49 protein-coding genes, 1 tRNA gene and 1 pseudogene (1 of these 51 only partly in view) are annotated in these 57,384 nt (G+C 66.1%); 22 read left to right on the top strand and 29 right to left on the bottom strand.

Annotated features, from left to right (window positions below; genetic code table 11):
• Positions 1–687, top strand: the final stretch of a protein-coding gene (locus AB7F10_RS19045; RefSeq protein ID WP_428563663.1) for a L,D-transpeptidase family protein. The gene continues 1,278 nt to the left of window position 1, outside the view; 687 of the gene's 1,965 nt are visible here — the last part of the coding sequence; its start codon lies off the left edge, out of view; its stop codon occupies positions 685–687.
• 111 nt (positions 688–798) lie between these two features.
• Here AB7F10_RS19045 and AB7F10_RS19040 read toward each other — a convergent pair.
• The 3 genes from AB7F10_RS19040 to AB7F10_RS19030 all read right to left on the bottom strand — a co-directional run bounded on the left by AB7F10_RS19040 (position 799) and on the right by AB7F10_RS19030 (position 2,105).
• Positions 799–875 (bottom strand) — tRNA-His (locus AB7F10_RS19040).
• A gap of 239 nt (positions 876–1,114) precedes the next feature.
• Positions 1,115–1,606, bottom strand: a complete 492-nt coding sequence (locus AB7F10_RS19035) for a phasin (RefSeq protein ID WP_428563666.1) — start codon at positions 1,604–1,606, stop codon at positions 1,115–1,117.
• 208 nt (positions 1,607–1,814) lie between these two features.
• On the bottom strand, positions 1,815–2,105 hold the full coding sequence (locus AB7F10_RS19030; protein WP_428563669.1) for a phasin family protein: 291 nt from the start codon (positions 2,103–2,105) through the stop codon (positions 1,815–1,817).
• Between AB7F10_RS19030 and AB7F10_RS19025 the strand changes: the two genes are divergently transcribed.
• From AB7F10_RS19025 to AB7F10_RS19000, 6 genes are all read left to right on the top strand, one after another.
• Positions 2,106–2,288, top strand: a complete 183-nt coding sequence (locus tag AB7F10_RS19025; RefSeq protein ID WP_428563672.1) for a hypothetical protein — start codon at positions 2,106–2,108, stop codon at positions 2,286–2,288.
• Between the two features lie 167 nt (positions 2,289–2,455).
• A complete protein-coding gene (locus tag AB7F10_RS19020) occupies positions 2,456–5,263 on the top strand; it encodes a PAS domain-containing sensor histidine kinase (RefSeq protein ID WP_428563675.1) in 2,808 nt (935 codons plus the stop codon).
• A 128-nt stretch (positions 5,264–5,391) separates the two neighbouring features.
• The gene (locus AB7F10_RS19015; protein ID WP_428563678.1) at positions 5,392–6,144 is read left to right on the top strand and encodes a DUF1194 domain-containing protein; all 753 of its coding nucleotides are present in this window, start codon (positions 5,392–5,394) and stop codon (positions 6,142–6,144) included.
• Between the two features lie 139 nt (positions 6,145–6,283).
• Positions 6,284–7,312 (top strand): Fe(3+) ABC transporter substrate-binding protein, encoded by a 1,029-nt coding sequence (locus tag AB7F10_RS19010; protein ID WP_428563681.1) that lies wholly within the window; start codon positions 6,284–6,286, stop codon positions 7,310–7,312.
• A gap of 30 nt (positions 7,313–7,342) precedes the next feature.
• The gene (locus AB7F10_RS19005; protein ID WP_428563684.1) at positions 7,343–9,133 is read left to right on the top strand and encodes an ABC transporter permease; all 1,791 of its coding nucleotides are present in this window, start codon (positions 7,343–7,345) and stop codon (positions 9,131–9,133) included.
• A 94-nt stretch (positions 9,134–9,227) separates the two neighbouring features.
• On the top strand, positions 9,228–11,264 hold the full coding sequence (locus AB7F10_RS19000) for an AsmA family protein (protein ID WP_428563687.1): 2,037 nt from the start codon (positions 9,228–9,230) through the stop codon (positions 11,262–11,264).
• A 30-nt stretch (positions 11,265–11,294) separates the two neighbouring features.
• On the opposite strand, the gene AB7F10_RS18995 is transcribed toward AB7F10_RS19000, so the two are convergent.
• From AB7F10_RS18995 to AB7F10_RS18970, 6 genes are all read right to left on the bottom strand, one after another.
• Positions 11,295–12,107, bottom strand: coding sequence for an ABC transporter permease (locus AB7F10_RS18995; RefSeq protein ID WP_428563690.1), 813 nt, complete (start codon positions 12,105–12,107; stop codon positions 11,295–11,297).
• The gene (locus AB7F10_RS18990) at positions 12,107–13,027 is read right to left on the bottom strand and encodes an ABC transporter permease (RefSeq protein ID WP_428563693.1); all 921 of its coding nucleotides are present in this window, start codon (positions 13,025–13,027) and stop codon (positions 12,107–12,109) included. Before AB7F10_RS18990 ends, AB7F10_RS18995 begins: the two co-directional genes overlap by 1 nt.
• Positions 13,027–14,100, bottom strand: coding sequence for an ABC transporter ATP-binding protein (locus AB7F10_RS18985; RefSeq protein ID WP_428563696.1), 1,074 nt, complete (start codon positions 14,098–14,100; stop codon positions 13,027–13,029). The genes AB7F10_RS18990 and AB7F10_RS18985 overlap by 1 nt, the downstream gene beginning before the upstream one ends.
• A gap of 183 nt (positions 14,101–14,283) precedes the next feature.
• Positions 14,284–14,805, bottom strand: coding sequence for a response regulator (locus AB7F10_RS18980; protein ID WP_428563699.1), 522 nt, complete (start codon positions 14,803–14,805; stop codon positions 14,284–14,286).
• A 184-nt stretch (positions 14,806–14,989) separates the two neighbouring features.
• On the bottom strand, positions 14,990–15,511 hold the full coding sequence (locus AB7F10_RS18975; RefSeq protein WP_428563702.1) for a response regulator: 522 nt from the start codon (positions 15,509–15,511) through the stop codon (positions 14,990–14,992).
• Positions 15,512–15,648: 137 nt separating this feature from the next.
• Positions 15,649–17,145, bottom strand: coding sequence for a glycerol-3-phosphate dehydrogenase (locus AB7F10_RS18970; RefSeq protein ID WP_428563705.1), 1,497 nt, complete (start codon positions 17,143–17,145; stop codon positions 15,649–15,651).
• 193 nt (positions 17,146–17,338) lie between these two features.
• Between AB7F10_RS18970 and AB7F10_RS18965 the strand changes: the two genes are divergently transcribed.
• Together AB7F10_RS18965 and AB7F10_RS18960 are read left to right on the top strand one after the other, a co-directional pair.
• A complete protein-coding gene (locus AB7F10_RS18965) occupies positions 17,339–18,205 on the top strand; it encodes a type 1 glutamine amidotransferase (protein WP_428563708.1) in 867 nt (288 codons plus the stop codon).
• 16 nt (positions 18,206–18,221) lie between these two features.
• Complete coding sequence (locus AB7F10_RS18960; RefSeq protein WP_428563711.1) at positions 18,222–18,935, top strand: SDR family NAD(P)-dependent oxidoreductase; 714 nt, start codon at positions 18,222–18,224, stop codon at positions 18,933–18,935.
• Between the two features lie 117 nt (positions 18,936–19,052).
• On the opposite strand, the gene AB7F10_RS18955 is transcribed toward AB7F10_RS18960, so the two are convergent.
• From AB7F10_RS18955 to dctP, 4 genes are all read right to left on the bottom strand, one after another.
• Entirely contained in the window at positions 19,053–20,417 is a 1,365-nt protein-coding gene (locus AB7F10_RS18955) for a malonyl-CoA decarboxylase (protein ID WP_428563714.1), read from the bottom strand.
• Complete coding sequence (locus AB7F10_RS18950) at positions 20,418–21,740, bottom strand: TRAP transporter large permease (RefSeq protein WP_428563717.1); 1,323 nt, start codon at positions 21,738–21,740, stop codon at positions 20,418–20,420.
• Positions 21,737–22,279 carry a TRAP transporter small permease gene (locus AB7F10_RS18945; protein WP_428563720.1) on the bottom strand — a complete coding sequence of 181 codons (543 nt, stop codon included), beginning with the start codon at positions 22,277–22,279 and terminating at the stop codon, positions 21,737–21,739. Before AB7F10_RS18945 ends, AB7F10_RS18950 begins: the two co-directional genes overlap by 4 nt.
• A 68-nt stretch (positions 22,280–22,347) precedes the next feature.
• The gene (dctP, locus tag AB7F10_RS18940) at positions 22,348–23,340 is read right to left on the bottom strand and encodes a TRAP transporter substrate-binding protein DctP (RefSeq protein WP_428563723.1); all 993 of its coding nucleotides are present in this window, start codon (positions 23,338–23,340) and stop codon (positions 22,348–22,350) included.
• A 275-nt stretch (positions 23,341–23,615) separates the two neighbouring features.
• On the opposite strand from dctP, the gene AB7F10_RS18935 reads away from it, so the two are divergent.
• The gene (locus AB7F10_RS18935) at positions 23,616–24,788 is read left to right on the top strand and encodes a CaiB/BaiF CoA transferase family protein (RefSeq protein WP_428563726.1); all 1,173 of its coding nucleotides are present in this window, start codon (positions 23,616–23,618) and stop codon (positions 24,786–24,788) included.
• 13 nt (positions 24,789–24,801) lie between these two features.
• Here AB7F10_RS18935 and AB7F10_RS18930 read toward each other — a convergent pair whose 3' ends face one another.
• The gene (locus AB7F10_RS18930) at positions 24,802–25,278 is read right to left on the bottom strand and encodes a DsrE family protein (RefSeq protein WP_428563729.1); all 477 of its coding nucleotides are present in this window, start codon (positions 25,276–25,278) and stop codon (positions 24,802–24,804) included.
• Between the two features lie 214 nt (positions 25,279–25,492).
• Between AB7F10_RS18930 and AB7F10_RS18925 the strand changes: the two genes are divergently transcribed.
• Both AB7F10_RS18925 and AB7F10_RS18920 read left to right on the top strand, forming a co-directional pair.
• Positions 25,493–25,654 (top strand): hypothetical protein, encoded by a 162-nt coding sequence (locus tag AB7F10_RS18925; RefSeq protein ID WP_428563732.1) that lies wholly within the window; start codon positions 25,493–25,495, stop codon positions 25,652–25,654.
• Between the two features lie 133 nt (positions 25,655–25,787).
• Positions 25,788–26,231 (top strand): hypothetical protein, encoded by a 444-nt coding sequence (locus tag AB7F10_RS18920; protein WP_428563735.1) that lies wholly within the window; start codon positions 25,788–25,790, stop codon positions 26,229–26,231.
• Here the strand turns inward: AB7F10_RS18920 and AB7F10_RS18915 are convergent.
• Together AB7F10_RS18915 and AB7F10_RS18910 are read right to left on the bottom strand one after the other, a co-directional pair.
• Entirely contained in the window at positions 26,212–27,438 is a 1,227-nt protein-coding gene (locus tag AB7F10_RS18915) for a Tm-1-like ATP-binding domain-containing protein (protein ID WP_428563738.1), read from the bottom strand. The two genes, AB7F10_RS18920 and AB7F10_RS18915, sit on opposite strands and share 20 nt — an antisense overlap.
• An 11-nt stretch (positions 27,439–27,449) precedes the next feature.
• Positions 27,450–28,298 (bottom strand): phosphoenolpyruvate hydrolase family protein, encoded by an 849-nt coding sequence (locus tag AB7F10_RS18910; RefSeq protein ID WP_428563741.1) that lies wholly within the window; start codon positions 28,296–28,298, stop codon positions 27,450–27,452.
• 100 nt (positions 28,299–28,398) lie between these two features.
• Between AB7F10_RS18910 and AB7F10_RS18905 the strand changes: the two genes are divergently transcribed.
• The gene (locus AB7F10_RS18905) at positions 28,399–28,836 is read left to right on the top strand and encodes an inorganic diphosphatase (protein WP_428563744.1); all 438 of its coding nucleotides are present in this window, start codon (positions 28,399–28,401) and stop codon (positions 28,834–28,836) included.
• Positions 28,837–28,848: 12 nt separating this feature from the next.
• Here AB7F10_RS18905 and AB7F10_RS18900 read toward each other — a convergent pair whose 3' ends face one another.
• A complete protein-coding gene (locus AB7F10_RS18900) occupies positions 28,849–31,710 on the bottom strand; it encodes an EAL domain-containing protein (RefSeq protein ID WP_428563747.1) in 2,862 nt (953 codons plus the stop codon).
• 221 nt (positions 31,711–31,931) lie between these two features.
• Between AB7F10_RS18900 and AB7F10_RS18895 the strand changes: the two genes are divergently transcribed.
• On the top strand, positions 31,932–32,255 hold the full coding sequence (locus tag AB7F10_RS18895; RefSeq protein WP_428563750.1) for a plastocyanin: 324 nt from the start codon (positions 31,932–31,934) through the stop codon (positions 32,253–32,255).
• 24 nt (positions 32,256–32,279) lie between these two features.
• Here AB7F10_RS18895 and AB7F10_RS18890 read toward each other — a convergent pair whose 3' ends face one another.
• Positions 32,280–33,353: a hypothetical protein gene (locus AB7F10_RS18890; protein WP_428563753.1), complete on the bottom strand. Its 1,074-nt coding sequence runs from the start codon at positions 33,351–33,353 to the stop codon at positions 32,280–32,282.
• A 245-nt stretch (positions 33,354–33,598) separates the two neighbouring features.
• Here AB7F10_RS18890 and AB7F10_RS18885 point away from each other — a divergent pair, with 245 nt between their 5' ends.
• Positions 33,599–33,760 (top strand): hypothetical protein, encoded by a 162-nt coding sequence (locus AB7F10_RS18885; RefSeq protein WP_428563756.1) that lies wholly within the window; start codon positions 33,599–33,601, stop codon positions 33,758–33,760.
• Positions 33,761–33,836: 76 nt separating this feature from the next.
• Here the strand turns inward: AB7F10_RS18885 and AB7F10_RS18880 are convergent, their stop codons facing one another.
• From AB7F10_RS18880 to AB7F10_RS18865, 4 genes are all read right to left on the bottom strand, one after another.
• The gene (locus AB7F10_RS18880) at positions 33,837–34,865 is read right to left on the bottom strand and encodes a cytochrome-c peroxidase (protein WP_428563759.1); all 1,029 of its coding nucleotides are present in this window, start codon (positions 34,863–34,865) and stop codon (positions 33,837–33,839) included.
• A 180-nt stretch (positions 34,866–35,045) separates the two neighbouring features.
• Entirely contained in the window at positions 35,046–36,551 is a 1,506-nt protein-coding gene (locus AB7F10_RS18875; RefSeq protein ID WP_428563762.1) for a 4-hydroxyphenylacetate 3-hydroxylase family protein, read from the bottom strand.
• Between the two features lie 48 nt (positions 36,552–36,599).
• A complete protein-coding gene (locus tag AB7F10_RS18870; protein WP_428563819.1) occupies positions 36,600–38,321 on the bottom strand; it encodes a protein kinase domain-containing protein in 1,722 nt (573 codons plus the stop codon).
• A gap of 62 nt (positions 38,322–38,383) precedes the next feature.
• Entirely contained in the window at positions 38,384–39,208 is an 825-nt protein-coding gene (locus tag AB7F10_RS18865) for a formate/nitrite transporter family protein (protein WP_428563765.1), read from the bottom strand.
• A gap of 355 nt (positions 39,209–39,563) precedes the next feature.
• On the opposite strand from AB7F10_RS18865, the gene AB7F10_RS18860 reads away from it, so the two are divergent.
• The 3 genes from AB7F10_RS18860 to AB7F10_RS18850 are packed head-to-tail and all read left to right on the top strand — an operon-like array spanning position 39,564 to position 43,965.
• Positions 39,564–41,369: a NirA family protein gene (locus AB7F10_RS18860; RefSeq protein WP_428563768.1), complete on the top strand. Its 1,806-nt coding sequence runs from the start codon at positions 39,564–39,566 to the stop codon at positions 41,367–41,369.
• Entirely contained in the window at positions 41,366–42,982 is a 1,617-nt protein-coding gene (locus tag AB7F10_RS18855; RefSeq protein WP_428563771.1) for a sulfite reductase subunit alpha, read from the top strand. Before AB7F10_RS18860 ends, AB7F10_RS18855 begins: the two co-directional genes overlap by 4 nt.
• Positions 42,982–43,965, top strand: a complete 984-nt coding sequence (locus tag AB7F10_RS18850) for an NAD(P)-dependent oxidoreductase (RefSeq protein WP_428563774.1) — start codon at positions 42,982–42,984, stop codon at positions 43,963–43,965. Before AB7F10_RS18855 ends, AB7F10_RS18850 begins: the two co-directional genes overlap by 1 nt.
• On the opposite strand, the gene AB7F10_RS18845 is transcribed toward AB7F10_RS18850, so the two are convergent.
• From AB7F10_RS18845 to AB7F10_RS18835, 3 genes are read right to left on the bottom strand one after another with little or no spacing between them, the layout of a single operon-like run.
• Positions 43,913–44,986: an SAM-dependent methyltransferase gene (locus AB7F10_RS18845; protein ID WP_428563777.1), complete on the bottom strand. Its 1,074-nt coding sequence runs from the start codon at positions 44,984–44,986 to the stop codon at positions 43,913–43,915. The genes AB7F10_RS18850 and AB7F10_RS18845 overlap by 53 nt on opposite strands.
• Positions 44,983–46,770 (bottom strand): NADPH-dependent assimilatory sulfite reductase hemoprotein subunit, encoded by a 1,788-nt coding sequence (locus tag AB7F10_RS18840; RefSeq protein WP_428563780.1) that lies wholly within the window; start codon positions 46,768–46,770, stop codon positions 44,983–44,985. The genes AB7F10_RS18845 and AB7F10_RS18840 overlap by 4 nt, the downstream gene beginning before the upstream one ends.
• Positions 46,706–48,448 (bottom strand): diflavin oxidoreductase, encoded by a 1,743-nt coding sequence (locus AB7F10_RS18835; protein ID WP_428563783.1) that lies wholly within the window; start codon positions 48,446–48,448, stop codon positions 46,706–46,708. The genes AB7F10_RS18840 and AB7F10_RS18835 overlap by 65 nt, the downstream gene beginning before the upstream one ends.
• Before the next feature lie 299 nt (positions 48,449–48,747).
• Between AB7F10_RS18835 and AB7F10_RS18830 the strand changes: the two genes are divergently transcribed.
• The 3 genes from AB7F10_RS18830 to cysN are packed head-to-tail and all read left to right on the top strand — an operon-like array spanning position 48,748 to position 52,116.
• Entirely contained in the window at positions 48,748–49,560 is an 813-nt protein-coding gene (locus AB7F10_RS18830; RefSeq protein WP_428563786.1) for a phosphoadenylyl-sulfate reductase, read from the top strand.
• A gap of 1 nt (position 49,561) precedes the next feature.
• On the top strand, positions 49,562–50,464 hold the full coding sequence (gene cysD, locus AB7F10_RS18825) for a sulfate adenylyltransferase subunit CysD (RefSeq protein ID WP_428563789.1): 903 nt from the start codon (positions 49,562–49,564) through the stop codon (positions 50,462–50,464).
• Complete coding sequence (gene cysN, locus AB7F10_RS18820; RefSeq protein WP_428563792.1) at positions 50,464–52,116, top strand: sulfate adenylyltransferase subunit CysN; 1,653 nt, start codon at positions 50,464–50,466, stop codon at positions 52,114–52,116. The genes cysD and cysN overlap by 1 nt, the downstream gene beginning before the upstream one ends.
• Positions 52,117–52,139: 23 nt before the next feature.
• Here the strand turns inward: cysN and AB7F10_RS18815 are convergent, their stop codons facing one another.
• Entirely contained in the window at positions 52,140–53,492 is a 1,353-nt protein-coding gene (locus tag AB7F10_RS18815) for a carbohydrate porin (protein WP_428563795.1), read from the bottom strand.
• Between the two features lie 247 nt (positions 53,493–53,739).
• Here AB7F10_RS18815 and AB7F10_RS18810 point away from each other — a divergent pair, with 247 nt between their 5' ends.
• On the top strand, positions 53,740–55,074 hold the full coding sequence (locus AB7F10_RS18810) for an Nramp family divalent metal transporter (protein ID WP_428563798.1): 1,335 nt from the start codon (positions 53,740–53,742) through the stop codon (positions 55,072–55,074).
• A gap of 54 nt (positions 55,075–55,128) precedes the next feature.
• On the opposite strand, the gene AB7F10_RS18805 is transcribed toward AB7F10_RS18810, so the two are convergent.
• The 3 genes and pseudogenes from AB7F10_RS18805 to AB7F10_RS18795 form a co-directional block, all read right to left on the bottom strand.
• Positions 55,129–56,112: a hypothetical protein gene (locus tag AB7F10_RS18805; protein ID WP_428563801.1), complete on the bottom strand. Its 984-nt coding sequence runs from the start codon at positions 56,110–56,112 to the stop codon at positions 55,129–55,131.
• Between the two features lie 161 nt (positions 56,113–56,273).
• Positions 56,274–57,032 (bottom strand): orotate phosphoribosyltransferase, encoded by a 759-nt coding sequence (locus tag AB7F10_RS18800; protein ID WP_428563804.1) that lies wholly within the window; start codon positions 57,030–57,032, stop codon positions 56,274–56,276.
• Positions 57,033–57,142: 110 nt separating this feature from the next.
• Positions 57,143–57,384, bottom strand: a pseudogene (locus AB7F10_RS18795) (dihydroorotase); the annotation flags it as partial.

Raw genomic sequence — 57,384 nt, 5'->3', positions numbered from 1 at the left:
AACGAGTATCTGCCGGCGTTGCAGGAAGACCCGAACGCGCTCGACCGCATCGGCCTCAAGGTCGAGCAGGCCGCCGACGGCACCGTGCGCATCTACCAGCCGCCGGGTGCCGGCAACGCGCTCGGCCGCATCCGCTTCAACTTCCCGAACAAGTTCCTGGTCTATCAGCACGACACGCCGGACAAGCACCTGTTCGCACGGCCGCGCCGCGCCTACAGCCACGGCTGCATGCGCGTCGAGAACCCGCTGAAATACGGCGAGGTGCTGCTGTCGCTCGCGCTGCCGCAGGAGCACTACACCGCGGCCCGGCTCGAGAAGATGTTCGGCGGCAGCGAGATCAACATCAACTTCCCCAAGCACATCCGCGTGCACCTGACCTATCAGACCGCTTTCGTCGACGACGAGGGCAAGCTGCAGCTGCGCGAGGATGTCTACGGCCGCGACGCCCGCATGCTCGCGATCCTCAAGGGCAGCGAGCGCAAGATCGCCGATATCGCGATAGACAGGCCGCCGAACACCTCGGCCAAGCCGGTGCGCGTCGCGCCGGGCACCTTCGGCGGCGGCGGCTATTCGGGCGGTCCGAACTTCTTCGACTTCCTGTTCGGCGGCCCGCAGCCGCGCGAGACCTATGTACCGCCGGCCCGCCGGCGCACCGACAACAACGGCCGCTATACGAGCTGGCGGTAGCGCCACCCAAGGCCGCAAAGACAAAAACGCCGGCGCGTGTCGCCGGCGTTTTTTATTGTCGAGCCGCGAATTGTTGTGCGCTTGCGCAAGACCGCCGTTCACAAGCGGCGATGGTACAGGCGGGTGGACTCGAACCACCGACCTCCGGTTCCACAGACCGGCGCTCTAACCAACTGAGCTACGCCTGCACGGGTGCCGCGGGGCGCGCGCGCTATGGCGGCCGGCAGCGGCGCGAACCTAGGTGCGGCGGGCCGGTTTGGCAAGCCAAACAGCCCTGACGCCGGCACCATGGTTTCCGTCCCGCTGCCTGCGTCCCGCCAAAACAAAAAGGCCCGGATCGGACGATCCGGGCCTTGAAGTCAGGAGGATTTCGGATGCCGCGCGGGGAAGTCCGCCGCGCCCATCAATGGTCTCTGGAAAGACGGCCTCAGGCCGCCTTCTTCATCGCGCTGGCGAAGCCTTCCTTGAGCGGCTCGGCCGTCTCGGTCGCGACCTTCTGGGCGCAGGCCGCGAGGTCCTTCGACTGCGCGGTCAGCGTGTCGAACTGCTTGTGCAGGTAGGCGGTCGAGATCTCGAGCACGTCCGAATAGGACTTCGCCGAGAACAGCTCGCCGTAGAAATCGAACGCCGCATTGGCATTGGCGCGCGCGGTTTCGATCACCTTCTGGCCGTAGGTGGCCGCGCCCTTGGAGGCGGTCGCGTAGGTGTCTTCGAGGACGTCGGTGGCTTCCTCGGCGGCCGACTTGAATTTCTCGTAGTTTTCCTTGGCTTGCGAAATGCCCTTCTCGGCGAATTCGCGATAGGCGGTCGGAACTTCGAACTTCGGAACGTCGAACTTCGGGATTTCAAACTTCGGCAGTTCGAAAGCGGGGGCCGGCTTGGCCTTGGCTTTCGGGGCCGTGGAGACGGTGTCGCTCATGGCGGTGATCCTCGTTGGCTGTGTTTCGCTCAGTTCCCAGACTCTGACTGCGCGGCCGCATACGCAACGTCGGGCGCAGTCTCCGGCTTTCGTGAACCCAATATAGGCGACTTATTGTGCAATGCAACATGAAATTTTGCATTGCGGTATGCCGTTTTGGCGGACCGGCCTGGCGCGTCCCACCCTGCCGTCCGTAACTGCCGGCCGATCAGGCCGCTTTGCCGCCTTTACCGGCGTCCTTGCCGCCATCCTTGGGCGCGGCAGAGCCCTTCGCCGGCGGCTCTGCCATTTTCGAGGCCTTCCGGGCGAGGTCCTGGGCCTGGTCGGTCAGGGCCGCCATCTGGGTTTTGACGAATTCGGAGTGGATGTGGACGACGTCCTGGGCGTCCCTGGCGGCCAGAAGCGCCTGCGCGAACTGGAAGGAATTGGCGATGTTCTGCTCCGCCATCCGCAGCGCGGTCTCGCGGACGTCGCGCGCGCCCGTCATCGCGGTTTCCATGTGGCCTTCGACATGCCGGACGGCCTCGCGCGTGGCGCCGACGAACTGGCCGAAAGCCTCGCGCATCTGCTCGGCGTTTTTCTCGGCGATTTTCTGAAATTCGGGGGGAAATTCAAAAAACGGCGTGTTGCTTGCGGCCATGAACGCCTCCTGCTGGCAAAATCGGATCTGCTCGTGGATTAGACGGCTGCAAGCTCACCACAGGAATTGTTCAGCAATGTGTCGCCTGCGGGCTGCCCGGTGAAATTAACCATACCGGTTCATCGCAGCCTGATTTGGCGGGCTTTGCGTGGACCTTGCCACAGCGCGGCCGTATTAATTCTTCGTTATCCATAACGATCGCCGAAACAATGAACGGCTCGCATCAACCCTATGCCCTCCTCGCCGCGCCTGCGCTCGCCGCGCACGCCATGAGCGCGACGCCGGCATGGCTGTGGTCGGGCGACGGCACGCGGCTCCTCTGGTCCAATCCTGTCGGTGCAGCGGTTCAGCGCGCGCATGCCGACGCGCTCGCCGCACGCGCCGCGCAGATCGCGCAGTCGCTGCCGCAAGGCGCGGCGCGGCTCGAACGGCTGCGCGGCCCCGGCGCCGGCGTCGGCGGCGTGCTCACCTGCCGCTGCCAGCGCATCGCGCTCGCCGACGGCGGCGACGGCATCCTGATCGCGGCGGTCGAACCCGCAAAGACCAGTCTCAGCATCGATGAGCGCGCGCAGGCGCTGCTCGCCGGCCATCGCGGGCCGGCCGCGATCTTCAGCGCGAGCGGCGATCTGATCGCGGCCTCACCGGAAGCCGCCGCCTCGCTCAACGGCGCGAAGACGCTTGCCGCGCTCGGCCTCGGCGACCTCGCGGCGACGGCGCTGCGCGACGGCACGGGCAGCAACGGCGCAGCGATGCTGATGCGGCTCGGCAACGGCAATGGCGGCGCGCTGCTCGCGGTGTTCGGCGGCGCCGACGCCGTGCCCGCAACCGCTCCGTCCGCTTCGCCGGCTGTCTCGCCCGCCGCCCCCGCCGAAACGACGCGGCGCGACGTCCGCCGTTTCATCTGGCAAAGCGACGCCGACGGGCACTTCACCATTCTCACCGCCGACTTCTTCGATCGCGCCGACGCGCGCACCGCGGCGCTGTCCGGCAAGAGCTGGCGGGAGATCGCCGGCGCGCTCGGTCTCGACCCCGACGGGCGCATTGCGGCGGCGCTCACCTCGCAGGACACCTGGAGCGGCATCGCGACCGCTTGGCCGTCGGCCGGCGGCGGCCTGCTCGCCGTCGAACTCTCCGGCCTGCCGATGTTCGACCGCGAGCGCAGCTTCCAGGGCTACCGCGGCTTCGGACTTTGCCGCGACGAGACACCAGCGGCGACCGCGACGGTCGTGGCCGCACCGCCCGCCGCCGCGCACGTGCCGCCGCAAACGGCGGAGCCGGCAGCACCGCAACAGCCGCCCTCGACCGTCGTGCCGTTCCCGGCTCCGTCGCTGTCGGACAACGAGCAGAGCGCGTTCCACGAGCTTGCGCGCCAGCTCGGCGACCGCCTGAAGGCGAGCGCCAGCAAGCCGCTGATCGACGACGACTTCGGTCCCGAACGCGCCGAGCCGGTCGCCGACCGTCAGCTCGCGCCGCCGCAGCGCTCCGACAGCGTTGCCCCGCCCGCGCCCGTCAATGCCGGCGACGAACGGCCGATCCTCGACAAGCTGCCGGTCGGCATCCTGGTTTATCGCTACAACACGCTGATCTACGCGAACCGCGCCCTGCTCGACTGGACCGGCTATCGCACGCTCGACGCGCTGACGTCGGGGGGCGGCCTCGACAGCCTGTTCATCGAGCCGGCCGCCGGCCCCGGCAGCGCAAGCGGCAACGGCGGCGCGAAGTCACTTGCCATCGCGACGCGCGACGGCAACGCCAAGCCGGTCGAAGGCCGGCTGTTCAGCGTGACATGGGACGGCGACAATGCGCTGGTGCTGATGATCAACACGCTCGCGGCCGCGTCGCGCGAACCGGCTCCGCAAGCGGCACCCGACAAGACGGCCGAGCTTGCGCGCCGCGAACTCGAGTCCGAGAACCGCAACCTGCGCGCGGCGCTCGACACCGCCGCCGACGGCGTGCTGCTGATCGACGCCACCGGCCGGATCATCTTCGCCAATTCCGGCGCCGCCGCGCTGTTTTCCCGCGACCGCGATGCCTTGTCCGACATGACGTTCGGCGAACTGTTCGCGCCGGAGAGCCGCCGCGCCGCGCTCGACTATCTCGACCGGCTCAACCGCGACGCCACCGCCGGCATCATCAATCCCGGCAAGGAGATGATGGCGCGCGCGCAGGGCGGCGGACTGGTGCCGCTGCACATCACCGTCGGCCGTGTCGGGCCGGACGGCGAGAAATTCTGCGCCGTGCTGCGCGACATCACTGCGCTGAAGAAGGCGGAAGAGGATCTCGTCAACGCCCGCCATCAGGCCGAGTTGCTGACGGCTGAAAAATCCGAGTTCCTCGCCAAGATCAGCCACGATATCCGCACGCCGCTCAACGCCATCATCGGCTTTTCCGAGGTGATGATGGAAGAGCGCTTCGGACCGATCGGCAACGAGCGCTATCAGGATTACGCACAGGGCATCCACGCCTCCGGCGAACGGCTGATCGCGCTGCTGAACGACCTCTTGGACCTCGCGCGCATCGAGACCGGCAAGCTCGACCTCGCGATGACGCCGATGAACCTCAACGAGATCGCGCAGCAATGCGTCGCCGCGCTGCAGCCGCAGGCGAACCGCGACCGCGTCATCATCCGCTCATCGCTGCCGGCCAATCTGCCGGCGATCGTCGCGGACAGCCGCGCGGTCCGCCAGATCGTGCTCAACCTGCTGGCACATTCGATCAAGTTCACCGGCGCCGGCGGGCAGGTGATCGTCTCGACCGCGCGCAACGAAAACGGCGACGTGGTGTTGCGGGTGCGCGATACCGGCGCCGGCCTGTCCGACCGCGAACTGGTGAGCGCGCTCGAGCCGTTCCGCAATATCGCCACCGCGGCGCGCTGGGGGGCAAGCGGCACCGGCCTCGACCTGCCGATCATCAAGGCGCTGGCGGAAGCCAACCGCGCCACCTTCACCATCACCAGCGGCTCCGACCAGGGCACGCTGGTCGAGGTGGCTTTCCCGGCGACCCGCGTTATTGCCTGATAAACGGCGGCGATAGCGGCCGCGGGTTACCGCAGGCAAGCCCTGCAACGAACCGCCTCCATCCCGCCCGAAAGTGGATTAGACTTGGCGGCCTTGAGGAAAGTGCCCACCCTGGAGTGTCGGCGCTCGTGGTCCGCAGTTTGCGCCTTGCCGTCGTCCTGATCGCCTTGCTCGCCGCCGCGCCGATGGCGCGTGCCGCCGAAGCGGTCGATCTGTTGCTGGTGCTGGCGGCCGATGTTTCGCGCAGCGTCGATGCTCCGAAATACCAGCTTCAGCGCGAAGGCTATGCGCAGGCGCTGTCCGACCCGCGCGTGCTGAACGCCATCCGCTCCGGCCTCAACCGCCGCATCGCAGTCTGCTTCGTCGAATGGTCGGGCGTCGGCTCGCAGCAGGTGGTGATCGACTGGACGCTGATCGACGGCCCGAAAGCGGCGCGCGAATTTGGCGACAAGCTCATGGAGTCGCGCCGCTCCTTCGCCGACCGCACCTCGATCAGCGCGGCGATCGAGTTTTCGGTCGCGCAATTCGCCCGCGCACCGTATGAGGCCAAACGCCGCACCATCGACGTCTCCGGCGACGGCACCAACAATTCCGGCCGCGCCGTCACCGATGCGCGCGACGAAGCGGTCGCGCTCGGCATGACCATCAACGGCCTCGTCATCCTGAGCGATCGTCCCTTGCCGTGGAACCCGGAACACACCAACCCTCCGGGCGGATTGGCAAATTACTATCGCAACAACGTCATGGGCGGACCCGGCAGCTTCGTGATGGAAGCCAAGGACTTCAATTCGTTCGGTCAGGCGATCATCGCCAAGCTGATTGCGGAGATCGCCGACGCGCGCATGCCGCGCAACGGCGACGCAAAACGCAGCCTAGAATAGTTCTAAGCTATTGATCGTTCACCCGAATTCGATTTGACTGGGGTCGGGTCTTCCTCTCCAACTGAAACGCACCACAGCAAAGCCGCGCGCGAAGACGCGGCGAGCGTTTCACGGCCGACTGAACCCAGGAGAATTGGACATGACACTCACGTTGCGGAGCGCGCTCGCCGGCACGGCCGTCGCCGCCACGCTGATCGCCGCGGCGGGCAGCGCATACGCCCAGCCGAAGGAAGTGAACGTCTATTCCTATCGCGAAGCGAAGCTCATTCAGCCGTTGTTCGCGGCCTTCACCAAAGAGACCGGCATCGACGTCAACGTGATCTCGGCAAGCTCCGGCCTCGAACAGCGCATCAAGAGCGAGGGCGAGAACTCGCCCGCCGACATCCTGCTCACGGTCGATATCGGCCGGCTCGAAGACGCGGTGAAAGCCGGCATCACGCAGCCGATCCAGTCGGCAACGCTCGACAAGCTGGTGCCGGCGCGGGCGCGCGACCCGGAAGGCCACTGGTTCGGCATGTCGATGCGCGCGCGCGTCGTCTATGCGTCGAACGATCGCGTCAAGGCGGATGCGATCACCTATGAGGAACTGGCCGACCCGAAGTGGAAGGGCAAGATCTGCATCCGCTCCGGCCAGCACATGTACAACAATGCGCTGTTCGCCGCCTATCTCGCGCACCACGGCGAGGCCAAGACGGAAGAATGGCTGCGCGGGCTGAAGGCCAATCTGGCGCAGAAGCCCTCCGGCGGCGACCGCGAAACCGCGCGCGACGTCGCGGCCGGCAAATGCGACCTCGGCATCGGCAACACCTATTACTGGGCGCTGATGAAGACCAACGAGAAGCAGAAGGCCTGGGCCGACGCCACGCGGGTGATCCTGCCGACCTTCAAGGACGGCGGCACCCATGTGAACGTCTCCGGCGTCGTGCTGACCAAATACGCGCCCAACAAGGCCAACGCGGTCAAGCTGATCGAGTGGCTGATGGGCGAGCAGGCCCAGCACATGTATGCCGACATGAACTTCGAATACCCGCTGCGCGACGGCATTGCCGTCAACCCGATCGTGGCGAGCTACGGCAAGATGAAGCCGGACGACGTGCCGCTCGCGAAGATCGGCGACAACAAGAAGGCCGCGTCCGAGCTGGTGGACAAGGTCGGTTTCGATAACTGACGGTCAACCTGACGGGCGTATAAGGCCCCCATGACGATCGCAGACACCTCGCTCGACAGCCCCGCCCAAGGCAAGCCCTTTGGCGGGGCCTTTCGTTCGGGCGCCGGCCGGCGCGCCCCGCTCGCCTGCACGCTGATCGCGCTGGCGCTCGCGGGCCTGACCGCGTTGCCGCTGATCAGCCTCGCACGGACCGCCGCGCTCGGCGGCGAGGCGGGCCTGTGGATGCATCTCATTTCGTTTGTCATTCCGCCGAGCGCGGTGCAGACGCTCGGCCTGCTGGCCGGCGTCGCGGCGCTGGCCGGCATCGCCGGCGCCGGCACCGCATGGCTCGTCACCGTGTACCAGTTTCCGCTGCGCGGCGCGCTGATCTGGCTGCTGCCGCTGCCGCTCGCGATCCCGACCTATATCGCCGCTTACGTCTATGCCGACCTGCTGGAAGCCGCGGGGCCGGTGCAGACCGCGCTGCGCAGCCAGTTCGGCTTCGCGACCGCCGCCGATTACTGGTTTCCGCAGGTGCGCTCGCTGCCGGGCGCGATCCTGATCTTCGGCGTGGTGCTCTATCCATATGTCTATCTCGCCGCCCGCGCGATGTTTCAGACCCAGACCGCCGCCTTCACCGAAGCCGCGCGCGTGCTCGGCGCGCGGCCATGGCGGCTCGCGCGCGATGTGGCGTTGCCGCTGTCGCGGCCGGCGCTCGCGGTCGGCATCGCGCTCGCGCTGCTCGAATGTCTCAACGACATCGGCGCCAGCGAGTATCTCGGCGTGCGGACGCTGACGCTGTCGGTGTTCAACACCTGGCTCAACCGCGGCAGCCTGCCCGGCGCCGCGCAGATCGCGCTCGCCATGCTGACGCTGGTGGTGGCGCTGATCGCGCTCGAACGTTACGGCCGCGCCCGGCAGCGCTATGCCATGTCGGCGCAGGATTCGCGCATGAGCCATCGCGTGCCGCTGCGGGGCGCGGGGCGCTGGCTGGCGACGCTTGCCTGCCTCGTTCCGTTCTGTCTCGGCTTTCTGCTGCCGGCAGGCTTCCTCGCCCGCGAAGCGGCGGCGCGGCATCTCGCGCTCGGCGTCGAGCCGGAACTTCTGCGCCACACCCTGACCACGCTGACGCTGGCGGCGAGCGCGACGGCCGCGGTGCTGGTGCTCGGCAGTCTCGCCGCGATGGCGGCGCGGATCGGCCGCACGCGGCTGATCGCCGGCGCGGTGGCGGTCGCGGCGATGGGCTATGCGATCCCCGGCACCGTGCTCGCGCTCGGTCTGCTGAGCCCCATTGTCGGCGTCGACGAGATCGTCAACCGGGTTGCGGAGCACACCACCGGGGCGCATCCCGGCCTCGTGGTCGCCGGCTCCAGCGCCGGCGTGGTGATCGCCTATGTGGTGCGCTTTCTCGCCATCGCGATCGGGCTGTCGCAGGCCGGCCTCGCCCGCATCCCCGGCGAATTCGAGGACGTCGCCCGCACGCTCGGCGCCGGCCCCCGCTCGCTCGTGCGCAACCTCTATTTGCCGCTGGCGCGGCCGGCGATGTGGGGGGCGGCGCTTTTGGTGTTCGTCGACTGCCTGAAGGAACTGTCGGCGACGCTGCTGCTGCGGCCGCTCAACACCGAGACGCTGGCGACCTACATCTACCAGTTCGCCACCCGCGGCAGCTTCGAGGAAGGCGCGCTCGCCGCGCTGCTGATTGTGGCGGTCGGCATCCTGCCGGTGATCTGGCTGGTCCGTTTCGCGGAAAAGGCGCCCGCCCGGTTCGCCCAAAAATCTCCAGCCGAGCCGTCAAAGCCGCTGCGCCGCAGAGCCTGGCGTGACCGCGCGCCGCAGCCTTGAAAGCGTCACAGAGGACCGCCACGGTTGGCGTGCCCGCGACGGGTGGTATATTTCTGTCCGCCCACGGACGTGACACACGCGGAATATCGGTCTCTTGACGGTAGCAACCGGCTTTAAGCGGCTTGGTCTGACACTGGCGTTCGCCTTCATTCTGGGCGGCGGCATCCTGATGGCGTTGAACCATCTGGTGTCGACCGACGCGGTTCGCGACAAGGTGCAGTCCGAAATTCGCTCGGTGACCGGTTTCGAGCCGGAGATTCGCGGCGTCGGTACGGTGTCGCTATTCCCTTCCGGCACCGTCAGCTTCGCCGACGTGAGGATGGGCCAGAGTGGCCCGGCCCAGGGCGGCGAACCGGCGCTGACCGCCGAGCGCCTCGTCGCGCATCTGAAATTCTTTCCGCTGCTGATCGGCCGCGCCGAGATCGACGACGTGACGCTCGAACGTCCGCGGATCGCGCTGCATGTGAGCGCGGACGGCCACTCGAACTGGTCGAACCTGCTCGAGCGGCTCGAGAGCGGGCAGAAGGCGGGCAGCGAAGAGACGCCGCTGTTCTCGGAGATCCGCATTCAGGGCGGCACCATCATCTTCCGCGACATGAAGCGCGGCATCGACGAGCGCCTCGACGATGTCGAGATGTCGCTCGCCTGGCCGCAAATTTCGAAGAGCTTCGGCGCCACCGGCCGGTTCCGCTGGCACGGCCAGATGATGGACGGCAGCCTGACGATGAGCGACTTCGCGGCGGCGCTGGCCGGCAACCAGTCCGGTCTCAAGTTCCGCATCGCCGGCACCACCGCCAAGGCCGCCTTCGACGGCAACTTCAGCATGAAGCCGACGCTCAAGGTCGACGGCACGCTGGCGGCCGACGCCGCCAACTTGCGCGACACGATGGTCTGGGCCGGCCGCAAGCCCCTGCCCGGCGGCGGCTTCGAGCGCTTCGCGCTCAAGGCGCAGGCCAACGTGGTCGGCGGCACGATCGCGCTGTCGAACGTCAATGTCGAACTCGACGGCAACAAGGCCGAAGGCGTGCTGACCTTCGCGACCGACGGCCGGCAGACGCTGCAAGGCACGCTGGCCGCCGACAAGATCGACCTGTCGCCCTATGTGGCGACGGTGCGCCTGCTCGCGACCAGCCAGCGCGAGTGGAACAACGCGCCGCTGAGCCTCGACGGCCTCGCGGCCTTCGACGTCGACCTGCGGCTGTCGGCGGCGAATGTCGTATTGCCCGGCGCCACCCTCGGCCGCACTGCGATCGGCGCCAACCTGCGCGGCGGGCATCTCTCGGTGGCGATCGGCGAGTCGCAGGCGTTCAACGGCGTCATCAAGGGCTCGTTCACGATCTCCAATTTCGAGACCGGCGTCGATCTCAAATCGCAGATGCAGTTCATGGGCGTCGACCTCTCGGCCTGCCTCGGCCAGTTGCTCGGCATGCATCGCCTCGAGGGCAAGGGCAACGTCGTGCTCGCGCTCGAAGGCTCCGGCGACAGCATCCTGGCGCTGACGCGCACGCTGACCGGCAGCGCCAGCGTCAACGGCGAAAAAGGCTCGCTGCTCGGCCTCAACGTCGAGCAACTGCTGCGCCGGCTCGAGCGCAGCCCGCTGTCCGGCGGCGGCGATTTCCGCGCCGGCCGCACACCCTATGACAAGCTGACGGTGGTGCTGCGCATCGCCAAGGGCGTCGCCACCATCAGCGATGCGCGGGTGTCCGGCCCCTCGGTGCAGCTGGCGCTGACCGGCTCGGCGCTGATTCCGACCCGCGAATTGTCGCTGAAAGGCACCGCCGGCCTGTTGACCGGCGCCGGCAGCGAGAAGACGCCGAAGTTCGAGCTGCCGTTCTTCGTCGAGGGTTCGTGGGACGACCCGATCATGCTGCCGGACCCGCAGATCCTGATCCGCCGCTCCGGCGCCGCCGCGCCGCTGCTCGACGCGGTGCGCGACAAGAAGGCCCGCGACGCCGTGCGCTCCGCGATCAAGCAGATCACCGGCGGCTCACCGCGCCCCGACAGCGCGCCGGCGGCAACAGCCGACGGCAACGCTACTGCGGCACAAGAGACGCCGAACGCCGCGGCTGCCGGTGCGCCGACGGCGATTGCGACGCCCGCAGCGGAAACCCAAACCGCCCCGGCGCAATAAGCGTTCTTTCAGCAGGCGTGATTTCAGCGGCTAAAGCTGCGCGCCGAGCGCCGCGCGGTCGCGGCGCGCCGCGTCGCGTTTCGCCACCAGCGACGTGACGATCGTCGCCAGCGCGACGACGGTGATGAGGATGGTGCAGATCGCGTTGATCTCCGGCTTCACGCCAAGCCGCACCTGCGAATAAATGCGAATCGGCAGCGTGGTCGCGCCGGGACCGGTCGTGAAGCTCGCGATCACCAAATCGTCGAGCGACAGGGAAAAGGCGAGCATCCAGCCGGCCGCAATCGCCGGCGCGATCAGCGGCAGCGTCACCGTCAAGAACGTCTTCCAAGGCGGGCAGCCGAGGTCCATCGCGGCTTCTTCCAGCGAGCGGTCGAAGCTCACGAGCCGCGACTGCACAACCACGGTGACGAAGCACATCGTCAGCGTGGTATGCGCGAGCGTCACCGTCCAGACGCCGCGGCCGAGATCGAGCGCGACGAACAGCAGCAGCAATGCGAGGCCGGTGATGACTTCCGGCATCACCAGCGGCGCATAGACCATGCCGGAAAACAGCATCCGACCACGGAATCGGCCCATTCGCACCAGCGCCACCGCGGCCAGCGTGCCGAGCACGGTCGCGAGCGTCGCCGACATGACGCCGATGCGCAGGCTCGCCCATGCGGCGTCGCGGATCGCCTCGTCGTGGAGCAGCGCGGCATACCATTGCAGCGACCAGCCGCCCCACACCGTGACGAGCCGCGAGGCGTTGAACGAATAGATCACCATGATGGCGATCGGCAGATAGAGAAAGGCAAGGCCCAGCGCCACCGCCGTGACATTGATCGCGGAGAAGCGGCGCATCAGCGGCTCCCCTCGATGGTGCGCTGTTGGAGACGCTCGTAGAACAGGATCGGCACGACCAGCAGCGCGAGCAGCACGACCGCGAGCGCGGAGGCCACCGGCCAGTCCTTGTTCGAGAAGAATTCGAGCCACAGCGTCTGCCCGATCATCATCGTGCCGGAGCCGCCGAGCAGGTCCGGGATGACGAACTCGCCCATCACCGGAATGAAACAGAGCAGCGAGCCGGCCATGATGCCGGGAACCGCCAGCGGCACGGTGACGGCCCAGAACGCGCGCCAGCGCGGACAGCCGAGATCGGCCGCGGCCTCGAGCAGCGTGTCGTCCATCTTTTCCAGCACCGCGTAAAGCGGCAGCACCATGAAAGGCAGATAGGAATAGACGACGCCGATATAGATCGCGGTGTCGGTCGCAAGCCACGTCAACGGCTCGTCGATCAGCCCGATCGCGCGCAGCGCATCGTTCAACAGACCCTCGCGCTGCAGGATGTTGATCCACGCATAGACGCGGATCAGAAACGAGGTCCAGAACGGCAGGATGACCAGCATCAGCAGCATCGGCTGCCAGCGGCGCGGCGCGCGCGCCATGCCGTAGGCCATCGGAAAGCCGATCGCGAGCAGGATCAGCGTCGAGACGGTCGCGACCTGCAGGCTCTTCAGATAGGAAAACAGATAAAGCGTATCGGAACCGAGCAGCCGGTAATTCTCGAACGACAGGCCGGCGACGAAGTCGCGCGCGCCCTGCCAACCGGCCGACCAGTCGAATGCCGGCAGATAGGGCGGCTGCGCCATCGCGATCTGCGACAGGCTGATGCGCAGCACCAGCACGAACGGCACGAGGAAGAACAGCACCAGCCAGAGATAGGGCGCGAGCACGACGAGCCGCCCGCCCCAGCCTCCTCCGTGACGACCGTGCGCCGTCATCATTCCCTCAACAGCACGGCGGCCGCCGCCGGCCACGACAGCCAGACGGCCTCGCCGCTTTTGAAAGCGCCGCCGGCGCGCTCGGTATTCGGCGTCGAAACCTTCATCACCGTGCCGTCGGCGAGCCGCGCCTGATAGAGCGTGACGTCGCCCAGATAGCCGGCATCGAGAATGGTGGCGGCGACCGCGTTGCCATCGGCCGGCCGCGCCGACGCCATGCGGATTTTTTCCGGACGCAGCGCCAGCCACACCTTGTCGCCGACTTTGGCCGCGCCTGCCCCGCCGAACGTGCCGCTCGCGGTTTCGACGGCGCCGCCGGCATTGACGCGGCCTTCCAGCAGACTGACGTCGCCGACGAATTCGGCCACCCAGCGCGACGCCGGGTGCTCGTAGATGTCGGCCGGCGGACCGACCTGCGCGACCGTGCCGCGATTCATCACCGCGATGCGGTCGGCCAGGATCATCGCCTCGTCCTGGTCATGCGTGACGATGACGAAGGTGGTGCCGAGCTTGCGCTGCAGCGCCATCAGCTCGAACTGCGTCTCGGCGCGCAGCTTCTTGTCGAGCGCGCCGAGCGGCTCGTCGAGCAGCAATACGCGCGGCCGCTTGACCAGCGAGCGCGCGAGCGCGACGCGCTGGCGCTGCCCGCCGGACAGCTGATCCGGGCGGCGGCCGCCGAGACCGTCGAGCCGCGTCAGCGCCAGCATCTCCGCGACACGCGACGCGATCTGGTCTTTCGGCAGACCTTCCTGCTTCAGCCCGAAGGCGATGTTGCCTTCGACGCTCAGATGCGGGAACAGCGCGTAGCTCTGGAACATCATATTGACCGGGCGCCGGTGCGGCGGCAGCGCGGTGATGTCGGCGCCGCCGAGCAGCACGCGGCCCACGTCCGGCATCTCGAAGCCGGCGAGCATGCGCAGCAAGGTCGTTTTGCCGCAGCCGGAGGGTCCAAGCAGCGCGAAGAATTCGTTGTTGCGGATATCGAGCGTCAGGCCATCGACCGCGACGGTTTGACCGAACCGCCTCGTCACGTTGTCGAACCGGATCAGAATATCGCTGCTATCGCCGGCCAATTCCTGCTCACCCCGCTCCCGCCATTCGTCCCCAGGCGGCCCGCCGGCAAGCTAGCGGCGCGCGCGCAAAGGTCAACAGGCGGGACGGAGCGTTTTCGAGCGAAGCGGGAACCGGTTCGCGTGAAGAAAACGCGACAACAGTAAAACTACAGCTCAGACTTCGATTCCATCAGCCGGGAACGCTCAGACCGCGACGATCGGGCTGGTCGCCGCGTCACCGACGCCGGCCTCCTGCTCGAGCGCGGACTTGCGCGGCTGCGGGCCGTAATAGGCGCCGACCTGAACGCTGGCGCGCGGCTTGAGCAGGATCGACATGAAACGCTCATGCAGCGATTTGGCCGAAACCGGCTTGCAGAGGAATTCGTTGACGCCGAGGCGCACCGCCTCGACGATCCGCCAGCGCTCGCCGTGGGCGGTGAGCATGATGATCGGAATATCCGGGAGCGGAAACACGCCGGGCGAACGCACGATGCGGACGAATTCCGGCCCGTTGAGCATCGGCATTTCCCAGTCGAGGATGACGATATCCGGCATTTCGCTGCGGATGACCTCGAGGCCGGCGATGCCGTCCGGCGCCTCGAACACCTTCTTGACGCCGATATTGGTGAGCAGGCTGCGCACGATATTGCGCATGAAGGCGTTGTCGTCGACGACGAGAACGTTCAGCTGCGAAATGAGAACTTCGACCTGCTTGGCGTTGATCATGATCCCGTCCAGACCCCGGCGCGCGACGGGTCCATGCTCGGGCGGGATATGACCACGGCCAGCGTTACGGTCCCGTAAAGACGGAACCGCCTGAAAACACAGGATTTCCGGGGGCATGATCCCGAAAAGCGGGAACTGGTTTTCGGGCAAAGATCATGCCCGCATGAAAGACAAGCCCGCCGCGTCAGTTCAGCAGCACGAGGTCGGCGATATCGCCCTGCGCATCGGCGCGGATGGTGGCGATCCGGCGCGGAGCCGGGCCGAAATAATTGCCCTGCCGGACCACCGGACGCGGGTTGGCGAGGATCGACACCAGGCGGTCGTAGAGCGCCTTGGACGACACGGGCTTCAGCAGAAACTCGTTGACGCCGACCTCGACCGCCTTGACGACGCGCGAGCGTTCGCCGTGGCCGGTCAGCATGATCACCGGCACCGCCGGATAGGGGAAGGTCTCGGGCTGGCGCACGATGCGCAGGAAGCCGGCGCCGTCGAGACCCGGCATCTCCCAGTCGAGGATGACGACGTCGGGCGCCAGCGTGCGAATGGCGTCGAGCCCGGACAGGCCGTCCGGCGCTTCATGAATCTCGCGCACGCCGATGCTCATCAGCAACGTGCGTACGACCTTGCGCATGTAATGCTCGTCGTCGACGAGCAGCACCTTGAGGTTGGCAAGGTGCGCGGCCATCTGCTTGCTGTCGATCGTCATAGCGGTTTCCGCTTTGCCACTGGAATTCGACGAGGTTGATTAAAGCACAGTCCCGTCACGAAGCCGTAAACCGGTATTCCAGCAGAGCGGGGATCGCGGAAAGGATTCGCTAACCATGATGGGACGCGCAAACGCGGTTATTTCGCGGGCGTCTCGAGCGTTTTCGCCAGAAAGCGGGCGATTTCCTCGCGGTCCTGCCCGCTCGCCATCAGGCCGAGCTTGGTGCGGCGCCACAGCACGTCGTCGGCGGTCTGCGCCCATTCCTGCGCGGCGAGATAGCGCAGTTCCGCGCCGGTCAGGTCGCCGATGAAACGCGGCCCGAGGTCGTCGAACGACTTTGCCTCGCCGAGGATACGATCGATCCGGGTGCCGTAGGCCTGCACCATCCGCGCGGCGGTGTCGGCCGACAGGAACGGCCATCGGTTGCGGGCGCGCGTCAATTGCACGGTGAACTCGTCGGCCGCGAAGTCGCCGCCGGGCAGCGTCGCGTGATGCGTCCAGGGCGGATGCATCTTGAAGAACTTGCCGATCCGCTCGAACACCGCTTCCGCGAGCTTGCGCGCGGTGGTGATCTTGCCGCCATAGATCGTCAGCACCGGCGCGACGCGGCGTTTCTCGTCGAGCGTGAGGTGATAGTCGCGGGTGACGTCCTCCGGCTTGCGGGAGCCGTCGTCGTACAGCGAACGGATGCCGGAAAATGCCCAGACCACATCGTCGATCGACACCTTGTGGCGGAAATAGCGGTTCACCACGTCGATCAGATAGGTCAGCTCGCCGGGGCTCGGCGCCGGCGCGTTGACGTCGCCGACGAAGGGCTCGTCGGTGGTGCCGATCAAGGTGAAATTCTGCGCGAAGGGCAGCGCGAAAACGACGCGGCCGTCGGGCGCCTCCAGCGTATAGCCGCGGTCGTGGTCGAACATGCGCCGCACCACGATATGACTTCCCTTGATGAGACGGGCGTGCGGCTGCGAGGTCAGGCGCAGGATGTTCTCCGACACCTGATCGACCCACGGCCCTGCGGCATTGACGAGCACGCGCGCGGTCGCAACCTCGCGCCGGCCGCGGGCGTTGAGCACCAGTTCCCACTCCGCGCTGCGTTCGGCGCGCACGCAGCGGGTACGCGGACGGATCGCCGCGCCGCGCTCGGCGGCATCCATCGCGTTCAGCACGACGAGCCGCGCATCGTCGACCCAGCAGTCGGAATATTCGAAGCCGAAGCGATAAGACCGTTGCAGCGGCACGCCGACCGGATGATGCGTGAGATCCGCGGTGCGCGTCGGCGGCAGCGCCTTGCGATTGCCGAGCCGGTCATAGAGGAACAGACCGAAGCGCAGTTTCAGCGCCGAGCGCAGGCCCGGCGCCGGCGGCAGCATGAAGCGCATCGGGCGGATGACGTGCGGCGCGCTGCGCAGCAGCAGCTCGCGCTCGGTCAAAGCCTCGCGCACCAGACGGAAGGCGCCGTGCTCAAGATAGCGCAGGCCGCCGTGGATCAGCTTGCTCGAGGCCGACGAGGTGCCGGAGCCGAGATCGCCCTGCTCGACCAGCAGCACGCGCAGTCCGCGCCCGGCGGCATCGCGCGCGATCGCTGCGCCGTTGACGCCGCCGCCGATGATGGCCAGATCGTAGGTCGCCATAACTGCCGGATGGACTGCCGAATCGCGAAACCGCGGGCAGAATGAGCGCGCGCCGCCGCCGACTCAAGGAGCCGGCCCCGCAGCCGCCGCCGAAGCCACAGATATCGCGGAGAAAACGGCATTTTTGCCTTAACGCCGCCATAAGACGGTGGATACATACATTTCGGAAAGACTCGCGTGATATTCTGAATTCATGCCTTTGCCTCGCCTGCTCGTTATCGAAGGGAACTCTCCCGAAACGCTGGCCGAACACCTGACCGCGGGCGGCACTCCGGCGCACAAGGGCTACTCCGACCTGCTGCGCGAATTGCTGCCGGGCGCCCGTGTCGACCATGCGATGCCGGGCGATGTCGCTGCCGTGCTGCCGGAAGGCGAACAGCTGCTCGTCTATGACGGCGTCGCCATCACCGGCTCCTCGCTCCACGTCTACAACGGCGGCCCTGCGGTGACGCGGCAGATCGAACTGGTGCGCGCCTTTCTCGATGCCGGCACGCCGGTGTTCGGCTCCTGCTGGGGCTTGCAGATCCTCACCGTCGCCGCCGGCGGCACCGTGCGCAAGAATCCGAAAGGCCGCGAGCTTGGCTTCGGCCGTTCGATCCGCCTCACCGAGTCCGGCCGCAAGCATCCGATGTATATCGGCAAGCCGGAGATCTTCAACGCGCCGACGGTCCATCTCGACGAGGTCGAGACGCTGGCGCCCGGTATGACCGTTCTCGCCACCAACGCGGTGTCGGACGTGCAGAGCGCGGAAATCCGCCGCAACGGCACGATCGCGTGGGGCGTGCAGTATCACCCCGAATATCCGCTGCGCGAGCTTGCGGCGATTTCCCGGCGCATCGGTGCGCGGCTGATCGACGAAGGCTTCTTCCTCAACACCGACGACATCAAGACCTATTCCGCCGACCTCGAGACGCTCGACCGCGACCCCGACTGCAAGCGGCTCGCGTGGCGGTTCGGCATCAGCAAGAACGTGCTCGACAAGAAGCTGCGCACCAGCGAGGTCGCCAACTGGATCGAATACCAGGTGCTGCCGACGCGGGTGAAGCGCAGCAGGGGCTGACCGGAGAACGGGCGAAATGGATTTCGCCGGACGTCACGTCATCATCACCGGCGGCGCGGGCGCGCTGGGCACCGCGGTGACCGGCCTGCTGCTCGAGGCCGGCGCGCATTGCCGCATCCCCTATCGCCACGCGGCGGACGCCGAACGCTTCGCCTATCGCAGCCACGAGCGCGTCGCCATGATCGGCGACAGCGACCTCGCCGACGAAGCCGCTGTGACGCGGCTTTACGACGGCGTGCCGTCGCTGTGGGCATCGATCCAGCTCGCCGGCGGGTTTGCCGCCGCGCCGTTCGCCAGGACAAGCAAGACCGATTTCACCGCGCAGATCGAGACCAACCTCACCTCCTGCTTCCTGTGCTGCCGCGAAGCGGTGCGGGCGATGCAGCGATCGGGCCCAGAGGGCGCAAACGGCGGCCGCATCGTCAACGTCGCCGCGCGTCCGGCGCTCGAATGGCGCAGCGGCGCCGGGATGGCGGCCTATACGGCGGCAAAGGCCGGCGTTGCCGCGCTGACGGCCGCGCTTGCCGAGGAAGTGGCGAAAAACGGTATTCTGGTCAACGCGGTCGCGCCCTCGATCATGGACACGCCGGCCAACCGCAAGGCGATGCCGAAGGCGGACTTCGATGCCTGGCCGAAAGTCGAGGAAGTGGCGGCGACGATCGCCTTCCTCGCATCGCCGGACAACCGCGTGTCGCGCGGCGGCATCGTGCCGGTTTACGGAAAGTCCTGACCCGAAAGCCTGAAAGACACTCCGCTCATTCCCGCGAAAGCGGGAATCCAGAGCCACATAGAAGCGCGATTATCTTAGTCTTGGACCCCCGCTTTCGCGGGGGTGAACGGGTAACTATTAGCCGGCGATCGGCACCAGTTCGGCCGCCGTCGTCGGCCGCAACAGCCGCTGCACCGCATTGGAGGCGACGACGGTGCGCTGCTCCGCATAGGCCTCGTGGTTCTTCTCAATCTCGTCGAGATCGTAGAGATAATTGACCATCAACCCGTGGGCGCTCGATAGCGCCTTGCCCGACATATCGCCGAGCCAGTTGATGCGCTCGAGCCGGGCGCCGTTGCCGAGATGGAAACGCGCCACGGGATCGACCGGCAGATCGCGCCGGTTGCGCGCGCGCAGGAAATACCACGCCGCCGCCTGCATCGCCGGAGCGCGCAGATCCTCGGCGGTCTCCGGGTTTTCCCACCACTGCGGATCGGACAGTTTCGCCAGCGCCGCGACGTCGAATTCGGCCGCCGCCGGCGACGCCGGATCTTTCAATTCGCGGGCGAGCCAGGCGGCAAAGCCCGGCACCGGCGACAGCGTGACGAAGGTATTGAGACGCGGAATGTCGCGGGTGAGTTCTTCCGCGACCTGCTTGATCAGGAAGCTGCCGAACGACACGCCGGCGAGGCCGCGCTGGCAGTTCGAGATCGAATAGAACACCGCGGTGCGGGCCCGGTCCGGCTCCGTCATCTCGCGCGCTTCGGCGAGGATCGGCGCGATCGCGCCCGGAATGTCGCGCGACAGCGCGACTTCGACGAAGATCAGCGGTTCGTCGATCAGCGCTGGATGGAAGAAGGCGAAGCAGCGCCGGTCCGGCGGATCGATGCGGCGGCGCAGGTCTTCCCAGTCGTGGATCTGATGCACCGCCTCATAGCGGATGATCTTCTCCAGGATGATCGCCGGCGTCGACCAGTCGATCCGGCGCAGCACCAGGAAGCCACGGTTGAACCACGACGAGAACAGGTGAACGAAATCGTTGTCGACCGCCTTGAGGTCGTCGCGGTGCGCCAGCGCGTCCATCAGCTGCTCGCGCATATGCACCAGCGCGGCGGTCCCGCCGGGCGCGAGATTGAGCCGGCGGAACAGCTCCTGCCGGCGCGGCTCGGACGCGGCATGAAGCTCCGCGGTCGCGGTATCCCCGGCGTCGTTCTGCCAGCGGGCGATCGCCGCCGCGAGGCGCTCGTTGTCGGTGCCGAAGCGCTTCGCCAGCGCCTCGAAAAACGCAATGCGCGGACCGGTCGTCAGTTCGCCGTAGCGGCGCAGGATGTCGCGCGCAAGCGCCACGCCCGAGGCTTCGCCCCGTCCCGAGAGCAGGTGCTCGCACAGGTCGATCAGGTCCTCGGAGCGCGCCGCATCGCTGCCGCGGCGGTCGCGCGCCAGCAGCGCCCGCCCCCGCTCCGAAATGGTTTGCAGAAGTTCCCCGAAAAACGAGGTGTTCATCTAATGCCCTTTAACAGCTCCCATCAGATGGTCCGGCAGCCATGTGGCGATTTCGGGGAAGAAGCACAAGATCACAATCGCCAGCATCATACAGATGACATAGGGAAGCGCACCCCAAAGAATCTTGTTGGTCGGCACATCCGGCGCGATGGCGTTGACGACGAACAAATTGAGACCGACCGGCGGCGTAATCAGGCCGATTTCCATGTTGATGGTCAGGATGACGCCGAACCAGACAGGATCGAAGCCGGCTGCCGTAATAATGGGCAGCAGGATCGGCGCCGTCATCAGGATGATGCCGGCGGGCGGGATAAAGCAGCCGCAAACGAGCAGGAAAAGGTTGATGAGGCCCATCAGCACCCATTTGTTGACGTCCGCGTCGGCAATCGCCTGCGCCAGCGTCTGGGTGATGTAGAGCGACGTCAGCATGTAGCCGAACAGCACCGCGGTGCCGATGATCATCAGGATCATGACGGACTCGCGGGTGGTCGAGCGGAGGATTTCCCACCACTCCTTCGGATTCCACATGCGGTAAATCAGGACGGCAAGCAGCACGCACATCGCCGCGCCGACGCCGGCGGCCTCCGACGGCGTCGCGATTCCGCCGTAGAGCACGTACATCACGCCGATCACGATCAGGATGAAAGGCGCGATCTTCGGAATGGCGTCGAATTTTTCCTTCCAGCTGTAGCGGAACGTCGCCTCATATTGCCGCTCGCCCCTCATCCAGAGATAGAACATCGTCCAGGCGATGAAGAGGCCGAGCAGCAGCAAGCCGGGCAGCACGCCGGCAAGAAACAGCCGGCCGATCGAGGTTTCGGTGGCGATGCCGTAGAGGATGAAGGTGATCGACGGCGGGATCAGGATGCCCAGCGTGCCGCCGGCGCAGATCGAGCCGGCAGCGACTTCGTCCGGAAAGCCACGCTTGCGCATTTCCGGAATTCCCATCTTGCCGATGGCGGCGCAGGTCGCGGGCGAGGAGCCGGTGAGCGCGGCGAAGATGCCGCAAGCACCGAGATTGGAGATCACGAGGCCGCCGGGCACGCGGTAAAGCCAGCGGTCGAGCGCGGTGTAGAGGTCGCGGCCCGCGGGCGAGGAACCGATCGCCGCGCCCATCATGATGAACATGGGGATCGACACCAGCGTGAAGTCGTACAGGCCGGAATACAGCGTTTCAGCCGCGACCCGCAGCGAATCGACTCCTTGGAAGAGAACGAGGAAGACGATCCCGATCGCACCGAGCGCGAAGGCAACCGGCGCGCCGGTGAGCAGCAGCAGGACCGTCGTGGTGAGGACGATCAACCCCTGGACGGTCGGGCTCATATGCCGGCCTCAGTCAGCGACGGGCCTGCCTGATCGGGCGACATGCCGAACGGATATTCACGGCCGGTGACGAGACAAATCAGATCGACGATATACTGAAGCGACAGCACGCCGAGGCCGAACGGCATCGCCGCGTAAGGAATCCAGAGCCGCGCGCGCCACATCGTGTCCGACCGCCAGTTGTTCTCGAACGACTCGTGCCAGAACTGGAAGGAGAGCCAGGTCATGGCGAGTGCGAAGCCGAGCGACACGACGATGGCGATGAGTGCGAGCCACCAGCGCGAATTCTGCCCCACATAGATCGGCACCACGTCGACATTGACGTGCCCCTTCGTCATCAGAACGTAGGGTCCTCCGATGAAGGTCGCGGCGACCAGGCTGTAGGTGACGAAATCGGTCTGCCAGATCGTGTTGTCGTTCAGGACGTACCGGATGAAAACCATCTGGCAGACGATGACGACGGCGGCGACGATCAGCGCAGCGGCGAACAGGCCGCAGGCGAAGGAGAGCCGCCTCACTCCGCGGATGAACAGATCCATGAATTCCTCAAGGGAACGGTCGGTAAGAAAACGGCCGGCTGCGCGATGCAGCCGGCCGCATGACTTGATTACTTAACGGCGAGCGCCTCATCGATCAGCTTCTTGCCGTCGGAAACCTCGCTCGAGAACCGCTTGTAGGACGAGTTCTGCGCGACCTTCAGCCACTGGTCGTACTCGGCCGGCGTCAGGTGAATGACCTCGACATTGTTCTTCTTGTACGCCGCTTCCATCTTCTCATCGAGCTTGCGGGTCTCGGCGTTGAAGTATTCCTCGGACTTCTTGGCCGCCTTCATCAGAGCAGCCTGCTGGGCCTTCGACAGCTTGTCGAAGCTCTTCTTGGACATCAGCACCGGCTCGTACATGAACCACAGCGCGTTGTCGCCAGGGGCGGTGATGCACTTCACCTGCTCATAGAGGCGGAACGACACGAAGCTGCCGGCCGAGGTGTCGGTCGCGTCGGCAACGCCGGTCTGCAGTGCGTTGTAGACTTCGTTCGACGGGATCGAGACGATCGAAGCGCCGGCCTCCTGCCACATCGCCGCGAATGTCGCGCCGGCGGAGCGGATCTTGAGGCCCTTCATGTCGGCCGGAGTGCGGATGCAGCCCTTCTTCGACGCGAAAGCGCCGGCGAGCCAAGCGTCAGCGAGCACGACGACGCCGGCCTTCTCGATCTTCGCCTTGATCTCCTTCATGAAGGGCGAATTGTTCAGCCGCTGCGCGCGATCGTGGTTGCGCACGAGGCCCGGCATCAGCGTCGCACTGAAGGCGCGCACCTTGCCCGAGGCGTAGTCGAGCGGGAACGAGGACATGTCGAGCTGGCCGTTGACCATGGCGTTCCACTGGTCGTTCGGCTTGAACAGCGAGGCGCCCGGATAGACCTGGATTTCGACGCCGACATTGGCGGCCTTCATCTCGCGGGCGATGATCTGCACCATTTCGTCGCGCGGATCGCCCTTGCCGCCCGGAAACTGGTGCGACGCCTTGAGCGTGACCTGCGCCTGCGCCGGGATCGACAGCGCCAGCACCGTCGCGCCGGCAAAAAGCATCGTCGTGAGCTTCATATTGTTCTCCTCCTCATCAGTTTCTTGGTTGCGGGATACCCCGCATATGGTGGCGGGATGCCCGCGCGGGTTGGCCGCGAACCCCCGTCTAGGTGGCGGCGGCGAAAGGCATCGGCGGCACTTTAGCCAGCGCGCGTTGGGCAGGCCAGCGCGAAGCGGTGAAAAAGTCGCGACATGACCGCACCGCACAACGCGGGAAACCCGCGCTGGCATGTGCTGCCGGGCCTCTTTATAAACCGGCCCATCGCGACGCAATCCAAGTCGGAGTTTAGAAGATGTCGAAGCCGTTGGCCGGCCTGCGCGTGCTGGAACTTGCCCGGATTTTAGCCGGGCCCTGGGCGGGTCAGATCCTTGCCGATCTCGGCGCCGACGTCATCAAGGTGGAGCGCAAGGGGCCGGGCGACGATACCCGCGCCTGGGGTCCGCCTTTCGTCGAAGGAACCGACGGCAAGCCGATCGGCTCGGCCTATTTCCATTCCGCCAACCGCGGCAAGCGGTCGATCGAGGTCGATTTCGACACCGAGGAAGGCAAGCGCATCATCCGCAAGCTCGCGGCCCGCTCCGACATCCTGATCGAGAACTTCAAGGTCGGCGGCCTCGCCAAGTTCGGCCTCGACTACAAGAGCCTCGCGCCGGAAAACCCGCGGCTGATCTACTGCTCGGTGACCGGCTTTGGCCAGACCGGCCCCTATGCCAAGCGCGCCGGTTACGACCTGATGGCGCAGGGCATGGCGGGGCTGATGGACATCACCGGCATGCCGGACGGCCCGCCGGTCAAGGTCGGCGGCGCGGTGTCGGACATCTTCACCGGCGTCTATTCGACCGTCGGCATCCTCGCCGCGCTGGCCCAGCGCGAGCGGACCGGCAAGGGCGCCTATGTCGATACCGCGCTGGTCGACTCGACGGTCGGCATTCTCGCCAACAATGCGCTGAATTATCTGGTGTCCGGCAAGGTGCCGACCCGGCTCGGCAACGCGCACGCCAATATCGTGCCCTATCAGGAATTCCCCGCCGCCGACGGCCATCTCATCATCGCCAGCGGCAACGACAGCCAGTTCCACAAGCTGTGCGGTGTGCTCGGCGCGACGGAGATTTCCGGCAATCCGGCCTATCAGGACAATGTCGGCCGGCTGACCAACCGCGACAAGATCATTCCCGAACTCACCGCCTACACAAAGAAGATGAAGCGCGACGACCTGCTCGCCAAGCTCGAGGCGGTCGGCGTGCCGGCCGGGCCGATCAACAACATCGAACAGGTGTTCAACGATCCGCAGGTGATCCACCGCGGCATGCGGATCGACATGCCGAGCAAGGCGGCAAAGAAAGGCTCGATCCCCGGCCTGCGCACGCCGATCGTGATGGACGGCGTGCCGCAATCCTCCGGCCGCCCCTCGCCGCTGCTCGGCGAACACACCGAGGAAATCCTGCGCGAGATCGGCGAGCTTTAGGCCCGCCGGTCCTTCACCACGTCAGCGTCCGCGCGTTCTCGGCGAAGATGAAGCCCTGCGTGTAGCCGGGCCGGCCCATCTGCACGCCGTCGACGAGGTCGGCGGTCTTCAGACCGAATTCCTGCATGCAGGGCCCGCACATCAACACGACGCCGCCGTCGCGGATGAAGTCCGCCAGGATGTCGCGCGGCACGCGGCGCATGCTGTCCTTCTTCTCCTGATCGCCGCTCTTGGCGGCGAGCTTGACGGCATCGAGATTGAGAAACACGGCGACCGGATGCCCCATCTTCAGCGTCGCATGCGCGAAGTGCAGCCCCATCCAGCCGCGCCAGGTGTCGCCGCTCGTCATGTTGATGAAGAGCGGGTTGTTCTTCGGCGCCGCCTTGGCGAGCGCGGCGTCGTCATGCGCCCGCCCGTAAGGCGCCGCCCAGGCGATCATCAGGCCGGCCGCGAGGCCGGTCAGCAGCACGGCAATCCGGGACGTCATCATCGCGATCACCCTCGTTTCAATCCAAACCGGCCGGCAAACTTTAGCCGATCCGGCTCTGAAACGGGCGACGAAGCGAATCACTTTCGCGCCGCGCGCGACTGTCAATTGTCGCGGCAATGCAACACGCGAAACAAATTGAGGCCGGGGTTATCCACGGATAGTCGCGACTCAGTTACCTCTTGCCGACCGATATGCGGCACAGGGGGATACCGGAATGCGCACGGACACGCTCGATGACCGGCAATTGCAGGCGAACGACGGCGGGGCGGAGACGGCGCGCGCCGCGAGCCTCATGACGCCGGCGCGCCGCGCAGCGCTGGAGGCGCTGGAGCGGGAATTCCACGAGCTGTTGAACCCGCGGCGCAAGGTGGCCTGACGGCAGCCTGAACGACCCCGCCGCCCGCGGAGAGGCCCCGCGGCGGCGCTACATCAAACTTGATCGTCCCCGTTGCCTGCGGCAACGATAGCGGCGGCGGCCCCGTTCCGGCCGGCCGCCGCCTGGGCGTTCGATGGACAATTTCTCTTCCCGCAATCTGCACTATGCGACGGCGATCGCCTGTGGCGTGTTCGCCGCGCTTGCGGTGCACATTGCGCTGACCGTGCTGGGGCTGGGCATCGACGCCGGCTTGCGCACCGCGGAACCGACCAGCAAGCAGCAGTTCATCGCCGCGATCGCCTGGTGGGCGACCGCCGGCGCGGGCTTCGTCGGCGGCTGGGCGGCCGGCATCTATCTGATCGCCGCCGCGCGCGGGCAGGCTTTCGTCTACCGGCTCGCCCGCGGCTTCCTGATCGCCATCGTCGTCGTGGTGGCGACCGTCGCCGGTGTGTTGAGCAAGACCGGCGCGGCGGGCGGCGCGGTCGACGTGATCGCCAGCCTGACCGCGCTCGGCCTCGGCTTCGTCTGCGCCTTTTGCGGTGCCCGCCTCGCCTATCTCAACGCAGAGCGGGTGTAAGCGCCGCCACGCAGGCGCGCGCGAAAGCTTCGTCGTTGATGTGCAGCGGCAATTCGCGGATCTCACCGGTGAAGTGACGGCGCAGCATTTCGACGAATATACGATCGGTGTCCGGCTGCGCCCACGGCCCGGCGTCGTTGCCGTCGATGTCCGTCATGCGCCGCGCCATCAGCGCGCTCATACCGTTTTGCGGAATCAGCACGGTGACCGGCCCTTTTGCGGTAGCGAGCCGCTCGCCCATCAGCTTGCCGAGCGCGGCGAACTCCTCGGCGCTGGTACGCATCAACAGAATTTCGACGTTGTACTGAACGAAAGCGCGGCCGCGATAACGCTCCGGCACCGCGCCGAACCACCAGTTGGTGAAGTCGAGACAACCCGGCACCACCACCTGCGGGATGCCGGCGGCGCCCGCCGCCGTCAGCCGCCCCTCGCCTGCGCTGTAGACGCCGCCGGTGACGAGATCGGTCAGTTCCGAGGTCGTGAGATCGATGACGCCGGCCAGCTCGCCGCGCGCGGCGAGCGATTCCAGCGCGCGGCCGCCGGGGCCGGAGGCATGGAAGTGAATGACTTCGTAGCCGTCGGCCTCGAGCAAGGCCGTGATGCAGTCGACCGCCGGCTGCGTATTGCCGAACGACGACACGCCGATCAGCGGCGGGCCGCGTTCGGCCTGCGCGCGCCGCGCCGACGCCATGCCGGCGATGGCGTGCGCGGCGTTGCACATCGCCGCGCGGGTGACGCGATTGAGCGAGATGTCGCCGACGGTCGGGAACATCGCAATGTCGCTTTCGCCGACATACCACTGCACGGCCGCGGTGGCGGCGACCGGCGTCACCATCGCCTTCGGCACACCGAGCGGCAGCTGCCGCATGATGGCGCAGGCCATCGTCGAGCCGTTGGCGCCACCGAGACCGATCAGCCCGTCGATCTCACCGCGAGCGAATTTCGCGCCGACGATGGCCGCGCCGCCGCCGATCATCCGCTCGGCTGCTTCGGCGCGCGACAGCGCACGCAGGTCGTCCCATCCAATGCCCGACGCCTTGGCGACGTCGGCGCCGCCGACATCGGCGAAATCCTGCGCATGCGGACGCAACGACAGGTCCACGAGCCACGGCTCGGCGCCCGCCTCGCGCAACGCCTGCTGCATGAAGCGGATCGCCTCATGCTTGCTGTCGAGGGTCGCGAGCAGACAGACAGCGGGCTTGCGCAAGCGAAATGCCCCTATTTCTTGTTCGCCAGCTTCACCGCCTTGAAACGGCGCGTGGCGTCCGTCACCGACTGCTCGACGGGGAAACGCTCCGCCGAGGAGCCGCCGACATAGCCGTCGAGCCGCGGCTCGGATTTGAGGAACTCCGCGAACTGCTCCGGCGTCTCGATCGCGCCGCCGTGGCAGGTGACGATGCGGTCCGCGTATTTCGCTGCCAATGCATCAAGCACCGCCGCCGTGCGTTTGAGCGCGACGTCCGCCGCCAGCACCGTCTTCGAACCGATGGTGCCGCCGGAGCTGTTGCCGAAATGAACGATGATGTTATCGACGCCGGCCTCCGCCATCGCCAGCGCCTCGTCCGGCGTTGTGCAGAACGCCTTGGTGAACAGCCCCATACGCGACGCCTCGCCCAGCACGTCGATCTCACGCACGAAGCCCATGCCGGTTTCTTCCAGATCGCTGCGGAACTTGCCGTCGATCAGCGCCACCGTCGGGCAGTTCATCACGCCGTGGAAACCCGCTTCCGCGATGCGTCGCAGAAAGCGCGCCATGTCGCGGGTCGGATCGGGGCAGAGCAGCCCGGCGATCAGTGGCGTGTCCCGCACAACGTTGAGAAGCGCGCGCTCGCCGAGTTCGAGGGTGAGCGCATTAGCGTCGCAGATCGGCAGATAGCCCGCCATCGAGCTCATGCCCTGCATACGGAAGTAGGCGAGACAATGCGTGGTGATGAGGTCGGCGCCGCCGCGCGCCGCCATCTTGGCGGTGATGCCGGTGCCGCACAGCGCGTCGTAGATCGCACGGCCGGCAGCGCGCTCGGCGCGCAACCGCGCCACGGTGGTTTCGCGTGTCAGTGTCCCGGCCATGATCGCCCCCTCATTCCGGCGGCAAGCCTAGCTGATTGATTTCCTGCGATCCAAGCGACAAAAAAGCCGTGTAAGATGCGGCGCGGATCGGACGGAAGACATGCAGGTTTTCATCGAAAACGAAGCGGGCGCGCGCGAGAAGAAGACGTTCGACGAGCGCAGTTTGCAGCATCTGAAAACCGCGCCGATCTCGGCCGCCTATCCGTTCGCCTATGGCTTCGTGATCGGCACCGTCAGCGGCGACGGCGACGCGGTCGATTGCTTCGTGCTGACGAGCCGCCCGCTGGCCTTCGGCGCAACCGTCGCCTGCAAGCCCATCGGCCTGCTCGAACAGATCGAGGACGGCGAGACCGACCATAAAGTGATTGCGGTGCCCGAGGGCGAGCCGGAAGCTATCGCGCCGCAACAGGAGGCGGCGCTGCGCGCATTCGCGGGCGCGGTATTCGCGCATGTGCCGGGCAAGACGATGACGGTCGGGCGGCTGCTCGGACGCGACGCGGCCGAGAATTATCTCCGGCGCTGCCGGCCCGATGCGTAATAGCCGGCCGCGTCAGGCGGCGCGGGTGCGCGGCTTGAGCTTTTTCAGGATGGCGGGGACTTCCGACACCGGCCGCGGCGGGCTGAAGTAATAGCCCTGCCCCTGCGTGCAGCCTTCGGCGCGCAGGATATCGAGCTGCTCCTTGGTCTCGACGCCTTCGGCGGTGGTAATCATGCCGAGGCTCAAGCCCAGCCGCGACACCGCGCGGATGATGGCGACGCAATCTTCTTTCTTGCCAAGCTCGTTGATGAAGGAGCGGTCGATCTTGATCTTGTCGAACGGGAAGCTGCGCAGATAGCTGAGCGAGGAATAACCGGTGCCGAAGTCGTCCATCGAGATTTTGACACCGAGATCGCGCATCTGGTGCAGCGTGTCGAGCACCGACTTGTCGTCCTGCAGCAGCACCGTTTCCGTGATCTCAAGCTCGAGCCGGCCGGGCGCGAGGCCCGAGGTGCCGAGCGCGGAAACGACCGACAGCGCCAGCGTCGGGCTGCGAAACTGAACCGCCGACAGGTTGACCGCGACGCTGAGATTGTCCGGCCAGGCGGCAGCGTCCAGGCAGGCCTGCTTGAGCACCCAGTCGCCGATCGAGACGATGACGCCGATTTCCTCGGCGATCGGAATGAACTTGTCCGGCGAAACCAGACCGTGCTCCGGATGACGCCAGCGCAGCAGAGCCTCGAAACCGGACGGCACGCCGGTCTCAAGCTTGACGATCGGCTGGTAGTACAGCTCGAACTCGCCGTTGCCGAGCGCCTTGCGCAGATCGAGTTCCAGCGAACGGCGCGCCTGCAGCGCGGAATCCATCTCCGGATGGAAGAAGTGATAGGTGCCGCGGCCGTCGCTCTTGGCGCGGTAAAGCGCCATGTCGGCGTTGCGCAGCAACTGGTCCGGCTCGTTGCCGTCGGTCGGCGCGACCGCAATGCCGACGCTGGTGCCGATCACAACCTGATGGCCCATGATGTCGAACGGCTCGGAGATCGCCTCGATGATGCGCACGGCGAGATCGGTCGCCTGCCCCGGAATGCCGCCCATCTGGATGATGGCGAATTCGTCGCCGCCGAGCCGCGCCACGGTATCGGCGCCGCGCACGGTCAACTGCAGGCGCCGCGTGACCTCGCACAGCAGCGCATCGCCGACCGGATGGCCGAGCGTGTCGTTGACGCTCTTGAAGCGGTCGAGATCGAGGAACAGCACGGCAAGCTTGTCGCCGCTCGCCAGCGCCGCTTCCATCGTCTCGCGGAACAGCACGCGGTTCGGCAGATTGGTCAGCGCGTCGTGCCGCGCCATATGCATGATCTTGGTTTCGGCCTGCTGGCGCTCGGTGACGTCCTCATAGGTCGCGACGAAGCCGCCGGACTGGGTCGGGCGATAAACACAGGAGATGACGCGACCGGAAATATCGAGCAGGCGCATCCCGGTCGGGCTGGTGCGCAGGAACTCGTGCTGCTCGGCCATCACCTGCTGCGCGGTCTTGCCGGGATGATTGCCCGCCGCGACGCTCAGTTCCAGAAGGTCGAGGAAGGTCGCGCCGGGACCGACCATGTCGCGCGTCAGGCCGAAGATTTCCAGATAACGGCGGTTGATCACCTCGAGCCGGCCTTCGGCGTCGAACAGCGACAGGCCCTGCGTCATGTTATCGAGCGCGGCGTCGAGGCGGAGATTGGTCGCGCGCAGCGCTTCCTCCTGCCGCTTGGTCTCCGTCACGTCGCCGCAGACGACGATGAAGCCGCCGTCGCGCGTCAGGCTCTGGCTGACGTTGAGCCAGCGGCCGTCGTTCAGCTTGATCTGCTCGGTGCCCGGCTCGTAGTAGTCGGGCCGTGTCAGCAGGCGGCCGGCGCCGGCGGACGCCTCGATCGCCTCGCGCACCTCGCCGACCCGCATGCCGGGCGTGAACAGGCTCTGCGATACCCTGAAGAACGCCGCAGCCTGCCCGTTCGCCAGCACGATGCGGTCGTTGGCGTCGACCAGCACAACACCCTTCTGCGAGTTCTCCAGCGCGTCGGACAGGCGAGACTGCGCCGACTGCCGCAGGCCGACCTCGCGCTCCATCGCCGCCTTGATGTTGTCGCGCATGATGCCCATCGAATCGAGCAACGTACCGAGTTCGTCGGAGCTGTCCTTGGGGATCACGACGTCCAGCTTGCCGCGCGCGATCTGTCCCGCGATGTTGGAAGCGGCGGCGACCGGCCCGACGATCCGCCGCGCGAGCAGCCAGGTCACGATTGCCGACAGGAAGATCGCCAGCAGCGTTCCGGCGAAATTCAGCTGCACGTCCCGCGCGACCGTCGCGCGCGCGGTCTGGCGATAGATGAAGCCGTCGCCGGCGGTGTAGTTGATGAGAAGGTCGATCTGCTCGTTGACCTTGTCGGCGTAGCGGTCGAGCGACTCCCAGTTGGCGTCGCTCACATTGGTATCGAGCAGCCGCTCGCGTATCGTCTTCCACACTTCAACCGTGCGCGCGACACGCTGGGCGGCCTGCGTCGCCCGCTCGGATTGCGAGCGCTGCGCGGCGATATCGAGGTCTTCGTTCAGCGTCCGGGCGAGCCGCTGGATTTCGATTTCGAGCTTCGCACGGGTCTCGGGCTCGGAAGCGATCCACAGCCGCGCAAACGCCGCGCGCATCGCGGCAAAGTCCGTCGCTGCCGCGCGCGCGTAGTTGATCGACATCAACGAGCGATCGAACGTCTTTTCGACGAGAAGGCCGGTGTCACGGGTGCTTTGCGTCGTGTAGAGACCGAGCGCGCCGGTGATCGCGCTCATCACCAGAAATGCGATCAGGATGCGGCCGCGGATAGTATTGAAAAAGGCCGCGCGCCCCGACATGCCGGGACGCCACCTCGTCCAGATCTCGCTGGCCTTCGCGCGTTGCATGAAATGACGCACCGATTTCCGCGGTTTTCGCCATCCAGACTTACACTTGGGCCGTTAATTCGCCTTGAGGGGCCGGGCAATCCTTCGGATTTCGTTAACGGGACCTTAACCTCGCTCGACCACGCTCGGCGGGCGTTGCGCGGCGCCGAGGCGGCGCAGCCGTGCATGAGAAATCAGGTCTTCCGATGGCACGATCCCCCGCAACTTTCCCGTGGCGAGCGATGGCGGCCGCTTTCGCGGTCGGCGGTCTTGTCGCCGTTAGCGGCTCGTTAACCGTGCTGGCGCAATCGGAAATCGTCGTCTCGCAGAAAGGGCGGATGTTCCACCCCAACGAACTGTCGGTTTCGCGCGGCGCATCGATCCTGATCGTCAACGACGACGCGGATCTGCTGCATCACGCCTATATCGATTCGAATGCCTTCAAGTTCGATTCCGGCGACCAGGAGCCGGGCAGCAAGACGAAGATCACCTTCGCGACGAGCGGCACGTTCGACGTGCTGTGCGCCATCCATCCCAAGATGAAGCTGACCGTCCGCGTCAACTGAAGCGGACGAGGGAACCTCGCGCGGTCAGGTAACCGGCGCGCCGCCGAACAGCGCGCCGTGCCCCGCGTAATACATCGCGAGGAACACCGCGAGCGCCGAGGCGTAACCGAGCGGCGACAGCCACGGATAACGGACCAGCTCGACGCTGGTCCTGCCGCGGTCCGCGATCACCGAGAACAGCACGACGATGATCAGGGAGTGGCCGACAAAATCGATCTTGCCGAACTGAACGACCGCGCCGATGAACATCGCGGCCAGCATGATCGCGGCGAAGCGGCGCACCAGCGGCGTCCACATCAGCGCGAAGGCGAGCGCGAATTCGATGGCGCCGGCGGCGCGCATGTAGAAATCGGGCTGGAAGCCGAGCGTCAGCTGCGGATGCTGCGTGAGCAGCGGATAGCTCCAGTCCGGATAGGCCCATTTCTCGATCGACGCCCACATCAGCGTGATGCCGGCGGCCCAGCGCACGACGTCGAGCGGACGCTGGCCGAACAGATCGCGCTGCAGGCCGGTCAGGATGAGATAGAGCGCGACGCCGAGAAAGATCGGGTAATCGGCGAGATGGAAGATGCCGTAATTCCAGATCGCGACGGCGTAGATCGCCATGATGCCGAGACCGGACAGCGGCATGGTCCGGCGCGACAGCACGCCGGCGGCGATGCCGAGATGGATGAAGCCGATGATGACGGAATTCGTCTTCAGCTCCGGCGTCATCAGGATGCCGCCCATCGCCCAGATCGCGACGAAGAACATGCCGACGCCGGCGCGGTACATCGCTTCGGTGTTGTCGCGGACCCATTCCGTGGTGCGGTCGAGCGCGCGCAGCATGGCGGCGCCGACCGGCGTCGGCTCGACCAGGCAGCCGACCATCAACGCAAGCACGGACATGCCGATCAGCAGTTCGAAGTCGGGGCACAGCACGTTGACCAGACTGTTCGGCGCACCGGCGACGTCGAAGGCGCAGAACCATTTCACATGCGCGGCCGCGGGACCGGTCAGCAGGAGGTTGGCGGCGATCGACAAGAGAGCGGCGGTCGTAACAGCAGCCCATTTGGACTGCCCGGGCACCCGGCCGGGACCGCGGTACGCTATGAACATATGTAATACGCCATAAAAGTTACTTAAGAGACCGGTTCCGCTGTCGGCCCTACCCAGCTGCTTTCATTAAACTTTTACCACATTTTTTAGCAATTGAGTCTTACGTGCATGTGAAAATTTAATCTTGGTTAACCTCAGCGGCAGGTCGCCGCTCGAAACTGTGGGTTTCGGGCCCGAAACAAGTCTCGGGTAAGGTTCGCGAGCTAAATTGGGGCCGTTGACGACGAAAGAGAGCCGGAACGCCCATGCTCATCGCCCTGGCCAGCCTGACGAGTGTCGTGCTCGGCGCGACGATTGCCACAGTCGCTGAGCGCTACCCCACGCATGTCGCGTTGCTGGAGAAGTGTGCCGGCGTTTTGCTGATCGGCGGCTTCGCCCTGCTCGGCTCCGGTCTTCCGCACGCCTGATCCGTTACAGCCTCGCCCAAAACAAAGACGCGCGCTTCCATAAGCGCGCGTTATCGATTTGTGACGCCGCTCGGCGTCAGCGCGGCAGCGCGGGCAGGATGATTTTCTTCGGCTCGCCGTTGAGCGTCTGCAGGAACGCGATCAGGTCGGCCTTTTCGGACTCGGTCAGATGCAGCGGCTTGATCTCGTCGGACCGGCTCGGGCGGTCGATGCCGCCGCGATCGTAGAGATCGACGACCTCTTTCAGAGTCGCGATCGAGCCGTCGTGCATGTAGGGCGCGCGGCGCACGACATCGCGCAGCGTCGGCGTCTTGAATGCGTATTGAAGCTTCACGGATTTGGGAAAGAGCTTGCCGCGGCCGATGTCCTGGCCCTTGCCGACGCCGATGTCGTGGAACGACGCATCGGTGAAGGCCCAACCGCTGTGACATTCGGCGCAGTTCGCCTTGCCGTTGAAGATGTCGAAGCCGCGCTTGGCCGCATCACCGATGGCCTTTTCGTCGCCCTTGATCCAGCGGTCGAACGGCGCTTCGCCGGATACGATCGTGCGCTGGTAGGTCGCGAGCGCGACTTCGATCTTGCGGCGCGTGATGTCGCCTTCGCCAAACACCGCGTCGAACGCATCGACGTAAGCGGGGATCGCCGCGAGGCGCGCGATCAGCGCCTTCTCCGGCATGTTCATGATGCCGCCGGCGGTGATCGGACGGAACGCGACGTTCTCGAGATCCTTGAACTGGCCCTGCCAGCCGGGCTTCGGCACCCAGGCAATGTTCAGCAAGGTCGGCGTGCGCGTCGCCATCTCCTTGACGCCCATGCCGCGCGGCAGGTTGTCCGTCCACGACAGCGACGGATTGTGACAGCTCGCGCAGGATTGGTTCTTCGCCCCCGACAGCAGCGGATCGAAAAACAGTTTCTTGCCGAGCGCGGCCTTGGCTTCGGAATAGGGATTGTCGTCCGGGAACGGAATCGCCTGCGGACGCTCGTAAGTCTTGCGCCACTCGGCGCGTTTGGGATGCGCAGGGTTGGTCATCGCGGAGAGCGAAGCGCCCGCCATGAGCAGCAGTGCAAGACTGGCGATGATCCCAGCGGCTTTCCTGCCGGTCATGCGACCCGCGCTCCTCGTCGTCTATCCACGACAAAGTCGACGATCAGGGTTTAATCGGGGTTAAAACGACCGCAGACACCCGGCGGCCTTTCGCCCCATGACAAAAGCCCGAATGGGCGTTTGTGCAAATCTTCCAGTGTTGTCGCGGATTGAAATCGTTAACGCCCGTTAACGATGCCTTCAACGATCGCGGGCCGGACCGGTAATGCCGGCGAGGTTGCGGGCGCGGGCCTTCTTCTCGTCGAGCTTCATCGCGCGGGCGATCTGGATGCGCTGGGCCTGCGGCGAGCCCGCGCCATGCAGGCTTTCGGTGAGATAGCCGACGGCGTTGCGGCCGATCGTCATGTTCTCGATCAGCCGCAGGATGCGCATGCGGTCGGTGACCTCGACGCCGTCGCGGCCGTGCAGGAACTTGCGGATCAGCGGGCCGATCTCGTTGTTCTGCAGATCCTTCTCCGACGGCATGGTGACGATCAGCCCGCCGGCAATGTCCTGCGCCAGCCGCGAGATCTCGAACGGGAAGCGGGTGACGTTGTGCTTGGCGACGTTGGACAGCATCTCGTCGTTGATCCACGCGCCGGACGCGACGGGCTTGGCCTGATGCGCGGCCGCCATGCAGCTCGAATAGATCGTCTCGTTGAGATGCGTCATCTCGACGAGCTTGTCGCGGATGTGTGAGGCGGTTTCGACGCCGTTGTGCTCGGCGGCCGACGCGGCGGCGCCGATCAGCACGTCGCCGAGGCCGGTTTTGCAGACATAGGACGAGCGGTGATAGGTGGTGAAGCGCTCCACCAGCGAGGAGGCGAACTGCCATTCGCCATCCATGAAGACGTGCTCGTGCGGCACGAACACGTTGTCGAACACGATCATCGCTTCCTGGCCGGCGAACTGCGCGTTGCCGGCGTCGAGCGCGCCGCCGTCGACCGCGCGGGTGTCGTTGGTTTGCCGGCCGACGACGTAGGTGAGGCCGGGCGCGTCGACGCGCACCGCGCCAACCACCGACCAGTCGCGGTCGGCGTCCGTCATCCGCATGGTCGGCATCACGATCAGCCAGTGCGAATTGACCGCGCCGGTCTGGTGCATCTTCGCGCCCGAGATATAGACGCCGTCGGCGTCGCGCCGGACGACGCGCAGGAACATGTCCGGGTCCGACTGCTGATGCGGCGGCTTCGAGCGGTCGCCCTTGGGATCGGTCATCGCGCCGCCGATCACGACATTGGCTGTCTGGGCGCGGCCGAGAAAGGCGAGGAAGCGTTTGTGGTAGTCGGTGCCGTTCGCCGCGTCGATGTCGAAGGTCACCGAATGACATGAACTGATGGCGTCGAGCCCGACGCAGCGCTGGAAGCAGGTGCCGGTGCGCCGGCCAAGCTCGCGCTGCATCTCGTGCTTGGCGACGAGATCGCCGGGCGCGGCGGGCACATGCAGGAAGCGGTTGACGGCGCGGTTCGCGCCGGCGGGCTGCGCGCTGCCGAGTTCCGGCCGCTCGGCGGCGAGGCGGTAGGATTCCGCCATCGCATTGATCGAGGGCCGGATCACCGGATGGTCGGCCGGCTCCGCGACGCGCTCGCCCATGAAATAGATCATCATGCGCCGGCCGCGCAGCGAACGCACATAGTCGTCGGCATTCGCGATCGGCGTCGCGAAGTCGGCCCAGAGTTCGGCCGCCGTCATGTTCCGTTGTTGCATGCGACGGGAAATCTAGACCACACCGGCCGGCGTTTCAAAGCGAAACCGCTAGAACCGTGTCGCGAGCAGGGTCAGCACCGCGAAAGCCAGCACCGTGCAGAGGCACTGCCAGAACAGCAACGGATTGCGCTCGAGGAACGATGCCGAGCGCGCGTCTGTGTCGTATTTGCTGTTCGGATGCCGGAGATCGAACATGAACTCGGACAGTTCCTCGTAGCGGCGCGCGGGGTCGGGCTCGACGGCTCGGCGCAGGGCGCCGTCGACCCAGACGGGAATCTCCCGGTTGTCGTCGAGCGCCGACCGGTAGCGAAGTTTCTTCTGCTGCGAGCGGGCGCGGGTCTTCGCGACCTGCGCGCCGTAGGGCAGGCGTCCGGTCAGCATCTGATAGGCGATCACGCCGAGTGAGAAGATATCCGAGCGCGGCGAGCCGTGCTCGCCGAGGAAATATTCCGGCGCGGTGTATTGCGCGGTGCCGAGAATTTCCGGCCCCGTGTCCACGTCCTCGGCGATGCCGGCGATCCGCGTCGAGCCGAAGTCGATGATCTTTGCGGTGCCGGTCTTGTCGATCATGATGTTCTGCGGTCGCAGATCCTGATGCAGCATTTCCGCGCGGTGGAACGCCTGCAGTCCGCTGGCGATCTGCTCGACGATGCCGCGCACGGTTTCGACGTCCGGCCGCGGATTGTCGACCATCCATTGGGCAAGCGTCTGGCCCTCGACATATTCGGTCACGACGTAAAGGTAATTCTGCTTGCGCGACTGCTGGCGGGGCTTCAGCACATGCGGACTGTTGATGCGGCGGGCGACCCATTCTTCCAGCATGAAGCGCTGCAGATAGGCGGGGTTGTCGCGCAGGTCGATCGACGGCGTTTTGAGCGCGACCACGGTGTCGTCGGCCGTGTCGATCGCGAGATAGATGTGGCTGCGGCTGCTGGCGTGGATTTCGCGCACGATCCAGTAGCCGTCGAGCGTCATCCGCGCGTCGAGCAGCGGCGGGCACGGCAGGTCCGCCGCCTGCAATGTGCGTTCACCGGCGTCGCCGTCCGGCAGACTGTCGATCCGCACCACCTGAACGGTGAGATTGTCCGTGCTGCCCAGACGAAAGGCTTCCTCGCCGATCAGACGGGCGGTGGCATCGAGATCGCCGGCGGAAGCGATGGTCTCGGCGACAAAACGCGGGGTGACGTGCTCGTAGACCCCGTCGGTCGCGAGAATGAAGGTGTCGCCTTGCTGGAGGTTGACGGCGCGATAGTCGATTTCGACCTGCGGATTCACGCCGAGCGCGCGGCCGAGATAGTTCTGTTCGGACGACAGGATGACCCGATGGTCCTCGGTCAACTGCTCCAGCGTCGTTCCGTCGACGCGGCAGATGCGGGCGTCGCCGACGTGGAAGAGGTGGGCGGTGGTCGATTTGATGACCATCGCGCTCAGGGTGCAGACATAGCCCCGGTCGCGATGGTGAAGATATCGGCTCTGCCGGGTTTGCGCGTGCAGCCAGGAATTTGTCGCGGCAATGACGCGATGCGCCGAGGTCTTGGCGGACCACGATTCCGACGTGCAGTAGTAGTCCATCAGAAAGCTTTTGACGGCGGATTCGCTGGCGATGTGGCTCACATCGCTGGAACTGATGCCGTCAGCGATCGCGATGGCGATGCCCTTGAGGCCGAGCGCCGGCTCCTCCGGGATCAACGCACCGTGAAAGTCCTGATTGGTGTCCTTCCGCCCCTTGTCGGAATATTGCCCAATCGAGATCGCGAGCCGGCCCGGCATGGTCCACCAAAGCAAGGAACCTCAACCGTTGCCGGTTGAGGTTCCGAGGATAGCAGGTCGTATCAGGCCACGCGCTGCAGGGCGGCGCGCTTCGGCGCCGTCTTGACGTGCGTGGCGTAGAGGGTGAGCCCGGTGAAGGCGAGGCCGCCCACCAGATTGCCGAGCACGGTCGGGATCTCGTTCCAGATCAGATAGTCGAGGATCGAGAACGGCGCGTGCAACATCAGCCCGGCCGGGAACAGGAACATGTTCACCACCGAATGCTCGAACACCATGTAGAAGAACAGCATGATCGGCATCCACATCGCGATGACCTTGCCGGGAACGGTGGTCGAGATCATCGCGCCGACGACGCCGAGCGACACCATCCAGTTGCACAGCATGCCGCGCATGAAGAGTGTCAGCATACCGGCCGCGCCGTGCGCCGCGTAGCCGAGCGTCCGGCCCTCGCCGATATTGCTGATCACCGTACCGACCTTGTCCGGCGCCTGTGTAAAGGCAAAGGTCGTAACGCACGCCATGAAGAACGCGGTCGTCAGCGCGCCGGCGAGATTGCCGACAAACACAAGACCCCAGTTGCGCAAGATACCGGGAATGGTCACGCCGGCGCGGCCGTCGAGCCAGGCGAGCGGCGTCAGCACGAACACGCCGGTGAGCAGATCGAAGCCAAGCAGAATCAGCATGACGAAGCCGACGGGAAACAGAATCGCGCCGATCAGCGGCTGGCCTGTCGCGACATTGATGGAGATTGCAAACCAGGCGGCAAGCGCCAGGATTGCACCCGCCATGTAGGCGCGAACGATGGTGTCACGGGTGGACATGAAGACTTTGGCTTCTCCCGCGTCGATCATTTTGGTGACGAATTCGGAAGGAACGAGATAAGACACGGGACCTCCTGTTGATCGTTGTGTCGAACGACCTGCACTGAGCAATCGCCATGCCAAGTCGGGGCATCGCGTGGAGAACGCGCGAACATCGCGCGCGACTTCGCCGGCAAACGCCGCATCGGTTGTGGAAAGCAGCGGCGCGCTGCGGCTGTCGCTTCACCGCGCCACCGCTGCTGTCGATTTAATCGACTTACCGCACTGCACAAAAATCAGACACAGTGACCAAGAAGCGCCCACGGCTCTTCCGGGATTCTTTAAAATTACAATTAAAACAACGCCTTACGGGTTGGCACAGTCGTTGCTCCAGAAGCGGCAGAGAGGCTTGCCGCCAGCGGGCAAAGGAGATTCTCGCGGAATGACGACGGATGCCGGGCAGCTCAGCGATCCTGTCGCGGGCGATTTCAGTTCCGACCAGAAGCGTTACCTCGAAGGCTTCATGTCCGGCCTTCAGGTGGCGCGCGTTGGCAGAGGCCTGCCCGCGAACGGCGCCGGCATGCCCGCGATCCACAGCGAGCCGACCGGACCGGATGCAATCCATTTCAAGGCGCAGGACGCGGCCGTCGCGGCAGGCGGCAAGCTCACCGATCAGGAGACATTCAAACGCGAGGACCATCCGTTCGACGCCTATGAGCGTTTGAAGGCGCAGGCGCGCGCCAACGAAGCACCGAAGCCGCCGGACAATTTCCGCTGGCGGTTCTACGGGCTGTTCTACGTCGCGCCGTCGCAAACGTCCTACATGTGCCGGCTGCGCATCCCGAACGGCATCCTCACGCACTGGCAGATGACGGGGCTTGCCGATCTCGCCGCGCGTTACGCCGGCGGCCATGCCGACGTAACGACGCGCGCCAACCTGCAACTGCGCGAGATCGAGCCCAAGAACGCCGTCGCGATGATCGAGGCGATCCAGGATCTCGGCCTGTGTTCGCGCGGCTCCGGCGCCGACAACATTCGCAACGTCACCGGCACGCCAACCGCGGGCATCGACCCCCAGGAACTGATCGACACGCGGCCCTTTGCGCGCGAATGGCACTTCCACATCCTCAACGAGCGGGCGCTGTACGGGCTGCCGCGCAAGTTCAATGTCGGCTTCGACGGCGGCGGCATTATTCCGGTGCTCGAAGACACCAACGACATCGGTTTCCAGGCCGTCGAGGTGAAGGATGGATTCGGCGTCGAGCCGGGCATCCGGTTCCGCCTCGCGCTCGGCGGCATCACCGGCCACAAGGATTTTGCACGCGATACCGGCGTGATCGTCAAGCCGGAAGACGCCACCAAGGTTGCCGACGCCGTGGTCCGCATCTTCATCGCGCATGGCAACCGCACCGACCGCACCAAGGCGCGGTTGAAGTATGTGCTCGATGCCTGGGGGCTGGAGAAATATATCGCCGAGGTGGAGAAACAGCTCGGCCGCGCGCTGACGCGCGTTCCCGCCGAAGCGCTCGCGCCGCGCCCGGCCTTCGACCGCGCCGCGCATATCGGCGTGCGCAGGCAGAAGCAGGACGGCCTCAACTGGATCGGCGTCGTGCTGAAAGCGGCGCGGATGACGCCGGAGCAAATGCGCGGTCTCAGCACCATCGCGCGCGAGATGGGCGATGGCGATCTTCGCCTCACTGTCTGGCAGAACCTGTTGATCTCGGGCGTGCCCGACGACAAGGTGGCGCAGGCCGAAGCGGCCATCGCGGCGCTGGGCCTGACGACCAGCGCAGCTTCCGTACGCGCCGGTCTCGTCGCCTGCACCGGCAATGCCGGCTGCCGCTTCGCGGCGTCCGACACCAAGCGCCACGCCGAGGCGATCGCTGCGTGGTGTGAAAGCCGCGTCGCACTCGACGGGCCGGTGAACATCCACCTTACCGGCTGCCACCATTCCTGCGCGCAGCATTACATCGGCGACATCGGCCTGCTCGCCTGCAAGGTGCCGTTGAACGACGACGGCGACACGGTCGAGGGCTATCACATTGTCGTCGGCGGCGGTTTCGGACCGGACGCCGCCATCGGCCGCGACCTCTACCGCGACGTGAAAGCCGAAGACGCACCGCGCACCGTCGAGGCGATGCTGAAAGCCTATCTCGCCAACCGCAGCGGCGACGAAACCTTCCTCGCCTTCTCGCGCCGTCACGACATCGATGCGCTCAAATCAATGTTCGCGGCGGAGGCGGAATGAGCAAGATCCTGCCGCCGCCGATCCCGAACCTCATTCCGGGGGGCGCGCCCTTCACCGACGAGCAGCGCGCCTGGCTCAACGGCTTCTTCGCGGCCTTCGTCTCGGCCGACGGTTTCGGCGTCACGCCCTTGTCCGGCGAACAGGCCGCGGCCCTCCTGGCGCCGCCCGCCGGACCGTCCGCGGACGACGATGGCGGCGCGCCGTGGCACGACCAGACGCTGCCGATCGGCGAGCGCATGACGCTTGCCGAAGGCAAGTCGGTGCGCTGGAAGTTGATGGCCGCGATGGCGCAGCAGGACTGCGGCCAGTGCGGCTACGACTGCCGTAACTATTCCGCTGCGATCTTCGAGGGCAAGGAAGAGCGGCTGAATCTCTGCACACCGGGCGGCAAGGACACCGCGCGGATGCTGACGGCGCTCGCGGAGGAAATGAAATCCGCGCCGAAGCCGGCCGCAAAGACAACGGTGCCGGCGGAACCGAAGGCGGCCGAGCCCGCGCCGGCCGCTGTGTCGCGCGACAATCCTGCGACGGCGACGTTCCTCTCCCGCACGCGGCTCAACAAGCAGGGCTCCGAAAAGGAAACCTGGCATATCGAACTCGACCTCGCCGGCTCCGGTCTCGACTACACGGTCGGCGACTCGTTCGGCATCTTCCCGAAGAACGATCCGGCGCTGGTCGAGGCCGTCATCAAGGCGCTCGGCGCGCCGGCCGATTTCCCGATCGGCGGCGGCACGCTGCGCGACTGCCTGATCGACGGCACATCGCTTTCGCCCGCGCCCGACATGCTGTTCCAGCTTTACTCCTACATCACCGGCGGCGACCGCCGGAAGAAAGCGCGCGCGCTGACCACCGGCGACGACCCGGACGGCGACGCCGCCGCGCTCGACGTGCTGGCGGCCATCGAGAAGTTCTCCGGCGTGCGTCCGGACCCCGAGGCGCTGATCGAGGCGCTCGATCCCTTGCAGCCACGGCTCTATTCGATCTCCTCGTCGCCCAAGGCGAACCCCGGCCGCGTCGCGCTCACCGTCGATACGGTGCGATACGCCATCGGCAATCGCGCGCGGCTCGGTGTCGCCTCCACATACCTGGCGGACCGCATCGCGCCCGGCGACACCGTGAAGGCCTATGTGCAGAAGGCGCACGCCTTCGCCCTGCCCGCCGACACCGCAACGCCCGTCATCATGATCGGCCCCGGCACCGGCGTCGCGCCGTTCCGCGCCTTTTTGCAGGAGCGCCGCGCCGTCGCAGCGAAAGGCCGCAACTGGCTGTTCTTCGGCCATCAGCGGTCCAACTGCGATTTCTTCTATGAGGACGAATTCCGCACGATGCGCAGCGACAGCACGCTGACGCGGCTCACCCTCGCCTGGTCGCGCGACGGCGACCAGAAGATCTACGTGCAGGACCGCATGCGCGAGGTCGGCCGCGACCTCTGGTCGTGGATCGCGGACGGCGCGCATCTCTATGTCTGCGGCGACGCCAAACGGATGGCGAAGGATGTCGAGATCGCGCTCGTCGATGTCGTCGCCCAGCATGGCGCGCGTTCGCCGGAAGACGCCGCCGGCTTCGTGGCGGAACTGAAGAAATCCGGCCGCTACCAGCAGGACGTCTACTGATGAACGCACCCCGCAACATCCCCGCCCACACCCCGCGGATCGACCGGCTGGCCCGGCTGCCGGTGTTTTATGCGCTCGGCGGCAAGCGCGCCGTCGTTGCCGGCGGCAGCGCGGCGGCGGCGTGGAAGATGGAACTGCTGTCCGCCTGCGGCGCGGCCGTCGATGTCTATGCGGCGGAACCGTGCGAGGAACTGCTGGCGCTCGCCGCCGCGCCGCCGGCCGGCGAGATCATTCTCCACCGGCGCGGCTGGACCGCGGAAGACCTCGATGGCGCGGCCATCGCTGTCGGCGCCTGCGAGGACGCCGAGGCCGCAAACTTCGCCGCCGCGGCGCGCGCGGCCGGCGTGCCGGTCAACGTCATCGACAAGCCGGCCTTCTGCGACTTTTCGTTCGCGGCAATCGTCAACCGATCGCCGCTGGTGATCGCCATCTCGACCGACGGCGCTGCGCCGGTCTTTGCGCAGGCGCTGCGTGCCCGGATCGAGGCGCTGTTGCCGCAAGGCTTCGCTGCATGGGCGGCGGCCGCCTCACGCTGGCGCACGGCGGTCAAGGCGTCCGGCCTGTCCTTCGCGGCGCGGCGTGCCTTCTGGCACCGCTTCACCGCCCGCGCGCTCGATGCGCCGAACCACAAGCCGGATGGCCGCGACTTCACCGAGTTGATGATCCAGACCCGCGCGCTCGCCGGCGCGGCCGAACGGGGTTCAGTGACGACCGTGACTGCCGATCCCGACGATGCCGGCCTGCTGACGCTGCGCACGGTTCGCGCGCTGCAAACTGCCGACGTGCTGGTCCATGACGATGACATCGCCTCCGCGATTCTCGATTTCACGCGGCGCGAAGCGCAGCGGATCACAGTGGCACCGTGGCGCGCAGGCATTGCCGAGTTGATGAGCAGTCTCGCCGGCGACGGCAAGCGGGTGGTGCGCCTCGTCAGCTTGCGGCACGCCACCAGCCGTGCGGCGCGTGAGGCGGCTTTGCCGTAACGCCGGGCACGGCCGTCACCACGATGCCTTCGGCGGCGCAGACGCGCCGGCCGGCATTCGACAGTTCGCTCGCTTCGCCCTGCGCGACGCACACAACCCGTTTGCCGCGGCGGGCAAGATCGAGCGCCAGCGCCGCAGCGTCATCGCCGGCACGCAGCGCGATCCGGCTGGCCTCGCGGCGGGCAAAGTCGAGCGCCGCAGGCGGAACAATCTCATCGTAGAGGATGACATCGGCGGATTGCAGCGCACGCACCGCGCGCAGCGTCAGCAGTTCCGGGTCGCCCGGACCGGCATCGACAAAGGTCATCGCGCCCTGCTCGACGGTTGCGCCGAGTGTTTCCACCTCCGCGACCAGCCGGGCAAAATCGCGCGACGACGGCGCATGCGCGGGGTCGTTCACCGCCTGCGCGGTGAAAAGCTGCCAGAATTTACGGCGGCCGGCGAAACTCAACCCCGTCGCTTTCAGCAGCCCGCGCCAGCGCGACGCGGCGGCGGCCCAGGCGGCGAAGCCCTGCGGCAACAGCGCCTCGATCCGCGTGCGCACGGCCTGCGCGAACACCGGCGCGGCGCCGTCGGTCGAGATGCCGATGACGAGCGGCGAACGGTTGACGATGGAGCCGAACGAAAAGTCGCAGAAGGCCGGCTTGTCGATGACGTTGACCGGCACGCCGGCGGCGCGCGCGGCGGCGGCGAAACCGGCCGCATCGTCGTCATTCTCGAATGCGCCGATGGCGATGGCCGCGCCGGCAAGATCGGCGGCGGTCCAGTCACGCAAAACGATGCGAATGTCGCCGGCAGGCGGCGCATCGGCCAGGGCCAGCAGTTCCTCACATGGCGCGGCAGCAAACACTTCCACGCGCGCACCGCAAGCGGACAGAAGCTCCACCTTCCACGCCGCGGCGGCGGTGCCGCCGGCGACCACGGCGCGCTTTCCGGTCAGCGCAAAGAACACCGGCAGACGCGCGAGCGAACCCATGCGCGGCGGCGCGGCGGCATCAATGGTTTCGGCGCGGGCGTTCATGACGTCCGCTTCGCCCCGGTATCGGAATGGAAGTCGAGACCGTTGACGGTCTTGGCGACGAAGCCGGCGCGGACGGTGAAATCGCCGAAGCGTTCGCCCGCCTCGCGCTCCTTGGCATAGGCCGCGAACACCGGATCGAGCGTGCCGATGATGCCGTCGTGGTCGAGGTCTTCGGCGTAGAGCTTGCTCATCCGCGAGCCGTCGAACGCCGCGCCGAGATAAAGGTTGTAGCGGCCCGGCCCTTTGCCGACCAAGCCGATTTCCGCGAGATAAGGCCGCGCGCAGCCGTTCGGGCAGCCGGTCATGCGGATCACGATGTCGTCGGCGGACAGCCCGTGCGCGGCAAGCTTGTCGTCGAGTGCGTCGATCAGGTCCGGCAGGTAGCGCTCGCTTTCGGCCAGCGCGAGGCCGCAGGTCGGCAGCGCGACGCAGGCCATCGCATTGCGCCGCAGGCCACTGATGCCGCGCGTCATGTTGTGCTCGGCGACCAGCGCATCGATCGCGGCGCGGTTTTCCGCCGCGACATTGGCGACGATGAGGTTCTGGTTCGGCGTGATGCGGATTTCGCCGTCATGGACTTCCGCGATGCGCCGCATGCCGGTGAACAGCCGCCGGCCGTCCGGGAAATCGCGCAGGCGGCCGTTCTCGATAAACAACGTCAGGTGCCACTTGCCGTTCTCGCCTTCGGTCCAGCCGTAGCGGTCGCCGTTCGAGGTGAAGCGATAAGGTCGTGCTTTCTCCAGCGGCTTGCCGGCGCGCTTGGCGATCTCGGCGCGAAAGGCATCCGCGCCGTGGTCGTCGAGCGTGTATTTCAACCGCGCATGCTTGCGGTTGGTGCGGTCACCCCAATCGCGCTGGATGGTGCAGACCGCCTCGGCGAAGGTGAGCACGTCGCCGGGAAGGCAAAAGCCGAGCACGTCGCCGGTGCGCGGATAGGTTTCCGGCTCGCCATGGGTCATGCCCATGCCACCGCCGACCACAACGTTCCAGCCCTCGATGGCGCCGTCCTTGCCGACGATGGCGATGAAGCCGAGGTCCTGGCTGAACACATCGATGTCGTTCGACGGCGGCACCGCGAAGCCGATCTTGAACTTCCGCGGCATGTAGGTCTTGCCGTAGATCGGCTCGACATCCTCGCGCTCGCCCTCGCCCGCGACCTTTTCCTCGTCGAGAAAGATTTCATAATAGGCGCGGCTCTGCGGCTTGAAGTGCAACGAGGTGCGCCGCGCAAGCTCGAAAGCCTCGGCATGGACGCGCGACTGGTGCGGATTGGACACCGCCATCACGCCGCGATTGTCGTCGCCGCAAGCCGCGATGGTGTCGAGCGCGACCTTGCTCATCGCCTTGAGCGCGGTCTTGACGTTGAACTTCAGCACGCCGTGGAACTGGAAAGTCTGCCGCGTGGTCAGCCGCAGCGTGTCGCCGGCATAAGTCTGCGCGATGCCGTCGAGCGCGAGCCACTGCTCCGGCGTGATGACGCCGCCCGGCAGGCGGACGCGGATCATGAAGCCGAATGCCTTTTCGAGCTTCTTCTTCATCCGTTCGGCACGCAGGTCGCGGTCGTCCTGGATATACATGCCGTGGAACTTGAGGAGCTGCGCGCTGTCCTCGCTTACGCCGCCGGTCGATGGCTCCGCCATGTCCTCCGCAAGCTCGCCCCGCAGATAGCGGCTGCGCGCCTTGAGGCGCTCCATCGACGACAGTTCCTTGACGGTCATATCAGTAGGTATCCGTGAGGTAGCGGTGCTCGCGCTCCAGCGCCGCGACGGCCTGCTCGGCAGCATCGGGGGCAAGCGACTTCACATCGGTATAGGCGCGCACGAGCGCTGCACGCACGTCCTTCGCCATCGCCTTGGCGTCGCCGCAGACATAGAAGAACGCGCCGCCGTCGAGCCACGCGACCAGATCGCGGCGGCGTTCCCAGATGCGGTCCTGCACATAGATCTTCTCGGGCTGATCGCGCGAGAAGGCGAGGTCGAGATGCGACAGGCCGCCGTCCTTCAGCGCGTCCTGCCACTCGAGCTGATAGAGGAAGTCGTGGGTGAACTGGCGGTCGCCGAAGAACAGCCAGTTGCGGCCCTTCGCTTCCGTGGCGCGGCGCTCCTGCACGAAAGCGCGGAACGGCGCGACGCCGGTGCCGGGGCCGACCATGATGACGTCCTTGTCCGCCGCCGGCAGCCGGAAGTGCTTGTTCGGCTTGAGCTTCACGCGGACGCGCCCGCCCTTCTTCATGCGCTCGGCGATGTAGGTCGAGGCGACGCCCTTGCGATCGCGGCCATGGCTCGTGTAGCGCACCGCAGAAATCAGGAGATGCGCCTCGTCCTCGAATTCGCGTCGCGACGACGCGATCGAGTAGGCGCGCGGCGCCAGCGTGCGCGTGACGGCGCGCAGGTGCTCGGCGGTCAGCGCGATCGGGAACATGGTGACGAGATCGATCAACTGACGGCCTTCGATCCAGGCCCGCGCCTCGCCGTCGGCGATCAGCTTCTTGACATAGTAATGGCCGGTCTGCTCGGCATAGGTCTCGAGCGACTTCAGCGACAGCGTCGCGATATCGCGTGAGGCGATGAACTCCGCGCGCAGCTTCTCGTCGCCGGCAAGCCCAGCTGCTTTCAACAGCGCGTCGACTTCGGCCGGATCGTTCTCCGGGTAAAGGTCGAGCGAGTCGCCCGGCTCGTAGGCCGGGGCCGCGCCTTCGAACGACAGCGCGAGATGGACGGTCTCCTTGTCGGAGCGCGAGGAGTTGAGGTCGACATGCTCGACGATCTCGGCCTCGACAATCTCGCTCTTCGCTCCGGCCGGCTTGCCGAAATCGACGGCGATCACCGTGCCACGCTCGGCTTCCGGCGGCGCCAGTGCCTTGACGGCGCGGCCGATCCAGTCGCCCGCCGGCGCTTCGAAATCGAGATCGCAGTCGACGCGATCGACGACGCGCTTTGCGCCGAGCGCCTCGAGCCGCGCGTCGATCTTCTTGCCGACGCCGCAGAAGTCCGCGTAAGCCGTGTCGCCCAGCGCCAGCACGCCGAATTCGACGCCGTCGAGCTTCGGCACAGCATCGCCCATCAACTCGCCATAGGCACGCACGGCGCGAGCCGGCGGATCGCCCTCACCCCATGTGGCGGCGATGACGACGAGACGCTTGGTCTTGCCGAGCGTCGCCACATCGAGATCGGACATATCGACGATGCTCGGCTTGAGGCCGTTCTTGCGCGCGATCTTGGCGAGATCGGCGGCGAGCCGCTCCGAGTTGCCGGACTCGCTCGCAAACAGAATGGTTAGCGGCTCCGCGGCGGCCGGCGGCGCGGCCGGAACGAGCGCGCTCGAATGGCCTTCCGTCGCCTCGACCCCGGCGAGAAAGCCGGCGAGCCAGGCGCGCTGCAGCGGCGTCGCCGGACCGACCACGCGGTTCAGCAACTCGATCTCTTCGTCCTCGAAAGGCGCAGTCTTCGGAATTGCCGTCACAACGCGGTCCTTCGCTTATGTCCGGCACCTGATTTGAACCACGAATTGCGAAGGGGCAATACGGCCGGAAAAATAAGAAATTTATTCGCTGCATCGAACGCCGGACCGCACGGGCGTTCTTTCTCCCGTCGTCATGCGACACAAAATAACTGCACGATTTTCGCGAAAGATGAATGTTGTCGCGCGCGATGACGAGGCGCGATGCCTGTCCTCCCAGAACGCCAACAAAGAAATTTCCTTATAATTGACAGTTGTTTCGCGCTGCCGATTTAGTGGGCGTGAGTTCACGAGTTACGTCTATGCACACCGTCGATACATTTCCGCTTGCGAATACACAGGACGCGCCGGACCTCAGCACCGCTACGCCCGACCTCCAGGCACTCGCAACCGCGCTCAACGAATCATTAAGCACCGACGTCGCCGCGCGCCTGCGCGCGTTGCGCGCCGCGATGAGAGGCCGGCTCGTGTTCACGACGAGCTTCGGCCTCGAAGATCAGGTGGTCACGCAGTTCCTGAGCGACAGCGGCATCGACGCCGAAATAGTCACCCTCGATACCGGCCGGCTGTTTCCCGAAACCTACGATGTGTGGGCGCATACGGAAGCGCGCTATGGCCGCAAGATCGCGGCGTTCTATCCGAACGCCAACGCGACCGAGACGCTGGTCGGCAAGCAGGGCATCAACGGCTTCTACAATTCGCTCGAGGCACGGCACGCCTGCTGCCATGTCCGCAAGGTGGAACCGCTCGGCCGGGCGCTTAAGGACGCATCCGGCTGGATCACCGGCCTGCGCGCCGACCAGTCGCAGCAGCGTGGCAGCGTGCGGTTCGCGGAAATCGACGCCGCGCGGGGGCTGATCAAGGCCAATCCGCTGTTCGACTGGACGCGCGACCGCGCGCTCGAATTCGCCAAGGCCCGCGACATTCCACTCAATCCGTTGCATTCCGCCGGCTTCGTTTCGATCGGCTGCGCGCCCTGCACCCGCGCCATCGCACCCGGCGAGCCGGAGCGCGCCGGCCGCTGGTGGTGGGAGCAGGAAGCCAAGAAGGAGTGCGGCCTGCACCTCAATCATCCCGCCCGCGCGGCGGCGGCGGCGGCCGCGGGAGCGCGCTGACATGGCCCCGCTCTCGCATCTCGACCGGCTCGAAGCCGAGGCGATCTACATCATCCGCGAGGTGGCGGCGGAGTGCCGCAACCCGGTGCTGCTCTATTCGATCGGCAAGGACTCCTCGGTGCTGCTGCACCTTGCGCTGAAAGCCTTTCATCCCGGCCGCATCCCCTTCCCGCTGCTGCATATCGACACCACTTGGAAGTTCCGCGAGATGATCGCGTTCCGCGACCGCCGCGCGCGCGAACTCGGGCTGAACCTGCTGGTTCACACCAATCAGGACGGCATCGCCGCCGGCGTGACGCCGTTCAGTGCCGGCTCGCGCAATTACACCGACGTCATGAAGACGCAGGCGCTGAAGCAGGCGCTCGACCGCTTCAATTTCGACGGCGCCATCGGCGGCGCGCGGCGCGACGAGGAGAAGTCGCGCGCCAAGGAGCGCGTGTTCTCCCTGCGCGCGCCCGGCCACCGCTGGGATCCGAAGCGCCAGCGTCCCGAGCCGTGGCGGCTCTACAATACGCGCATCCAGCCGGGCGAGACGCTGCGCGTGTTTCCGCTGTCGAACTGGACCGAACTCGACATCTGGGACTACATCGCCCGCGAGAACATCCCGATCGTCCCGCTCTATTTCGCCGAGCGCCGCCCCGTGGTGAAACGCAACGGCGCCTGGATCATGTGCGACGACGAACGGCTGCCGCTCGCGCCCGACGAGTTGATGGAAGTACGCAAGGTGCGCTTCCGCACGCTCGGCTGTTATCCGCTGACCGGCGCGATCGAGAGCGACGCGGCCACCCTCGAAGACATCATCGCGGAAATGAAGCAGTCGCGCGTGTCCGAGCGGCAGGGACGGCTGATCGACCACGATGACGCCGCCTCGATGGAAAAAAAGAAAGCGGAAGGATACTTCTGATGCACATGCCCGCAGCGTTGCGCCGTGACGGCGCGGTGGACCTCGCGCCGGACTCCACGCGGATTCGGGGCACCGTGACGCCGGCGGAAGCAGCGTCCGGCGGGCTGTTGCGCTTCATCACCTGCGGCTCGGTCGACGACGGCAAGTCCACCTTCATCGGCCGCCTGCTTTACGACTGCCAGCTGGTGCTCGACGATCAGATGGAGTCGCTGACGAAGGATTCCAAACGCTACGGCACGCAGAACGAGGACATCGACTTCGCGCTGCTGGTCGACGGGCTGGCCGCCGAGCGCGAACAGGGCATCACCATCGATGTCGCCTACCGCTATTTCGCGACCCGGAAGCGCTCCTTCATCGTCGCCGACACGCCCGGCCACGAGCAATATACCCGCAACATGGCGACCGGCGCCTCGACCGCCGATCTCGCCATCATCCTGGTCGACGCCCGCAACGGCGCAACCGCGCAGACCCGCCGCCATGCCTTCATCGTATCGATGCTCGGCATCCGCCATGTTGTGCTGGCGGTGAACAAGATGGACCTGGTCGGCTATTCGCAGGAGCGTTTCGACGCGGTCGCCGCCGAATTCGCGGAGATCGCGGGCAAGCTCAACTTCGCGCAAGCCGTCGCGATTCCGATCTCGGCCAAGCGCGGCGATAATATCTCCACGCAGTCGGCTGAGATGCCGTGGTACCGCGGCCCGGCGCTGTTGCAGCACCTCGAGACCGTCGATGTCGAGAACGCGACGGCCGACAATGCCTTCCGCTTCCCCGTGCAGTGGGTGAGCCGGCCCAATTCCGAGTTTCGCGGCTATAGCGGCTTCGTCGCCAGCGGCACTGTGACGCCGGGCACGGCGGTGACGATCCAGCCGAGCGGCGTGCGCGCTACCGTCAAGGACGTCTGGCTGGCCGAGCAAAATCTCGACGAGGCCGTGACCGGTCAGTCGGTGACGCTGACGCTGACCGAGAATGTCGACGTCTCGCGCGGCGATGTCATCGTCGGCGCGGCGCAGGCGGCGGCCGTGACGCGCCACGCCAGAGCGCACCTGCTGTGGATGTCGCAGACGGCGCTCAAGCCCGGCGCGTCCTATTTCGCCAAGCTCGCGACCCGCGCGACCGCAGCGAGCGTCTCGGCCGTCCACCACACTGTCGACGTGTTCGACTATGCGCCGGTCAAAACCGGCAGCGTCGGCATCAACGATCTCGCCTCGGTCACCGTGACCTTCGACGCCCCGCTCGCCATCGCGCGTTATCGCGACAACCGTGAACTCGGCAGCTTCATCCTGATCGACCGGCTGACCAACGAAACCGTGGCGCTCGGTCTGATCGAAGAGCCGGGCGACGGCGCAACGCAGGCGATGGGCTCGACCGCGCAAGCCAGTCCGCTCGTCTCGAATGTCGTGAGCTGGCTGTCGCAGGCACGCGAGAAGCCGCTGCGCAGCGTCGCCAAGGCGATCACCTGGCGCACCACCGGCAGCATCGATACGTTCGTGCTGTCGTTCATCTTCACCGGCAATGCGAAGATCTCAGCGGCTATCAGCGGCAGCGAGATCCTGACCAAGCTGTTGCTTTACTATGGCCACGAGCGGATCTGGGCGCGCAGCCGGTTCGGCCTGCGGCGCCCGGCAAGCCGCGACAGCCAAGCCTCGAAATAGACTGAAAGCAAAGCAACCGCGGCTCAGAACAGGATCGTGCTGCGCAGGCCGGCCAGAAAGGCGTTGCCGACGGCGACGGCGGGGTTGTTCGGGTCCGGCACGTTGCCGCCTGGCCGCACGATGTATTGCAGGTCGGGTTGGATCGACCACCACGGCGCGACCTGAAAGATGTAGCTCACCTCGAAGATCGTTTCCGAACTGCGGATCGGATAAGGCGCGCCGTTGAGCGCAAGCGTGTCGCGGTCAAGGTCCGACGCCGCATGGCCGATATTGCTGCGCGCAACGCCGATCGTCAGCGTATCGTCGGCGCGGCCCGGCAGCGGACCCTTCACGCCGACGCCGGCTTCGGCATACCACGACACCAGATTGCGATCGTCCGGCGCGAATCCGCCACGGGCAAAGACGCTGACGCTCGATTGCGCACCGCGCCAGATCATCTGATCGACGACGCCGTAAACGCCCCAGTTGCCGCGATGGAGCAGCGCGCCCGATGGACCGGTCGCAAGCGACACCGCCGCGCCGGTTGCGTCGATTCCATATCGCTGATCGGCAAAATCCGCGGTGTGATACCAGACGCCGAGCTTGTAGGCGGCGGCCAGGCCCTTGGCGTCCTTGCCCTGGTTGACCTGATACTGCGCCTCGCCGATCCAGAACGCGCCGCCGGTGAACTGGAATTTCGTGCCGTGCTTGTTGCAGGCCTGCGGGTTCGCATTGGGATCGGTGTCGTAACAGCCGCGCCCGGCAGGATCGCCGCTGAACACACCCGCCAGCACCGTGAAACGGTCGGTCAGATTGACCTGCAGCCGCGCCCCGAGCGCGGCGAGCGGAAAGGCCGGGCCGCTGCTCGGCAGATTGCTGGACATCACCGGCGGCCAGCCGAACGCACCGTTGATGAGGCCACCGGCGACCGCGCTGTTGGCGAATTCGTCATCCGCCGCGAGCTGTCCGAGACGCAACGATGCGTGCGGGCCGAACCGCTGCTCGAACCAGGCGGTAAACAGCCGCGTCGTCGAGGTTGCCTCGATGTTGCTCGGATTGGGGATACTGCCGACGCGCTCGGTGGTGTTGAACGCGCCCTTGCTCATCTGGAACACGCGGACATGCGCCGCACCGCCGGTCCAGCCGGCGAGCTTTTCCAGATCCACATCGACCTGCAGGTCGCCGCGCCCCTCATAGGTGCCGCCGCGGCTCAGCCCGCCGCGCAGCACGTCGAAGGTCTCGTTGATATAGGCGAAGCCGAGCGTCACGCCGCGGTCGGCCAGCGCGCTGCGCGCACCGCCCCAGTCGCCGGTGAGACGCTCGCGCTGCCACAAGCCGTCTTCGGCCGCCGCCGAATTGGCGGCAAGCACGAACAGGGATGCGGCGACGCCGCGCACGATCCCATTCCGGTCACGCGACCGGCCTAGCCGGTCATCGTCGCGTACTGCCTTGCTCACGCCCGAACCGCCCCCACGCATCCTCGCGATCGCCCCAGTTTGGCCCGGCCGCGCTCCGGCCGATTGACAGATGCCGGATTATCCACCATCCTTATTGCGATTAATTCGCAATTGCAATTGATGTCACGCTAACATTCTGTCGCACCGTCGGAAATCGGCGCACAGAGGGGGTCCGACCGGGAACGACATGGACATGGGTGTAAAGAACGGCGGCTGGCGGCGGGAGCGGGACCGGCCATCGCTGGTGGAGGTGTTCGGCTCGGTGCGCACACGCCCGACCGGACCGATGTGGCGCAAGCTCCTCGCCTTTCTCGGCCCCGGCTATCTGGTCGCAGTCGGCTACATGGACCCCGGCAACTGGGCGACCTCGCTCGCCGGGGGCTCGAAGTTCGGCTACGCGCTGCTCACCGTCGCGCTGCTCTCCAACATCATGGCGATCGTGCTGCAGGCGCTGTGCGCGCGGCTCGGCATCGGCGCCGGGCGCGATCTCGCGCAGGCTTGCCGCGACGCCTTCCCGCGCCCGGTCGCCTGGCCGCTCTGGATCCTGGCGGAGATCGCAATCTGCGCCACCGACCTCGCGGAGGTGATCGGCACCGCGATCGGCCTCAACCTGCTGTTCGGCATTCCGCTCGAGCTTGGCGTGCTGATTACCGCGCTCGACGTATTCCTGATCCTGTGGCTGCAAAATCTCGGCTTCCGCTGGGTGGAGGCCCTGGTCGTCACGATGCTCGGCGTCATCGCGGTCTGCTTCGGCATCCAGATCATGATGGCCGACCCCAACTGGGGCGAGGTCATCCGCGGCTTCGCGCCGACCACCAACGTCGTCACCGATCCGGACATGCTCTATCTCGCGCTCGGCATCCTCGGCGCGACGGTGATGCCGCACAATCTCTATCTCCATTCCGGCATCGTGCAGACCCGGCGCTTCGGCGAGACGATCCCGGAGAAACGCGAGGCGATCAAGCTCGCGACGCTCGACTCGACCATCGCGCTGATGTTCGCGCTGCTGATCAACGCATCGATCCTGATCCTTGCCGCCGCGACCTTCCATAAGGCGGGGAAGACCGACATCGCCGAGCTCGACCAGGTGCATTCGTTCCTTGAGCCGATGCTCGGTTCGGCAATCGCGCCGACGCTGTTCGGCATCGCGCTCTTGTGTTGCGGCCTCAACTCGACGGTGACGGCGACGCTCGCCGGCCAGATCGTGATGGAAGGCTTCATCGATATCCGGCTGCCGCCGTGGCTGCGGCGGCTGACGACCCGCGCCATCGCCATCATCCCGGCGGCCATCGTCACCATCTGGTACGGCGAAAAAGGCACGGCGCAATTGCTCATTCTGAGCCAGGTAATCCTGAGCCTTCAGTTGTCCTTCGCCGTGGTGCCGCTGGTGATGTTCACGGCGGACAAGGCCAAAATGGGCGAACTGGTCGCGCCGCGCTGGCTGTCGGTGACGGCTTGGGTGATCGCCGCCATCATCATCGTGCTGAACGTCAAGCTGCTGATCGACCAGTTCGGGGCATGATCCCGAAAAGTGGGTACCGGTTTTCGGACAAGATCATGCCCGAAAAACAGCCGGCTAGCCGGCAATCAAGGCTTTCACCTGCGCGCGGAAATTGTCCGGCTCTCGCGCGACGGCCGCGCGATACGCGGTGAAATCCGCGCTGGCGCTGTCGAAGTCATCGAAGATGCGTCCCACTTCCGAGCCGAAGCGCGCGACGAAATCGGCGGCCCGCACATCGAGCTTGTAGCGGTCCGCAATCGGCACATCCACCGGGTTTTCCGCCGAGCCGTAACGGCCGGTGATGACGCAGCAACCGTGGATCGCAGCCTCGCGCGGCAGCCGGTCCTTGCCCGGATGATGGCCGAAATCGACGTAGACCTTCGCGCCGAGAAAGGCGTCGGCCAGCGCCGCGCGGTCGAGGCCGCGCAGCGGGCGGAACGTCCATTGCGGATAGGCCGCGCGCAGCCGCTCCGTCACTTTCGCGCCCTTGGTCGGATTGTAGAGAATGACGTCCTGCCGCTGCGTCGGCAGGCGTTGCGCCAGCGCGGCGAGATAGTCCGGCTCGAGATAAACCGGGATCGGATCGGACAACGGCGCGCCCGCGATGCCGTGCTCGCGAAGATACAGTTCGGCGTAATGGCTTTGCGCGAGATGCGTCAGGCCGCGCAGCGCCGCCATGCCGCGCCACGGCCGCCGCCCCTTGAGCAGATTGCGCGTGTAGCGGATCCTGTCGCGCAGCGCACTTTCGTAGCGCACGCAGGTGTAGTTGTTGACCGACATCCACCAGATCGCCACGCGTGCGTGCCGCACCCGCAAGGCGAGCGTCGGGAAAATTTCCGGAAACACGATCAGCGTGCCGGCGACATCGTCGTAGCGGCCGACCGGCACGTTGTATTTGCGATAGGGCTCGGGTGTCGCGGCGGGGCGGTCGAACGGGTGATAGACAATCGCGGCCGGCTGGCCTTGCGCGTTCAATTCCGCGACAAGCTGGTGCAGCGCCTCCGGCCCCGCGGTCATCGCATTGGCGGGGCAGATCACCAGAACGGACGAATAGGCCATGACCGTTGGTGCGCCTCGGCAATCAAAAGATCGAAAAAATAAACGTCGCGCCGGAGCGAGACGGCGCCGGCTTGCGAAGCGGCTTGGTGCGCAGGCGGCATCCGCCCTGCCCCGGCCTCACGCCAAGCGCCGAACCCGCTTTTCGGGAGAGCGGCCGCGGCCTAGCCTTCCGACCCGGTGCGGAGAAACGCACTCCCGTCGTTCGAGGCCGATTTCGCCGGCCGGTCGAAGTCGGAAATGCCGCCGTGAGCGGCCGACCACTTGGCCGGCTCGTTGAGGAAGCTGCGAACCTCGCGGAGCATGCCCTTGTCGAAATGCCCGCTCTCCTCGGCGACTTCCAGAACGTCCCACCAGGTGGCGAGATGGTGCAGCGAGACGTTCAGATCGCGCAGATGGCCCCGGCTCTCGGGGAAGATGTCGTAGTAGAACAGCACGAAGCAGTGATCGACCGTCGCGCCCGCGTTGCGCAGCGCGTTGCAGAAGTTGATCTTGCTGCGGCCGTCGGTCGCCAGATCCTCGACCAGCAGGGTGCGCGCGCCTTCAATCAGATCGCCCTCGATCTGCGCGTTGCGGCCGAAGCCCTTCGCCTTCTTACGGATGTACTGCATCGGCAGCATCAGCTTCTCGGCGATCCATGCCGCGAAAGGAATGCCGGCCGTCTCGCCACCGGCGACGTTGTCGATCGACTCGTAGCCGATCTCGGACAGGATGATCGAGGACGCGAAATCCATCAGGCCGGAGCGCAGGCGCGGATACGAAATGATTTTCCTGCAATCGACGTAAACCGGGCTGGCCCAGCCCGAGGTAAAGAAAAAAGGCGATTCAGCATTGAAGTGAACCGCCTTGATTTCGAGCATCATTTTTGCCGTCTGACGGGCAATCGTTTTCTTGTCAGTCGGTAGAGAGGAAAAGCTGTTCATGGATGCTCCGTCCGTCTTTGCCGGGCCAGCATCCGCGCGCCAACGCGCTGCCAGCCGCAATGGCCCGCAGAGAAACGACTTCGATTTCCAGCGATCAATTTGTTATGCCGCTACGCTACAGACCAGTCAACAGTCTCGCCGCCGAATAAAGGCCGGATTTCCCCGGCTTTTTCGACCGCGACGCACTCCGGAATTGTGGAGGGCGCGCGTTTGAGGCGGATTTTCTCCTCGTTCGGCGGCAGTCCGTAGAAGGCCGGACCGTTGAGCGAGGCGAAGGCCTCGAACTTGTCCAGCGCCTTCTCCTCCTCGAACACCTTGAGATAGGCCGCAAGCGCCGCCGGCGCGCCGAACA

This window comes from Pseudolabrys sp., from assembly GCF_050250095.1.
Lineage (GTDB): Bacteria > Pseudomonadota > Alphaproteobacteria > Rhizobiales > Xanthobacteraceae > Pseudolabrys.
The sequence above is the reverse complement of the archived record's forward strand: the minus strand, read 5'-3'. Positions and strand labels throughout refer to the sequence as shown.

Bases quoted from the DNA above. Each gene is read 5' to 3' on its own strand.
- AB7F10_RS18875 (WP_428563762.1), bottom strand. From the start codon at position 36,551: ATGCAACAACGGAACATGACGGCGGCCGAACTCTGGGCCGACTTCGCG.
- AB7F10_RS18850 (WP_428563774.1), top strand. From the start codon at position 42,982: ATGAACGCACCCCGCAACATCCCCGCCCACACCCCGCGGATCGACCGG.
- AB7F10_RS18920 (WP_428563735.1), top strand. From the start codon at position 25,788: ATGGACAATTTCTCTTCCCGCAATCTGCACTATGCGACGGCGATCGCC.
- AB7F10_RS18900 (WP_428563747.1), bottom strand. From the start codon at position 31,710: ATGCAACGCGCGAAGGCCAGCGAGATCTGGACGAGGTGGCGTCCCGGC.
- AB7F10_RS18930 (WP_428563729.1), bottom strand. From the start codon at position 25,278: ATGATGACGTCCCGGATTGCCGTGCTGCTGACCGGCCTCGCGGCCGGC.
- AB7F10_RS18890 (WP_428563753.1), bottom strand. From the start codon at position 33,353: ATGTTCATAGCGTACCGCGGTCCCGGCCGGGTGCCCGGGCAGTCCAAA.
- AB7F10_RS18935 (WP_428563726.1), top strand. From the start codon at position 23,616: ATGTCGAAGCCGTTGGCCGGCCTGCGCGTGCTGGAACTTGCCCGGATT.
- cysD (WP_428563789.1), top strand. From the start codon at position 49,562: ATGGCCCCGCTCTCGCATCTCGACCGGCTCGAAGCCGAGGCGATCTAC.
- AB7F10_RS18840 (WP_428563780.1), bottom strand. From the start codon at position 46,770: ATGCTGCCGAGCAGGCCGTCGCGGCGCTGGAGCGCGAGCACCGCTACC.
- AB7F10_RS18800 (WP_428563804.1), bottom strand. From the start codon at position 57,032: ATGAACAGCTTTTCCTCTCTACCGACTGACAAGAAAACGATTGCCCGT.
- AB7F10_RS18980 (WP_428563699.1), bottom strand. From the start codon at position 14,805: ATGATCAACGCCAAGCAGGTCGAAGTTCTCATTTCGCAGCTGAACGTT.
- AB7F10_RS18955 (WP_428563714.1), bottom strand. From the start codon at position 20,417: ATGAACACCTCGTTTTTCGGGGAACTTCTGCAAACCATTTCGGAGCGG.
- AB7F10_RS18950 (WP_428563717.1), bottom strand. From the start codon at position 21,740: ATGAGCCCGACCGTCCAGGGGTTGATCGTCCTCACCACGACGGTCCTG.
- AB7F10_RS18860 (WP_428563768.1), top strand. From the start codon at position 39,564: ATGACGACGGATGCCGGGCAGCTCAGCGATCCTGTCGCGGGCGATTTC.
- AB7F10_RS18870 (WP_428563819.1), bottom strand. From the start codon at position 38,321: ATGCCGGGCCGGCTCGCGATCTCGATTGGGCAATATTCCGACAAGGGG.
- AB7F10_RS18995 (WP_428563690.1), bottom strand. From the start codon at position 12,107: ATGCGCCGCTTCTCCGCGATCAATGTCACGGCGGTGGCGCTGGGCCTT.
- AB7F10_RS19005 (WP_428563684.1), top strand. From the start codon at position 7,343: ATGACGATCGCAGACACCTCGCTCGACAGCCCCGCCCAAGGCAAGCCC.
- AB7F10_RS18960 (WP_428563711.1), top strand. From the start codon at position 18,222: ATGGATTTCGCCGGACGTCACGTCATCATCACCGGCGGCGCGGGCGCG.
- AB7F10_RS18925 (WP_428563732.1), top strand. From the start codon at position 25,493: ATGCGCACGGACACGCTCGATGACCGGCAATTGCAGGCGAACGACGGC.
- AB7F10_RS18975 (WP_428563702.1), bottom strand. From the start codon at position 15,511: ATGACGATCGACAGCAAGCAGATGGCCGCGCACCTTGCCAACCTCAAG.
- AB7F10_RS18895 (WP_428563750.1), top strand. From the start codon at position 31,932: ATGGCGGCCGCTTTCGCGGTCGGCGGTCTTGTCGCCGTTAGCGGCTCG.
- AB7F10_RS18885 (WP_428563756.1), top strand. From the start codon at position 33,599: ATGCTCATCGCCCTGGCCAGCCTGACGAGTGTCGTGCTCGGCGCGACG.
- AB7F10_RS18855 (WP_428563771.1), top strand. From the start codon at position 41,366: ATGAGCAAGATCCTGCCGCCGCCGATCCCGAACCTCATTCCGGGGGGC.
- AB7F10_RS18810 (WP_428563798.1), top strand. From the start codon at position 53,740: ATGGACATGGGTGTAAAGAACGGCGGCTGGCGGCGGGAGCGGGACCGG.
- AB7F10_RS19030 (WP_428563669.1), bottom strand. From the start codon at position 2,105: ATGGAAACCGCGATGACGGGCGCGCGCGACGTCCGCGAGACCGCGCTG.
- AB7F10_RS18945 (WP_428563720.1), bottom strand. From the start codon at position 22,279: ATGGATCTGTTCATCCGCGGAGTGAGGCGGCTCTCCTTCGCCTGCGGC.
- AB7F10_RS18805 (WP_428563801.1), bottom strand. From the start codon at position 56,112: ATGGCCTATTCGTCCGTTCTGGTGATCTGCCCCGCCAATGCGATGACC.
- AB7F10_RS19020 (WP_428563675.1), top strand. From the start codon at position 2,456: ATGAACGGCTCGCATCAACCCTATGCCCTCCTCGCCGCGCCTGCGCTC.
- cysN (WP_428563792.1), top strand. From the start codon at position 50,464: ATGCACATGCCCGCAGCGTTGCGCCGTGACGGCGCGGTGGACCTCGCG.
- AB7F10_RS18845 (WP_428563777.1), bottom strand. From the start codon at position 44,986: ATGAACGCCCGCGCCGAAACCATTGATGCCGCCGCGCCGCCGCGCATG.
- AB7F10_RS18970 (WP_428563705.1), bottom strand. From the start codon at position 17,145: ATGGCGACCTACGATCTGGCCATCATCGGCGGCGGCGTCAACGGCGCA.
- AB7F10_RS18880 (WP_428563759.1), bottom strand. From the start codon at position 34,865: ATGACCGGCAGGAAAGCCGCTGGGATCATCGCCAGTCTTGCACTGCTG.
- dctP (WP_428563723.1), bottom strand. From the start codon at position 23,340: ATGAAGCTCACGACGATGCTTTTTGCCGGCGCGACGGTGCTGGCGCTG.
- AB7F10_RS18990 (WP_428563693.1), bottom strand. From the start codon at position 13,027: ATGACGGCGCACGGTCGTCACGGAGGAGGCTGGGGCGGGCGGCTCGTC.
- AB7F10_RS18830 (WP_428563786.1), top strand. From the start codon at position 48,748: ATGCACACCGTCGATACATTTCCGCTTGCGAATACACAGGACGCGCCG.
- AB7F10_RS19010 (WP_428563681.1), top strand. From the start codon at position 6,284: ATGACACTCACGTTGCGGAGCGCGCTCGCCGGCACGGCCGTCGCCGCC.
- AB7F10_RS18965 (WP_428563708.1), top strand. From the start codon at position 17,339: ATGCCTTTGCCTCGCCTGCTCGTTATCGAAGGGAACTCTCCCGAAACG.
- AB7F10_RS18905 (WP_428563744.1), top strand. From the start codon at position 28,399: ATGCAGGTTTTCATCGAAAACGAAGCGGGCGCGCGCGAGAAGAAGACG.
- AB7F10_RS18910 (WP_428563741.1), bottom strand. From the start codon at position 28,298: ATGGCCGGGACACTGACACGCGAAACCACCGTGGCGCGGTTGCGCGCC.
- AB7F10_RS19035 (WP_428563666.1), bottom strand. From the start codon at position 1,606: ATGAGCGACACCGTCTCCACGGCCCCGAAAGCCAAGGCCAAGCCGGCC.